At 50.3% G+C, this 57,671-nt stretch carries 50 protein-coding genes and 1 pseudogene (2 of these 51 cut by a window edge); 36 read left to right on the forward strand and 15 right to left on the reverse strand.

All coding sequences use genetic code 11. The features are described from left to right. On the reverse strand, positions 1-983 hold the 5' portion of the coding sequence (locus tag PGL02S_RS22250; protein ID WP_006208878.1) for an AI-2E family transporter. Its footprint begins 187 nt before the window's first position; the window shows 983 of its 1,170 coding nt (coding positions 1-983); its start codon is at positions 981-983; its stop codon lies off the left edge, out of view. Between the two features lie 142 nt (positions 984-1,125). Between PGL02S_RS22250 and PGL02S_RS22255 the strand changes: the two genes are divergently transcribed. Continuing rightward, on the forward strand, positions 1,126-2,508 hold the full coding sequence (locus tag PGL02S_RS22255) for a polysaccharide deacetylase family protein (RefSeq protein ID WP_036642987.1): 1,383 nt from the start codon (positions 1,126-1,128) through the stop codon (positions 2,506-2,508). A 131-nt stretch (positions 2,509-2,639) separates the two neighbouring features. Here the strand turns inward: PGL02S_RS22255 and ilvD are convergent, their stop codons facing one another. Further along, positions 2,640-4,328: a dihydroxy-acid dehydratase gene (gene ilvD, locus PGL02S_RS22260; RefSeq protein WP_036642989.1), complete on the reverse strand. Its 1,689-nt coding sequence runs from the start codon at positions 4,326-4,328 to the stop codon at positions 2,640-2,642. 238 nt (positions 4,329-4,566) lie between these two features. Beyond that, positions 4,567-4,806: pseudogene (locus PGL02S_RS22265) on the reverse strand (KGG domain-containing protein); the annotation flags it as partial. Positions 4,807-5,016: 210 nt separating this feature from the next. Here PGL02S_RS22265 and PGL02S_RS22270 point away from each other — a divergent pair. From PGL02S_RS22270 to mgrA, 3 genes are all read left to right on the forward strand, one after another. Beyond that, on the forward strand, positions 5,017-5,790 hold the full coding sequence (locus tag PGL02S_RS22270; RefSeq protein WP_036643041.1) for an HAD family hydrolase: 774 nt from the start codon (positions 5,017-5,019) through the stop codon (positions 5,788-5,790). A gap of 36 nt (positions 5,791-5,826) precedes the next feature. Beyond that, entirely contained in the window at positions 5,827-6,579 is a 753-nt protein-coding gene (locus PGL02S_RS22275; RefSeq protein ID WP_036642991.1) for an NAD-dependent protein deacylase, read from the forward strand. A 124-nt stretch (positions 6,580-6,703) separates the two neighbouring features. Next, entirely contained in the window at positions 6,704-7,729 is a 1,026-nt protein-coding gene (gene mgrA / locus PGL02S_RS22280) for an L-glyceraldehyde 3-phosphate reductase (protein WP_006208885.1), read from the forward strand. A 107-nt stretch (positions 7,730-7,836) separates the two neighbouring features. On the opposite strand, the gene PGL02S_RS22285 is transcribed toward mgrA, so the two are convergent. Continuing rightward, positions 7,837-8,709, reverse strand: a complete 873-nt coding sequence (locus PGL02S_RS22285; protein ID WP_036642992.1) for an AraC family transcriptional regulator — start codon at positions 8,707-8,709, stop codon at positions 7,837-7,839. Positions 8,710-8,898: 189 nt separating this feature from the next. On the opposite strand from PGL02S_RS22285, the gene PGL02S_RS22290 reads away from it, so the two are divergent. The 12 genes from PGL02S_RS22290 (at position 8,899) to PGL02S_RS22345 (ending at position 25,248) form a co-directional block, all read left to right on the forward strand. Further along, entirely contained in the window at positions 8,899-10,077 is a 1,179-nt protein-coding gene (locus PGL02S_RS22290) for a galactokinase (protein ID WP_036642993.1), read from the forward strand. A 1-nt stretch (position 10,078) separates the two neighbouring features. Continuing rightward, entirely contained in the window at positions 10,079-11,068 is a 990-nt protein-coding gene (gene galE / locus PGL02S_RS22295; protein WP_036642995.1) for a UDP-glucose 4-epimerase GalE, read from the forward strand. Positions 11,069-11,087: 19 nt separating this feature from the next. Further along, positions 11,088-12,686 (forward strand): UDP-glucose--hexose-1-phosphate uridylyltransferase, encoded by a 1,599-nt coding sequence (locus tag PGL02S_RS22300; protein WP_036642997.1) that lies wholly within the window; start codon positions 11,088-11,090, stop codon positions 12,684-12,686. Between the two features lie 167 nt (positions 12,687-12,853). Beyond that, complete coding sequence (locus tag PGL02S_RS22305) at positions 12,854-14,017, forward strand: iron-containing alcohol dehydrogenase (protein ID WP_036643000.1); 1,164 nt, start codon at positions 12,854-12,856, stop codon at positions 14,015-14,017. A gap of 204 nt (positions 14,018-14,221) precedes the next feature. Beyond that, the gene (locus PGL02S_RS22310) at positions 14,222-14,755 is read left to right on the forward strand and encodes a membrane protease regulatory membrane protein (RefSeq protein ID WP_036643002.1); all 534 of its coding nucleotides are present in this window, start codon (positions 14,222-14,224) and stop codon (positions 14,753-14,755) included. 4 nt (positions 14,756-14,759) lie between these two features. Continuing rightward, positions 14,760-16,295, forward strand: a complete 1,536-nt coding sequence (locus PGL02S_RS22315) for a flotillin family protein (protein ID WP_006208892.1) — start codon at positions 14,760-14,762, stop codon at positions 16,293-16,295. 163 nt (positions 16,296-16,458) lie between these two features. Further along, the gene (gene glcT, locus PGL02S_RS22320; protein ID WP_036643003.1) at positions 16,459-17,316 is read left to right on the forward strand and encodes a glucose PTS transporter transcription antiterminator GlcT; all 858 of its coding nucleotides are present in this window, start codon (positions 16,459-16,461) and stop codon (positions 17,314-17,316) included. 277 nt (positions 17,317-17,593) lie between these two features. Beyond that, positions 17,594-19,675, forward strand: coding sequence for a glucose-specific PTS transporter subunit IIBC (ptsG, locus tag PGL02S_RS22325; RefSeq protein WP_036643005.1), 2,082 nt, complete (start codon positions 17,594-17,596; stop codon positions 19,673-19,675). Positions 19,676-19,734: 59 nt separating this feature from the next. Continuing rightward, positions 19,735-20,010, forward strand: a complete 276-nt coding sequence (locus tag PGL02S_RS22330; RefSeq protein WP_006208895.1) for an HPr family phosphocarrier protein — start codon at positions 19,735-19,737, stop codon at positions 20,008-20,010. Next, positions 20,003-21,724, forward strand: coding sequence for a phosphoenolpyruvate--protein phosphotransferase (ptsP, locus tag PGL02S_RS22335; protein WP_036643006.1), 1,722 nt, complete (start codon positions 20,003-20,005; stop codon positions 21,722-21,724). Before PGL02S_RS22330 ends, ptsP begins: the two co-directional genes overlap by 8 nt. 339 nt (positions 21,725-22,063) lie before the next feature. Beyond that, positions 22,064-24,424: a type I pullulanase gene (pulA, locus tag PGL02S_RS22340; RefSeq protein WP_228030099.1), complete on the forward strand. Its 2,361-nt coding sequence runs from the start codon at positions 22,064-22,066 to the stop codon at positions 24,422-24,424. Between the two features lie 197 nt (positions 24,425-24,621). Further along, entirely contained in the window at positions 24,622-25,248 is a 627-nt protein-coding gene (locus PGL02S_RS22345) for a 50S ribosomal protein L25 (RefSeq protein ID WP_036643008.1), read from the forward strand. Positions 25,249-25,365: 117 nt separating this feature from the next. Here PGL02S_RS22345 and PGL02S_RS22350 read toward each other — a convergent pair whose 3' ends face one another. The 4 genes from PGL02S_RS22350 to kduI all read right to left on the reverse strand — a co-directional run bounded on the left by PGL02S_RS22350 (position 25,366) and on the right by kduI (position 28,977). Continuing rightward, a complete protein-coding gene (locus PGL02S_RS22350; RefSeq protein ID WP_036643011.1) occupies positions 25,366-26,247 on the reverse strand; it encodes a transporter substrate-binding domain-containing protein in 882 nt (293 codons plus the stop codon). A gap of 270 nt (positions 26,248-26,517) precedes the next feature. Further along, entirely contained in the window at positions 26,518-27,270 is a 753-nt protein-coding gene (gene kduD, locus PGL02S_RS22355) for a 2-dehydro-3-deoxy-D-gluconate 5-dehydrogenase KduD (RefSeq protein WP_036643014.1), read from the reverse strand. Between the two features lie 83 nt (positions 27,271-27,353). After that, positions 27,354-28,103: a DeoR/GlpR family DNA-binding transcription regulator gene (locus PGL02S_RS22360; protein ID WP_036643016.1), complete on the reverse strand. Its 750-nt coding sequence runs from the start codon at positions 28,101-28,103 to the stop codon at positions 27,354-27,356. Positions 28,104-28,143: 40 nt separating this feature from the next. Next, positions 28,144-28,977 carry a 5-dehydro-4-deoxy-D-glucuronate isomerase gene (gene kduI, locus PGL02S_RS22365; RefSeq protein ID WP_036643017.1) on the reverse strand — a complete coding sequence of 278 codons (834 nt, stop codon included), beginning with the start codon at positions 28,975-28,977 and terminating at the stop codon, positions 28,144-28,146. A 290-nt stretch (positions 28,978-29,267) separates the two neighbouring features. Between kduI and PGL02S_RS22370 the strand changes: the two genes are divergently transcribed. The 11 genes from PGL02S_RS22370 (at position 29,268) to PGL02S_RS22420 (ending at position 42,081) form a co-directional block, all read left to right on the forward strand. Continuing rightward, complete coding sequence (locus tag PGL02S_RS22370; RefSeq protein ID WP_036643018.1) at positions 29,268-30,167, forward strand: glycerophosphodiester phosphodiesterase; 900 nt, start codon at positions 29,268-29,270, stop codon at positions 30,165-30,167. Positions 30,168-30,487: 320 nt separating this feature from the next. Then, positions 30,488-31,747: an urea ABC transporter substrate-binding protein gene (gene urtA / locus PGL02S_RS22375; protein ID WP_006208904.1), complete on the forward strand. Its 1,260-nt coding sequence runs from the start codon at positions 30,488-30,490 to the stop codon at positions 31,745-31,747. Between the two features lie 53 nt (positions 31,748-31,800). Further along, positions 31,801-32,706, forward strand: a complete 906-nt coding sequence (gene urtB, locus PGL02S_RS22380; RefSeq protein ID WP_036643019.1) for an urea ABC transporter permease subunit UrtB — start codon at positions 31,801-31,803, stop codon at positions 32,704-32,706. 15 nt (positions 32,707-32,721) lie between these two features. Continuing rightward, positions 32,722-33,810, forward strand: a complete 1,089-nt coding sequence (gene urtC, locus PGL02S_RS22385; protein ID WP_036643021.1) for an urea ABC transporter permease subunit UrtC — start codon at positions 32,722-32,724, stop codon at positions 33,808-33,810. Then, entirely contained in the window at positions 33,785-34,624 is an 840-nt protein-coding gene (gene urtD / locus PGL02S_RS22390) for an urea ABC transporter ATP-binding protein UrtD (RefSeq protein ID WP_006208906.1), read from the forward strand. The genes urtC and urtD overlap by 26 nt, the downstream gene beginning before the upstream one ends. Beyond that, entirely contained in the window at positions 34,602-35,297 is a 696-nt protein-coding gene (gene urtE, locus PGL02S_RS22395) for an urea ABC transporter ATP-binding subunit UrtE (protein WP_006208907.1), read from the forward strand. Before urtD ends, urtE begins: the two co-directional genes overlap by 23 nt. A gap of 247 nt (positions 35,298-35,544) precedes the next feature. After that, a complete protein-coding gene (araA, locus tag PGL02S_RS22400; protein WP_036643022.1) occupies positions 35,545-37,032 on the forward strand; it encodes an L-arabinose isomerase in 1,488 nt (495 codons plus the stop codon). A 101-nt stretch (positions 37,033-37,133) separates the two neighbouring features. Next, positions 37,134-38,222 (forward strand): GntR family transcriptional regulator, encoded by a 1,089-nt coding sequence (locus PGL02S_RS22405; RefSeq protein WP_036643023.1) that lies wholly within the window; start codon positions 37,134-37,136, stop codon positions 38,220-38,222. 97 nt (positions 38,223-38,319) lie between these two features. Then, on the forward strand, positions 38,320-39,009 hold the full coding sequence (gene araD / locus PGL02S_RS22410; protein ID WP_036643024.1) for an L-ribulose-5-phosphate 4-epimerase: 690 nt from the start codon (positions 38,320-38,322) through the stop codon (positions 39,007-39,009). 51 nt (positions 39,010-39,060) lie between these two features. Beyond that, positions 39,061-40,731: a ribulokinase gene (locus PGL02S_RS22415; protein WP_006208911.1), complete on the forward strand. Its 1,671-nt coding sequence runs from the start codon at positions 39,061-39,063 to the stop codon at positions 40,729-40,731. 159 nt (positions 40,732-40,890) lie between these two features. After that, the gene (locus PGL02S_RS22420) at positions 40,891-42,081 is read left to right on the forward strand and encodes a sn-glycerol-1-phosphate dehydrogenase (protein ID WP_036643026.1); all 1,191 of its coding nucleotides are present in this window, start codon (positions 40,891-40,893) and stop codon (positions 42,079-42,081) included. Between the two features lie 1,272 nt (positions 42,082-43,353). Here the strand turns inward: PGL02S_RS22420 and PGL02S_RS28345 are convergent. Continuing rightward, positions 43,354-43,542, reverse strand: a complete 189-nt coding sequence (locus tag PGL02S_RS28345) for a hypothetical protein (protein ID WP_155984634.1) — start codon at positions 43,540-43,542, stop codon at positions 43,354-43,356. Positions 43,543-43,595: 53 nt separating this feature from the next. Then, positions 43,596-44,513: an ArsR/SmtB family transcription factor gene (locus PGL02S_RS22425; protein WP_036643027.1), complete on the reverse strand. Its 918-nt coding sequence runs from the start codon at positions 44,511-44,513 to the stop codon at positions 43,596-43,598. A gap of 423 nt (positions 44,514-44,936) precedes the next feature. On the opposite strand from PGL02S_RS22425, the gene arfA reads away from it, so the two are divergent. The 5 genes from arfA to PGL02S_RS22450 all read left to right on the forward strand — a co-directional run bounded on the left by arfA (position 44,937) and on the right by PGL02S_RS22450 (position 50,050). Further along, positions 44,937-46,424: an arabinosylfuranosidase ArfA gene (gene arfA, locus PGL02S_RS22430; protein ID WP_376167490.1), complete on the forward strand. Its 1,488-nt coding sequence runs from the start codon at positions 44,937-44,939 to the stop codon at positions 46,422-46,424. Positions 46,425-46,593: 169 nt separating this feature from the next. Continuing rightward, positions 46,594-47,922, forward strand: coding sequence for an ABC transporter substrate-binding protein (locus tag PGL02S_RS22435; protein ID WP_036643028.1), 1,329 nt, complete (start codon positions 46,594-46,596; stop codon positions 47,920-47,922). Between the two features lie 71 nt (positions 47,923-47,993). Next, a complete protein-coding gene (locus PGL02S_RS22440; RefSeq protein WP_006208918.1) occupies positions 47,994-48,887 on the forward strand; it encodes a carbohydrate ABC transporter permease in 894 nt (297 codons plus the stop codon). A gap of 2 nt (positions 48,888-48,889) precedes the next feature. After that, on the forward strand, positions 48,890-49,723 hold the full coding sequence (locus tag PGL02S_RS22445) for a carbohydrate ABC transporter permease (protein ID WP_036643029.1): 834 nt from the start codon (positions 48,890-48,892) through the stop codon (positions 49,721-49,723). A gap of 111 nt (positions 49,724-49,834) precedes the next feature. Further along, positions 49,835-50,050, forward strand: a complete 216-nt coding sequence (locus PGL02S_RS22450) for a DUF2905 domain-containing protein (protein WP_006208920.1) — start codon at positions 49,835-49,837, stop codon at positions 50,048-50,050. A gap of 182 nt (positions 50,051-50,232) precedes the next feature. On the opposite strand, the gene PGL02S_RS22455 is transcribed toward PGL02S_RS22450, so the two are convergent. The 5 genes from PGL02S_RS22455 to PGL02S_RS22475 form a co-directional block, all read right to left on the reverse strand. After that, positions 50,233-51,102 (reverse strand): YitT family protein, encoded by an 870-nt coding sequence (locus tag PGL02S_RS22455; RefSeq protein WP_006208921.1) that lies wholly within the window; start codon positions 51,100-51,102, stop codon positions 50,233-50,235. A 17-nt stretch (positions 51,103-51,119) separates the two neighbouring features. Next, positions 51,120-52,364 carry a cation:proton antiporter gene (locus PGL02S_RS22460; RefSeq protein WP_006208922.1) on the reverse strand — a complete coding sequence of 415 codons (1,245 nt, stop codon included), beginning with the start codon at positions 52,362-52,364 and terminating at the stop codon, positions 51,120-51,122. Positions 52,365-52,367: 3 nt separating this feature from the next. Further along, on the reverse strand, positions 52,368-52,859 hold the full coding sequence (locus tag PGL02S_RS22465) for a cation:proton antiporter regulatory subunit (RefSeq protein ID WP_006208923.1): 492 nt from the start codon (positions 52,857-52,859) through the stop codon (positions 52,368-52,370). A 235-nt stretch (positions 52,860-53,094) separates the two neighbouring features. After that, the gene (locus PGL02S_RS22470; RefSeq protein ID WP_006208924.1) at positions 53,095-53,439 is read right to left on the reverse strand and encodes a hypothetical protein; all 345 of its coding nucleotides are present in this window, start codon (positions 53,437-53,439) and stop codon (positions 53,095-53,097) included. Between the two features lie 141 nt (positions 53,440-53,580). Then, positions 53,581-53,772 (reverse strand): hypothetical protein, encoded by a 192-nt coding sequence (locus tag PGL02S_RS22475; RefSeq protein WP_036643033.1) that lies wholly within the window; start codon positions 53,770-53,772, stop codon positions 53,581-53,583. A 210-nt stretch (positions 53,773-53,982) separates the two neighbouring features. Here PGL02S_RS22475 and PGL02S_RS22480 point away from each other — a divergent pair, with 210 nt between their 5' ends. The 4 genes from PGL02S_RS22480 to PGL02S_RS22495 form a co-directional block, all read left to right on the forward strand. After that, a complete protein-coding gene (locus PGL02S_RS22480) occupies positions 53,983-54,609 on the forward strand; it encodes a stalk domain-containing protein (protein ID WP_036643034.1) in 627 nt (208 codons plus the stop codon). A 48-nt stretch (positions 54,610-54,657) separates the two neighbouring features. Beyond that, entirely contained in the window at positions 54,658-55,089 is a 432-nt protein-coding gene (locus PGL02S_RS22485; RefSeq protein WP_006208927.1) for a hypothetical protein, read from the forward strand. Between the two features lie 203 nt (positions 55,090-55,292). Then, entirely contained in the window at positions 55,293-56,849 is a 1,557-nt protein-coding gene (locus PGL02S_RS22490; protein WP_036643036.1) for an extracellular solute-binding protein, read from the forward strand. Positions 56,850-56,880: 31 nt separating this feature from the next. Continuing rightward, on the forward strand, positions 56,881-57,671 hold the beginning of the coding sequence (locus PGL02S_RS22495; RefSeq protein WP_036643037.1) for a sensor histidine kinase. It continues 1,003 nt past the right edge of the window; only the first 791 of its 1,794 coding nucleotides appear in the window; its start codon is at positions 56,881-56,883; its stop codon lies off the right edge, out of view.

The raw sequence follows: 57,671 nt of genomic DNA on the forward strand, positions 1-57,671 counted from the left end.
ACTCCAAATATGGACAGCGAAATCATCATGAAGGACAACATCAAAAATGCAGATGATACGCCAATTGAATTGCCTGTAATCTTCGGTTCAAGCAGCTGTCTGGAGATCATGACAACCGCCAGCAGAACGATTAGTCCAATGGCAAGCCCTGTATTGCCGACAATAAACAAATAAACAATCCACGGAATAAGAATAACGGGAACACCCAGCAGCGGCAATACATCGAATACAGCACAGATAAGCGCAATGGACAGCGAGTTGCCTGTACCTAATATCAACAGCCCTATGTATACAATAACAAACGTAATGCTGACCAGCTTCATCTGAGCTTTTAAATAAGAACCGATCGCCTTAAATACATTTTCCTTCAGAAAGACAAAGGCCATCTTGAAGGTTTTGGGCGTTTTTTCTTTTGCGATTCTCCGCCAGCTGCCAATCTCAATGCTCAGGAAAAAGGCGAGAATGATCGCTACCCCGAAGCTGGTGATGAACGAGGAGAATGAACCCATGAAACCAACGATATAATGAAAGAACGACTCGGCAGCCCCTTGAGCAAAAGCGGTAATGTCTTGAAAATAGCCGTTAACCCGTTCTGTCAGATCAGGCGGCAGTGCCTCGAGCTTGCTTTGCAGGAAGATCAGACCCTCGGAGAAATGTTTTTGAATCGTTGCGGTGTAAGCCGGCAAATTCTCCTGCAGGTTCATGAACTGCGATACAATGAGTGCCCCTGCTCCGAACAAGATGCCGAGGATAATCAGCAGGAAGAGCAGAACGGATATCGCGGCGGCAAACGGCTTCGGAAGACCCCTGCGGTGCAGGAATTTGGATAAAGGCTCAATAATCAGGAAAACGAGGAAAGATAAAAACACGGGAGCCGCAATCTGGTAAAGCTTGCTGAATATGTACATGACCAGGTAAACCGTAAGTACGATTAATCCAATATCGAAAGCGGTTCTCCAATATTTTTTATACAAGGGAAGCATAGTGGAATATCGGCTCCTTTATACTTTATTAATTGATATCATTGTACACGATTTGTGAAAAAAAAGCCTATTTCTTTAAGTGCTATGCTAAAATAATAATAGTGTGTTAATTAGAAAAAGAAAGAAAAAGCGGGGAGTTAGCATGCAAACATTACTGCTATGGTTGTTTTACCTTTCATCTTTTTATGCATTTATTCCCGGCATCCTGACCCGAATATTTGGTTTCCGAGTATTTCGCAGGGGCACAGGCACAAACGAGTTCGCCTTAACCTTTGATGATGGGCCTGATCCTCTCTATACGCCAAGGCTTCTGGATCTTCTGAAGCAGTATGATATGAAAGCGACCTTTTTTCTGGTTGGTTCCCATGCAGAGAAACATCCAGAAGTTGTAAAACGCATTCATCGCGAAGGCCATCTGATCGGGATCCATAACTATGTTCACAAGAGCAACTGGCTGATGAGACCTGTGACGGTTCGTAAGCAAGTAAAGCGAACGGATGATATTATCTACACCATAACCGGTGAACGTTCTGGGTATTACCGACCGCCTTGGGGAATTGTGAATCTGTTCGATTTTGCCAAGAATACCGGTTGTCGCATCATCTTGTGGTCATCCATGTTTAATGACTGGCGCAGTAAGATCGGCGCTGACAAACTGACTCAGCGAATGCTAGCCAAGCTTCGCGGCGGCGAGGTGATGCTGCTTCATGACTGCGGGACGACCATGGGAGCAAACCCGGACGCACCGGAGCAGATGCTCATCGCATTGGAGCGTGTACTGAATGCCGCAGAGCAGAAGGGGATGAGAAGTATCCGAATCGACGATATGATGGCTAAGGAGAGCAAAGCGAAAGCGAGGAAGCTGTCTCCTCTGAAGCGCGTGATGGTTTCATTGTGGCTTTTGTGGGAAAAAGTCTTTCATGCCGTGTTTGCACTCGAAACGGTCTCTCCTTCAGACCCGATGCTCCATTTCCGTAAACGGCCGTTTGCCGGGAAAACCGTCGTGATGGAGGATGGAAGCCGCCTGGAAAAGGGAGACGAGGTCCTTGAGCTTCATTTTGACAACAAAAAATTGTTCGAGATTGGCAGCCGCTCCCGTTCGGAGGTGCAGCTTGCGATTAAAATGATTCGCGCCGTGCAGAACGATCTGCCTTCCCTCGCCAATATGGTGCTGGAGCGGCCCGAATTCAAAGATGTCAAAGGCTTGTATGCCGTTACCATGATTTCACGGGGACCAGAGCAGTTCGGATTTCATGTCATGGATTTACCGCGGGGGCTGTTCGCAAGTTCGACCAGACTGTATCTTAAACTGCTGCTCAGTGTTATTCATCCCAAAGGTCAGGCCCGCCTGAAGGAAGGAAGCCAGATGATGGAGCCGAAAATGCTCATGATGCCAGTGGACGTTCTGATCGAACGTTATGCTGAGAAGAAGACACAGGTTCAGCCTCCAAAGGAGGAGCCGAAGCAATTGCAGCAGGAACAGATGGGGGATTTGGCAGTTGCCAGCGCATCGCAAGGAATGTAAGTAGATAGATCGGACTTTTTGCTGCTATCATGATTGATCATTACATTGAATGTTCATGGATATAAAAAAGGGGGTTATTCCCGCAGGCTGTTCAATGCCTGCGAGGAATAACCCCCTCTGCTATGCTGTAATTAGATTTTCAATACGCCGCCTGAGCTTGCATTCGTTACAAGCTTCGAATAGCGGGCGAGGTAACCGGTTTTAACTTTTGGCTCGAAATCGACCCATTTGCTGCGGCGAATCGCCATTTCTTCATCGCTGACGCCTAGCAATTGAATCGTGCGGTTGATCAGATCAAGCTCAATGATATCGCCATCTTCAACGAATGCGATAGGTCCGCCTTCGGCAGCTTCCGGCGAGATATGACCGATACTGATACCACGGGAAGCACCGGAGAAGCGTCCGTCCGTGATCAGGCCGACTTTGGCTCCAAGACCCATACCGGCGATTTGCGAGGTTGGTGCCAGCATTTCCGGCATACCCGGCCCGCCTTTAGGACCTTCATAACGAATGACAACCACATGACCTTCCTTGACTTTGCCGTTGGCAATGCCACTAAGCGCCTCATCCTGGGAGTTGAAGCAGATGGCAGGCCCCTTGTGATACCCGCCAACCGACGCATCAACAGCGCCGACCTTGATGATGGAACCTTCAGGAGCCAGGTTGCCGTACAGGACAGCGAGTCCGCCGCGCTCGGAATAAGGACTGTCAATCGGATGGATAACGTTGGTGTCCTGGATTTCACAGCCTTCCACGTTCTCCGCCAGCGTCTTGCCGGTTACGGTGATACGATCTCCATGCAATGCACCCGGTTTCTTGAGGAGCTCGTGCAGGACCGCACTAACACCGCCTGCCAAGTGTACATCCTCGATAAAATAATCCGAAGCTGGGGCGAGTTTGGAGATGTGAGGAACACGGTCGGCAACTTCATTGATACGCTCAAGCGGATAGTCGAGACCAGCTTCATGAGCAAGTGCCAACGTATGCAGCACCGTATTGGTGGAACCGCCCATGGCCATATCCAGTGCAAACGCGTTGTCAATCGCTTCAACCGTTACGATATCACGCGGCTTGAGGTCCATTTTCACAAGTTCCATCAATTGTTTAGCTGATTGTTTTACGAATTCCTTACGCTCTTCAGCGATGGCAAGGATTGTACCGTTACCCGGCAGAGCCAGACCCAGCGCCTCGGCAAGGCAGTTCATGGAATTGGCCGTGAACATGCCCGAACAGGATCCGCAAGTAGGACATCCAAATTGTTCCAATTCCAGCAGCTCAGCATCATTGATTTTACCAACCTGGTGAGCGCCGACTCCTTCAAATACAGAGGTCAGGGACAATTTGCGTCCTTTGCTGTCCACGCCGGCCTTCATCGGTCCGCCGCTGACAAAAACTGTCGGGATGTTAACGCGAAGGGCGCCCATCAGCATGCCCGGCGTGATTTTGTCGCAGTTCGGAATGCAGACCATACCGTCGAACCAGTGAGCGGATACGACCGTCTCCAAGGAGTCCGCGATGATCTCGCGGCTTGGCAGTGAGTAACGCATGCCGATATGTCCCATGGCGATGCCGTCATCAACCCCAATGGTGTTGAATTCGAATGGAACGCCGCCCGCTTCACGAATCGCTTCTTTCACGATTTTTCCGAATTCCTGCAGATGCACATGACCGGGAACGATGTCGATGTAGGAGTTACATACGGCGATAAACGGTTTGCCGAAATCCTCTTCCTTAACGCCTGCTGCACGCAGAAGGCTGCGGTGCGGTGCGCGGTCAAAGCCTTTCTTGATCATGTCTGAACGCATTTTTTTGGTTGCCATGATGTCGATTTCCCCCCAGATCTATTATAAAATTGTTGCGCTTTAGCGCGGTCTTCCGGCAAAGCAGCCGGGTACCTGTGAACAGCGAATAGGTTTTAAATGAGTCTATCACAAAAAGGTAGGTTTTTCTACATGATATTAATTAGGAAACAATGGAGGGAGGCCTGTTGCTGCGGCATGAAAAGAGCCTGTCCCATGAATGGGAGCAGGCTGCTCATTCGAGTGTTTATCATTATTTCTTGCCGCCTTTGCGGCCGATTTCCTGATAGAATTCACGATCATGATTCCGCGAGGTGGCTTCGCCGCCTTTCTGACCGATTTCCTGGTAAAACTCGCGGCTGTGGTTTTTGGACGTCGCTTTGCCGCCCTTTTTGCCGATTTCCTTATAGAACTCGCGGCTATGATTCTTTGCTGTCGCTTCGCCGCCAAGACGTCCAGCTTCTTCGCGGGTCATCTTGCGATTGCCGTTTTGTGCCATCACAAATCACTCCTTTACCGTCGTATTTGCTATGCGTATATGTTACTTACCACGACTTATTTGTCATGAATCAAAACAATCGACTAAAGATTGGTAAATGTCAGTTTGGGATGAATTTCTGAAGGAAAGCGGCAATTCCGCTTAAATCAGAGTTTATTTCATGGTTTAATAAGAGTATGATCATGAATAGGATAGGGAGGTTTTATGACATTGCCGTTTTTTCAAGTGAAGGGACACTCCATTCCCATTCCCTGCAAAGCGATCTTGTTTGATAAAGACGGTACGCTGCTCCATTTCATGGCGCTGTGGGGAGGCTGGGCCGAGTATGTCCTCAAGTACATGGAGGAGCGGCTGGGGCTGATGGGAGCCGGCTTCACGCTGCCCACAGAGAAGGTGCTGGGCACAAAGCATGATGAAAGCGGGCGCGTGTCCGGTTACGATGTCAGGGGGCCGCTCGCCATGGGGACCGTGGAAGAGACGACGGGGCTGCTGGCATGGCAACTGTACGCAGCGGGAATGCCTTGGAACGAAGCCATTGTGCAGGTCAATCAGATCACGAAAAATGCGATGTATGAAGTTCGTCAGCGAAAACCGGCATTTCCGATGCCGGGGCTGGAGGATTTTCTGAGGAAATGCAGTTTGGCCTCTGTGAAAATGGCAGTGGTCACGTCCGATCAGACCTCGGGTGCACTGGAACAGCTGGAGTGGATGGGGCTGCGCTCTTATTTTACCGTCATTATAGGAAGAGATCAGGTTGGAAACGGTAAGCCGCATCCGGAGATGACCGAAACGGCATGCGGTCTCCTCGGAGTGAAGCCGGAAGAAACGGTTGTCATCGGTGACAGCAATGGGGATATGCAGATGGCCAAACAAGCAGGTGCGGCCCTGGCCGTAGGGTTGTTGACGGATGAAGGGGACACATCACATCTAACAGATGCCGATGTTGTCATATCCGATTATAATGAATTAGACGTGCACAGGTAGACGTGATATTTTTAGGGCTGTACGGAGGTGTTTAGAGTGGAGAACAGGGAGAAGATCGAGCAGTTGGCAACATGGATCGAAGCGAGCGACTACATTGTTTTTTTCGGGGGCGCCGGTACCTCCACGGAGAGCGGAATACCTGACTTCCGTTCAGCAGCCGGGCTTTACCAGAGCGAGCATCAATCGCCATATCCGCCGGAGGTTATGCTTAGCCACACGTTTTTTATGAAGCATCCGGACGTGTTTTATGATTTTTACCGAAGCAAGATGCTTCATCCGAATGCACAGCCAAACGGCTGTCACCGGCTATTGTCGAGGCTTGCATTTGACGGGAAACTGAAAGCGGTGATTACGCAAAATATCGACGGACTCCATCAGAGCGCAGGATGCTCCGATGTGATGGAGCTTCACGGCTCTGTACACCGCAATTATTGCATGGATTGCGCAAGGTTCTACAGCCTGCAGGATATTATGGACATTAAGGAAGTTGTCCCGCGCTGCAAGGAATGCGGTGGGCTGATCAGACCGGATGTCGTGCTGTATGAAGAGGAGCTGGACCAGAACATTATTATGCGCTCGATCCAGGAAATATCGACAGCGGACTTGCTGATCATCGGCGGGACTTCCCTGACGGTTCATCCTGCGGCTGGGCTGATATCCTATTTTCAAGGAAGCAAGGTGGCTCTGCTGAATGCAGATCCGACCCCGTACGATCACCGGGCCGGCCTCTTGATCGCCGATCGGATCGGGCAGGTCATGACACAAGTGGATAAGCTGATCAGCACGTAGCGGCGACAGCTGCGGCGTGTTGCTGCACGCATAACTGTAATCGTTTTCTTGTCAAAGTCCAGCGAAACACGTTAAGATGAATTTAGCAATGGATCTATTCACTTTAGAGAGGCAGGGATTGCAAGTGACCTATGTGGCTAGCGAAGACCGCTATGAAGGAATGAAATATAACCGTGTGGGGCGTTCCGGGCTGAAACTTCCGGCAATCTCCCTTGGATTATGGCATAATTTCGGTGGTATCGACACGTATGAAAACGGGCGGAGCATGGTTACGCGTTCCTTCGATCTGGGCATTACCCACTTCGATCTGGCGAACAATTATGGACCGCCTGCAGGATCTGCCGAAGAGACATTTGGCAAAATTCTCTCCCGTGACCTCAAAGCCTACCGCGATGAAATCGTTGTTTCATCCAAAGCGGGTTATTACATGTGGCCTGGGCCATACGGGGACCATGGTTCACGTAAATATCTGGTGTCAAGTCTCGATCAGAGTCTGAAGCGGATGGGCCTGGATTACGTCGATATTTTCTATCATCATCGGATGGATCCGGAAACGCCGCTTGAAGAAACCATGGTCGCCTTGGATCATCTGGTACGTTCCGGCAAGGCGCTTTATGTTGGGGTGTCCAACTATTCGCCGGAGAAGACGCGGGAAGCGATCTCCATTCTGAAAAGCCTGGGCACTCCGCTGCTTATTCACCAGCCGAGTTATTCCATGCTGGACCGCTGGGTGGAGAACGGTTTGCTCGATGTTCTGGACGAGAATGGTGTGGGAAGCATCGCGTTTACGCCGCTTGCCCAAGGACTCTTGACCAATAAATACCTGAACGGCGTACCTGGCGATTCGCGTGCGGCAAGCGCGTCCGTGTTCTTGAACGAAAGCAACATCACGCCTGAGGTGCTGCGCAAGATCAGGGCGCTGAACCAGATCGCGCAAGCGAGGAACCAAAGTCTTGCCCAATTTGCCCTAGCGTGGGTGCTTCGGGGCGGCAGAGTGACATCTGCCCTCATCGGAGCGAGCAAGGTAAGCCAGATCGAAGACAATGTGGCTGCCTTGAATAATCTGGAGTTCTCGAAGGAAGAGCTGGATCGCATTGAAGCGATTCTGAGGACGGAGAACGGATCAACTGCAGAGGGCCAGAATAATTGATGCAATAGCCAAACTAAACCTAGCGAAACGAAGAAGGAGCGCCTCAGGATGTATTACCCGGCCTGATATGCGCTCCTTTTTTGGTGCAAATATGATCATGAACTCGCTTATGGCTCCGTTGGTGCTGCTGCGGACATGATGTCCTTCCGGTATCGTGTTGGCGATCGGCCGACAAGGCGTTTGAATTGGCGCGAGAAATAAAGTGGGTCGGTCAGACCTACGGATGCGGAGACCTGCTCGATAGACAAATCAGGACGTTCGCGCAGCAGCCGCTTGGATTGGTCGATCCTTAATTTGAGCAGGTACGTAATCGGGGTCATGCCAGTTTCCTGCTTGAATATACGCGACAAGTAAGCGCGGTTGTAACCCAGGCTCGCACACATCTGTTCGATGGAGACGGGGTGGGCATATTGGGAAGCCATGTAATTGATCATTTGCTTCACTGTGCGCTGAACCTGAGGCTCTGCAAGCGACAGCAGCGACGGGCGGTCGCTGCGGTTCAGGATCTCGGCCCAGATCAGATGCAGGTAACCGATGGCGGCGATGTGGGAGCTTTCTTCCCTGGATTGAAAATGCTTCTGGATGAGAGAGACATATCCGGGAATCGGGTTGTTCGCCTCCATGAGATGCAGGACGGGCTTGTCGGGCGTGAGCCCCAGGCGATTCACTTCTTCACCGGCATGCTCTCCGTCAAAGGCGACCCACCGGTATTGCCACGGGCAACTCGCGTCAGATACATAGCTGACAATCTGACCGGGATGGATGAGAAAGCAATCGCCGGGACCCAGCTGGTACATATCGGTTTCCGTTCGAAATATGCCATATCCTGATTCGATAATATGCAGCAAGTAATGATCGTATATTTTCGGCCCCAGGGCATGCTCAGGTCTGGTCTGGCTTTCCCCCGCAAATCGGACGTGGAGCCACCCGCTGCCCTGCTGGGCAGGATTTGAGGCAACAGAATAGGTTGGTTTCATCATAATTTTTCCTTTAGAATAGGATTGGGAAAATAGGGGATTGAAGGTTTGTTTTGATTATATGAGTTTATTGTACCTTTTAAAGTCACATAAATCCATATGTAACACACAAGATTTCATTATCGCTAAACGAGGTTTCCATTATACTGAAGACAGTAAAACTACCATATGTACAGGATGGAGTGATGGGCAGTGACTACACAACAGCTTATGCAAAGATTCATGGACAAGCACGGAGAAAGCCGGCATGAGGTTCGGATATTTAACGCACCCGGCAGGGTGAATCTGATCGGGGAGCATCTGGACTATAACGGAGGTTACGTTCTTCCGGCAGCCTTGGAGTTTGGTACAACCTTGATTATCCGTCCGCGTGACGATAAGAAGGTAAGCTTCTCTTCAACCAATATCCCTTATGAATTAACGATCAGCCTGGACGAGGATTACCGTTACAAAAGCGATCAATGGACGGATTATCCGGTTGGAGTCATTACGGAATTGCATAAAATAGGCTCCAATCTTAGCAGCGGGTATGACCTGCTCTACCATGGGGATATTCCTAACGGCGCGGGTCTGTCTTCCTCTGCCTCCATCGAAGTGGTCACAGCCTACGCGCTCTTGAGCATGGAGGGCAAGGCAGCAGACACCGTGGAGATTGCGAAGCTCTCACAGAGAGTGGAGAACCTGTTCGTTGGCGTCAATTCCGGCATCATGGATCAATTTGCCGTGGCTAACGGCAAGCAGGATCATGCCATTCTGTTAATGTGCGATACCCTTGAGTATGAACTTGTACCGTTCCAGACGGGACCATATAAAATCGTGATTTCCAATACCAATAAACGACGGGGGCTTGTCGACTCCAAATACAATGAACGCCGAAGTGAGTGCGACCGTGCTTTGGAGATTTTGCAGAATGAGCTTCCTGCACTAACGTATCTCGCACAGCTGAACCCGGATCAATTCGTAACATTACAGGACAACATCCAGGATGAAACGGTCCGAAGACGCGCCCAGCACGTCGTGGAGGAAAACCAGCGCGTTCTTGATTCCGTGAAAGCATTGAAGGACGGGGATCTGGAATCGTTCGGTCAGTATATGAACCAGTCCCATGACTCCTTGCGTTATCTGTATGAAGTGACAGGCGATGAGCTGGACGCGCTCGTTGAGGAAGCCCAGCGCATTCCAGGAACGCTTGGTTCCCGGATGACGGGGGCCGGTTTCGGGGGCTGCACGGTGTCCTTGGTCCACGAGGATGCGGTGGAACGCTTCATAGCGGAAGTGGGGCAGCAGTATGAAAGCAGAACCGGACTGAAGCCGGATTTCTATGTATGCGGCGTTGGTCAAGGTGTGCATGAAGTGAAGGAGGGCGAATAATATGGCGATTTTAGTAACTGGCGGTGCAGGTTATATCGGTTCTCACACTGTGGCGGAACTGCTTGAGAAGGGAGAAGAGGTTGTTGTTATCGACAGTCTGGAGACGGGGCATCGCGAAGCGCTCCTTGGCGGAAAGCTGTATGTTGGCGATCTGCGCGACAAGACGCTGCTAAACCAGCTGTTCTCGGAGAATGATATCGATGCCGTTATCCACTTTGCTGCGAATTCGCTGGTCGGCGAGAGCATGAAGGACCCGGTGAAGTATTACGACAACAACGTATACGGAACGCTCTGTCTGCTGGAAGCGATGAATGAAGCTGGTGTACGCAAAATCGTCTTCTCCTCAACGGCTGCTACCTACGGTGAGCCTGAGAAGGTGCCGATTGAGGAAACGGACCGGACGCAGCCAACGAACGTGTACGGGGAAACCAAGCTGATGATGGAACGGATGATGTCCTGGTTTGATACCGTGCTCGGTGTAAAATATGTATCTCTTCGTTACTTCAACGCTGCCGGGTCCCATGCCAGCGGCTCCATCGGAGAGGATCACCGCCCGGAGAGCCATCTGATCCCGCTTGTGCTGCAAACCGCTTTGAAGCAGCGCCCAAGCATCTCCGTGTTTGGCGATGATTATTCTACGCCGGACGGAACATGCGTGCGTGACTATATCCATGTCAGCGATCTTGCGAACGCCCATCTGCGCGCGGTAGAGTATCTCCGCCGTGGGGAACCCAGCAATGTATTTAACCTCGGCAACGGGCTCGGTTTCTCGGTAAAGGAAGTCATTGAGACATCGAAGCGGGTGACGGGCGCTGACATTCCGGTTGTCATGGAGGCACGGCGTTCCGGCGACCCTGCTGTATTAGTAGCCTCTTCGGATAAAGCACGTACCGTCCTTGGATGGACGCCATCCAAAACGTCGCTTGAAGAGATCATCGATAGTGCATGGAAGTGGCACAGCAGTCATCCGCACGGTTACGGAGACAATTAATCCAAGGGGGACTACGGCGATGAAATCAGTACCATCAGGAACTCCCGAATCGAAGCAATCGAAGCAGGCTCTGCATGCAATTGAAATGCTGGTGCGATTTGCCCTGCATAAAGGCCTTATCGAGGCAGCCGATGTGGATTACAGCCGCAATCTGCTGCTGGAGGACTTCGGCTTCAGCGAGCCGTATGGCGACGAAGTGAATGAGCAGATTCCGGATGGATCCCAGGCCATGCTGGACATTTTGATCGATTACGGTGCAGCGAACGGACTCATACCGGAGAACACGGATACGTACCGGGATTTGCTGGATGCCAAAATCATGGGCCGCCTTATGGCAAGGCCTTCGGAAGTGACAGCCCGGTTTCGAGCAGCCCAGCAGGAGCAGGGGATCATTGCAGCTACACAACAGTTCTATGATCTGTGCATCGATTCCAACTACATTCGCATGGATCGGGTAGCCAAGAATGAATATTGGAGACATGCCAGCACGTACGGCGGTATGGAGATCACGATTAACCTATCCAAACCGGAGAAAAGTCCGAAGGAAATCGCTATGGCAAAGCTGCTGCCACCGCCTGTTTATCCCAAATGTCAGCTCTGCCGTGAGAATGTCGGTTATGCTGGCAGGGTCAATCATCCGGCACGGCAAAACTTGCGGATTATCCCGTTGGAGTTAAACGGAGAGCGCTGGTTCTTCCAGTATTCGCCCTATGTATACTACAACGAGCATTGCATCGTGTTCCATCATGATCATGTGCCGATGAAGCTGACCAGGGAGACGCTTGCCCGCCTCTTGAGTTTTGTGGATGCGTACCCGCATTATTTCCTCGGGTCGAATGCGGATCTCCCGATCGTGGGGGGCTCAATTCTTACGCATGATCATTTCCAAGGAGGCCGTCATTCCTTCCCGATTCAGAAAGCACCGAAGGTGGCTGGCTTCTCACATGAGGCTTATCCCGGCGTGTCCGTCAGCATCGTGAAGTGGCCGATGTCGGTTATCCGGCTGGCCTCAAGTGATCGGGAATTGCTCCTTGAATGTGCCAACAGCATCTACGAGAATTGGAAATTCTACAGTGACCCTTCGCAAGACATTGAAGCGTTCAGCGAGGTGAAGGGAGAGCGGGTCCGTCATAATACAGTTACGCCGATTGCCCGGCAAAATGACGAAGGCATCTATGAGCTGGATCTGGTGTTGCGGAACAATCGGACCAGTGAACGGCACCCCGAAGGGATTTTTCATCCTCATCGGGAGATGTTTCATATCAAGAAGGAGAATATCGGCTTGATCGAAGTTATGGGGCTGGCGATCCTGCCGGGCAGGCTCAAGGAAGAACTGGACCAAATTGCCGAGGTTCTGGCCGGGAACGAGAAACTGTACGCGGACAGTCAGGCCCCGGACCATCCGCTTGCTGTTCACGGCGATTGGATCAAAGGGCTGCGGGAACGGGGAGCCGCCCTGTCTGACAAGGCTGAGGCTATGGAGCTGATCCGCCAGGAAGTTGGCAAGAAGTTCACTACGATCCTGGAGCATGCCGGTGTGTACAAACAGACGGAAGACGGACAGCAGGCTTTTGGGCAATTTCTAAGCCATATGGGATTCCAGCGCGAGAGCATGTAGTTCTCCATGATAAAAAATATCCATTTAACTGCGTTAATAACAAAAACAGCCGGTCCTTTCCGCAGAGAGGAACGGCTGTTTGTTTTACACAGGAGGAATGGTATAAAATGAATGAGCATGCATGATTGAATAATAGCTGCGAACACGATGAGATGGAGGTAATAAATATGAGACCTTTTGTATTTCATAATCCGACTCAGTTGATATTTGGCAAGGGCAAACTGAGCGCTTTAAGTAGTGAAGTGGCCAAATACGGCCAGAATGTATTGCTAGTATACGGCGGGGGCAGCATCAAGCGCAGCGGGCTGTATGACCAGGTCATCGCGTTGCTGCAAGAAGCGAATGCTGTGGTAACAGAGCTGAGCGGAGTGGAACCGAATCCCCGTCTGTCCACGGTTCATAAGGGCGTTGAGTTGTGCCGGAAGCATAACATTGACCTCATTCTGGCTGTTGGCGGAGGAAGTGTGCTTGACTGCTCCAAGGCGATTGCCGTTGGTGCCAAATATGACGGCGACATGTGGGATTTCGTAGAGCGCAAGGCGGCTCCGCAAGGGGCTCTTCCACTCGGGACCGTGCTCACGATGGCTGCCACGGGCTCGGAGATGAATGGCGGCTCCGTTATTACCAATGAGACGACCCAGGAGAAGATGGGCTGGGGAAGCCCGCACGCCTACCCTGCATTTTCAATTCTGGATCCTGTACATACGTTCTCCCTTCCACGGGACCAAACCGTGTATGGTGTCGTTGATATTATGTCTCACGTGTTGGAACACTACTTCCATCAAGATACGAATACGCCGGTGCAAGACGGATTCTGCGAAACGATTCTTCGCACCATGATAGAGACAGCACCCAAGCTCGTAGAGGATCTGGAGAACTATGAGCTTCGTGAGACGACGATGTACTGTGGAACGATGGCCCTGAACGGCATGATCAATATGGGAATGGCGGGAGACTGGGCAACCCACAATATTGAGCATGCGGTATCTGCCGTATACGACATTCCGCATGGCGGCGGCCTGGCGATACTGTTCCCGAACTGGATGAAATACAATCTTAGCGCAGATCCTCAGCGCTTTAAATCGCTTGCTGTGAATGTGTTCGGAGTCGATCGGACAGGAAAGACCGATGAGGAGATCGGATTGGAAGGCATTGAAGCCCTTCGCAGTTTCTGGACTTCCATCGGCGCACCTAGCACATTGGGAGCTTATAATATCGACGATCGCGAGATCGAGGCTATGGCCGACAAAGCGATGCGTTTTGGACCGTTTGGCAATTTCCGCAAGCTGCAGCGCGAAGACGTTGTTGAAATTTATAAAATGTCGCTTTAATGCGCCCTGACCTGTTGCTCGCATAGCAGGGGGGAGTACGATGCAAGCCTGCCGGTTCATACCGAGCAGGCTTTTTATGATGGTGTGTGGAATATAGATATGCAGAGATTTTCATACGTTTGAGGCAAATAATTGAAACTTTAGCAAACATTTTGCCGTATTACTTGTTATACACAGTAAGGAATTCCAGAGGGGGCAATCAACATGGAAGCGTTATATTGGGGCTGTCTGATCGGAGGCGTCTTATTCGCCATCGTAACCGTGGTGCTTGGTGACATACTCAGCTCGGCACTTGACGGATTGTTGGACTTTTTGTCAGTGGATTTTTTCAATCCGGTTGTAATCGCTGGGGGAATCACCGTATTTGGCGGTACCGGAATCATGCTGATGAAATACACGAATTTGGCAGCAGGTGCCCATGTAACGCTGTCTATCCTGTCAGCTATCGTCATCTCGATTCTCGTCTACTTCGGGTATGTCAAACCGATGGAGAACAGCGAGAACTCGACAGGCTTCTCTATTAAAGAGCTGGCGGGCAGGATTGGCGTTGTGACTGTACCGCTTCCTGCGGAAGGATTTGGTGAAGTAATGGTCAAGATTGGAGCAGGCAACACCATGCACATTGCGTCCAGCTTTGATCGTCAGATCCTTCCCGCAGGTGTCCGAGTGGTAGTTATTGACGTTGTTGATGGTGTCCTGAGAGTGTCCGAACTGGAAGAACGAAAAGGAGATGATTGATTCAATGCCAGAGTACTTAGTAATTCCGTCCATTGTCGTAGCCGTTATTGTTGTGTTGGGACTTGCATTCTGGGCTCGTTACAAAACGGTGAGTCCGGATGAAGCGATGATTGTAACCGGTTCATTCCTGGGGAGCAAAAATTTATCGGAGGATGAATCCGGCCGCAAAATCAAAATCGTACGCGGCGGCGGCGCTTTTATACTACCCGTATTTCAACGTTCCGAATTCGTATCGCTCTTATCCCATAAGCTGGATGTCATGACCCCTGAAGTGTACACGGAGCAGGGCGTACCGGTGATGGCCGATGGGGTTGCCATTATTAAAGTTGGAAGCTCCATTGAAGACGTGGCGACCGCAGCCGAGCAGTTCATGGGCAAGCCGATTGAAGCGCTGAAAGGCGAAGCCCAGGAAGTGCTTGAGGGTCATCTGCGTGCCATTCTGGGTTCGATGACGGTGGAGGAAGTATACCGTAACCGCGACAAGTTTGCGCAGGAGGTTCAAGGCGTTGCGGCAAGAGATTTGAAGAAGATGGGTCTGCAGATCGTATCCTTCACCATTAAGGACGTTCGCGATAAGCATGGATACCTGGAAGCACTGGGTAAGCCGCGGATTGCCACGGTGAAGCGGGATGCAGAGATTGCCGAAGCCGAAGCGGTTCGGGATGCGCGGATTCAGAAAGCCCGTGCGGAAGAAGAAGGACAGAAGGCCGAGGTCGTTCGCGATACCAATATCGCGGAAGCTGAGAAGGAAAGAGAACTGAAGGTCGCTTCCTTTAAGAAGGAGCAGGATACGGCGAAGGCGGAAGCCGACCAGGCATACCATATCCAGGAAGCCCGTGCCAGACAAACAGTAGTTGAAGAGCAGATGAAGGTCGAGCTCGTTCGCAAGGAACGTGAAATCGATCTTCAGGAAAAAGAAATCATGGTGCGCGAGAAGCAGTATGATGCGGACGTGAAGAAAAAAGCCGAAGCGGATCGCTACGCGGTGGAGCAGGCAGCCGAAGCGGATAAAGCCCGCAAGATGCGCGAAGCGGATGCCGTGCAGTACTCCATCGAGACACAGGCAAAAGCTTCTGCCGAACAGAAGCGCCTGGATGGTATGGCGGTCGCTGATGCAGAGCGTGCAAAAGGTACGGCAGAAGCTGAAGTCATTCGTCTTCGGGGTATTGCCGAAGCCGATGCCAAAGAAAAACTTGCCGAAGCGTTCCAGAAGTTCGGAGAAGCTGCGGTGCTCGACATCATTGTAAAAATGCTGCCTGAGCTTGCTGGCAAGATTGCTCAGCCAATCTCGTCCATCGATAAGCTGACGGTTGTCGATACAGGCAAAGGAGAGGGAGCGGCTCGCGTGAGCAATTATGTGACCGAGCTTATGTCTACGGCGCCTGAAATGCTGAAGAGCGTATCGGGAATTGATGTGGAAGAGCTGATCAAGGGATTGACCAAGAAACCAGCCGCTGTCCATAAGTCGGTTGCGGTTGAGCCGGAGCTCGTGCCAGTGCCGGTTCCTGTAGAAACAAGCGCAGCGAAGGAAGAATCATAATCGTTTAAACGCAGTTAGATGCGATTTGGATCGGGGTATGTGTGTTGACAGGCAGTGGCACAGCACCTTGAATGCATTGGCAACCACAAATGATTTTGCTGTGCTCTCATATTTCTGATAAGATATCCGAGTATACGCGTTTGAATCAAAAAGAGGTGCGAATGTGAGTTGCTTACAAGTGGCTAAAGTGTTGAACAACAATGTAATCATAGCGCGGCATCCTCAGCACGGGGAGGTTGTTGTCATCGGCAAGGGAATTGGCTTTAATCGCCGGAATAAAGACAGCATCCCGGCCTCCGCTGCCGAGAAAATGTTCATTTTGACTAAACCGGAGGAGCAGGAGCAGTATAAGCAGCTGGTGCCTCATATCGATGAGAAGCTGATTGAGGCGATGAATGATATTATTCTGAATGCTGAGAAATCCAGTGAGGCTCCTCTGAATGAGCATATCCACATTGCGTTGACCGACCATATCGCATTTGCTATTAAACGTCACGCCCAGGGGCTTTATATTCATAATCCTTTCTTATATGAAACCCGCGAGATGTATCCTGAAGAGTATGAAATGGCAGAATACGCAGTCCGTACCATTCGGGATAAACTCGGGGTGGATCTGGGTCAAGAGGAAATCGGATTTATAGCCCTTCATTTTCATGGCGCTCTTACAAACCAGCATATTTCGGAAGTTCGCAAGCATTCGGAGCTGATCGCGGATCTCGTACATACCGTGGAACAGCAGATGGATTATGCCATACCGAAGGATACGCTGGATTATTCCCGCCTGTTGACTCATCTTCGGTTCGCTCTGGAGCGGATAAGGCGGGGGGAAGCGGTGAATGAGACGAGTTCGCTGGACGGTCTTCTGAAGCGTGAATATCCTGAGACGTATTCCTTGGCGTGGAAGCTGACGAAGATCATGGAGCAGCGGCTGAAGAAGCCTGTCTATCCAGCAGAGGCTGGTTATCTGACCATTCATCTGGAGCGCCTGGTGCAGCGCAAAGGCCAGAACGAGCAAATGTGAAGATTTTATTAAGTCCTCTTCATGTGGTTGCAACGATAAATGAACGATGTTACAATACGATCAGTTATCAAGTAAAACATCAAATTAACGTGTAACTGATTCGATCAGGCATGAGTACAGCAGGAAATTGGTTGTAATTACCCATTTTTGGGTAATCTAATCCATGAGATTAGACTACCATTTCCCGTGGTTACTCATGCCTTTTTTGGTTTGTTTGTTTTACTGTGCCTTTTACATTCAGCTTGTGACAACAACTAGACAGAGGGTGAGAAACTTCATGTTCAAACGGCTTTTTGGCGTACTGCAAAGGGTTGGTAAAGCTCTGATGCTGCCAGTGGCAATATTGCCGGCGGCCGGACTTTTGCTGGGTCTTGGAAATATGCTGGTTAACCCCGATTTCCTGCAGTACGCTCCATGGCTGAACGCAGCTTGGGTGCAAGCGGCTGCAACCGTCATGATGAACGCGGGTCAAATCGTGTTCACGAATTTATCTCTGCTGTTCGCTGTCGGCGTTGCCGTCGGCTTAGCCGGCGGGGAAGGTGTGGCCGGACTTGCCGCCATCATTGGTTACCTGGTTATGAACGTAACCATGGGAAGTGTCATTGGCGTGACGCCATCGATGATCGGCACGAATTACGAATATGCCAGCGTACTGGGCATTCCGACACTGGCAACCGGAGTATTTGGCGGGATCATCGTCGGTATATTGGCTGCAAGCATGTACCGGCGATTTTACAAAATAGAGCTTCCGTCATATCTGGGCTTTTTTGCAGGAAAACGGTTTGTCCCGATTATGACAGCCGCAACCTCGGTGTTGCTTGGTCTGTTGATGGTGTTTATATGGCCACCGATTCAGTCGGCGCTTAACACGGCATCCCATTTCATGCTGGAGCAAAATTTGACGCTGTCCGCTTTTGTGTTCGGCGTTGTGGAACGCGGATTGATTCCATTCGGTCTGCACCACATTTTTTACTCCCCATTCTGGTTTGAGTTCGGTGAATATGTGAACCAGGCAGGTCAAATGGTACGCGGTGATCAGAATATATTCATGGCTCAGCTTCGGGACGGCGTGGAGTTTACCGCGGGTACATTCATGACGGGGAAATATCCGTTTATGATGTTTGGTCTTCCTGCGGCCGCCCTGGCCATCTATCATGAAGCAAGACCAGAGAACAAAAAGCTTGTAGCAGGTATTATGGGGTCTGCTGCACTGACCTCCTTCTTGACAGGAATCACGGAGCCACTTGAGTTCTCATTCCTGTTTGTGGCGCCGATCCTGTTCGCCGTGCATGCTCTGTTTGCGGGTCTTTCCTTCATGACGATGCATATTCTGGACACAAAGATTGGCATGACCTTCTCCGGCGGCCTGATCGATTACATGATATTCGGTGTCATTCCGAATCGGACGCCATGGTGGAATGTGCTCATCGTTGGTGTTATCATGGCATTGATCTATTACTTTGGGTTCCGTTTTGTCATTCGGAAATTCAATCTGAGAACACCGGGCCGGGAGGAAGCATCTGCATCGGCTGCGGAGTCCGGATCCGGGTCAGCAGGGGGAAGCAGTAAAGATGATCTGCCGCTTCACATTCTGACTGCACTTGGAGGCCAGTCGAACATCGCGCATCTGGATGCATGTATTACCCGTCTCCGCGTTGAGGTGAAGGAGAAGGGCAGTGTTGACAAGGTTAGGCTGAAGCAGCTCGGTGCGTCAGGCGTGCTGGAGGTGGGGAATAATATCCAGGCGATATTTGGAACCCGCTCCGATACGATTAAGTCTCAAATTCAGGACATTATGTCCGGAATAACACCGTCCTCGGCACCTCAAGCAGCCCCAGCAGAAAGCAGAGCGGCAGCCAGTGAGGAATTCCAGGCGGCTCAGGATGGCGAGACGCTTGTGATGGAGGAGGTTGTATCCCCTGTCGACGGAGAGTTGGTGGATATCTCCCACGTGCCTGACCCTGTGTTCGCAGAACGCATGACCGGGGATGGGTTTGCGGTTATTCCTCACAACGGAACCATTACTTCTCCTGTGAAAGGAACGGTATTTAATGTGTTCCCTAGTAAGCACGCTGTCGGCATTATGTCCGATGGCGGCAAAGAAGTCCTTGTCCATATCGGTGTCAACACGGTTAAGCTGAAGGGGCAGGGATTTGAAGTTCTTGTACAGGAAGGCGATTCGGTATCCGCGGGCCAACCAATCATGCAGGTGGATCTGGAATATGTGAAGGAGAATGCAAAATCGATTATTTCTCCTATTATTTTCTCGAATCTGCCGGAAGGTGCTTCTGTGAAGCTGAACAAGACGGGTGAAGTAAAACGTGGCGAACAAGGAATCATAACCATAACGAAACCTTAGCCCAACATGGATATTAAGGAATCATAAAAAAATAACTTTACGAAAGTAGGATGATGAACATGCAACAAACATTCAGAATTATTGACGAAGATGGAATCCACGCACGCCCGGCAACAGCATTGGTAAACACAGCTAATAAATTTCAAGACACGAATTCATTCGCTGAAGCTAACGGCAAAAAAGTAACACTGAAATCCATTCTGGGCGTTCTGTCTCTTGGACTGGAGCAAGGTGACACTTTGACACTGATCACAGAAGGCGGCAATGAGAGCGAGGCGCTTACAGCACTTCAAGAAGTGATGGTGAACGAAGGGTTAGGAGAGGTTCATGAATAATCTGAAAGGAATCGCGGCATCTGCGGGCATCGCGATTGCACGGGCGTTTACACTTGAGCATCCTGACTATTCGGTCACCGAAAAGCAAGTGACGGATACGGATGCCGAGCTCGCGAAGCTGGATGCAGCACTGGCTCAGTCTCAGGCTGAGCTCGAGGCGATCAAAGCCCGCACACTTCAGGAGCTCGGGGAGAAGAAGGCGGAGATTTTCGAATCTCACCTTCTCATCCTGAATGACCCGGAACTGATTGAGCCGGTCAAGGCGAAAATCGCTTCCGAATCGGTTAATGCTGAGTTTGCATTGAATGAAACGGCTACCCAATTCATTCAAATGTTCGAGAACATGAAGAGTGCCTATTTGCAGGAGCGGGCGGCCGATATGCGCGATGTAACCAAACGGATTCTCAAGCATCTGCTGGGACTGAATTATGTCAGCCCTTCGGAGATCAGCGAAGAAGTCATCGTGGTTGCAGAAGACCTGACTCCGTCGGATACGGCACAGCTGAACCGCAAGTACGTTAAGGGATTCACTACGAATATCGGCGGACGTACCTCGCATTCGGCCATCATGGCCCGTTCCCTTGAAATTCCGGCCGTTGTCGGAACGAAGAACGTGCTCTCCTCGGTTCAAAACGGGGATTGGATCATCGTTGATGGACTTGAAGGGGATGTCATTATTAATCCTACTGAAGCTATCTTGGAGCAATACCGTGCGAAGCAGGAAGCCTACGCCAAACAGATCGAGGAGTGGAAGAAACTTCGCTCTGAACCGACCGTGTCCAAGGACGGAATCCATGTGGAGTTGGCTGCCAACATCGGGACACCGAATGACGTAGCTGGCGTACTGGATAATGGCGGGGAAGCAGTAGGACTGTACCGTACCGAGTTCTTGTACATGGGCAGAGACAAACTTCCTTCGGAAGAGATCCAATATGTCGCTTATAAATCGGTTTTGGAAAAAATGGAAGGCAAACCGGTTGTTGTCCGTACCCTCGATATCGGCGGGGACAAGGAGCTGCCATATCTGGATCTGCCGAAGGAAATGAATCCGTTCCTCGGATTCCGCGCCGTAAGGCTGTGCCTGGACCGTCAGGATATCTTCAGAACACAGCTGCGCGCGCTGCTGCGTGCGAGCGTCCACGGCAACCTGCGCATCATGTTTCCAATGATAGCGACACTGAGTGAATTCCGTGAAGCGAAAGCTCTTTTGGAAGAAGAGAAGGCCAAGCTTGTGAGCGAAGGCACTCCGGTATCCGAGGAGATTCAGCTGGGGATCATGGTGGAGATTCCATCCACCGCCGTGCTGGCCGATCAGTTTGCCAAAGAGGTTGATTTCTTCAGCATCGGAACCAATGACCTTATTCAGTATACGATGGCGGCTGACCGCATGAATGAACGGGTGGCCTATCTGTACCAGCCATACAATCCGGCGATTCTGCGATTGGTCAAAATGGTCATCGATGCCGCTCATCGCGAGGGTCGCTGGGTTGGGATGTGCGGTGAAATGGCTGGTGACTCTACAGCGATTCCGATTCTGCTCGGTCTGGGTCTGGATGAGTTCAGCATGAGCGCCACATCCATTCTGCCAGCGCGCAGCCAGATCGGGAAGCTGTCCCGCAGCGATATGCAGGCCCTCGCAGCCAAAGCGCTCGAGATGGGTACCGCAGAGGAAGTTGTATCTCTGGTCGAATCCATAGAGGCTGCAGCCGAATAAGGCGGATGAGCCTGATCGAAGAATTTGGAACACCTGATGAAGCACCGGGTTTTCTCTAGGGACTCTACAAAACTTTTTCCACGTTTAAATATATGACCTTGATAACATCTGTCCATTGGGCAGATGTTTTTTTTGATCAAAAGAAAGACAGCTGGCATAATTGCTAGTATAATAGCCTAAATATATAGTGATTTGGCTTCAAACCCAAACCAAATCAGGGCTTTTGGCATACCATGATATATGAAAGCGTTCTAAAATTCATGTGCTAGAGGTCTGTCTTATGATTCAGGCGCCCATACTAGGAAGTAAATCTACTTAAAAGTGACGGTGATGATGAGTATGGACATGATCAAGAGCTGCACGAGTCTGAAGCTGGGAGCGATTTATCGCAGAGAAGGGACTGCCTTTTTGGTGTGGGCTCCGGATGCGGTTCATGTGTCGCTGGCTTTGTATGAAGGTGCAGGAGAGTATGATCCTCAGGGGTTCGTGACAGATCACGAGGGCGGTACCTTATACGGTATGGACCGGAATGATGAAGGTGTATGGTCGACTAAAGTGAACGGGGATCTGCATGGAACCTATTACATGTTCAAAATCGAGTCAACGGACGGCACTGTCCGTTATGCCGTTGACCCTTATGCAACAGCCGTCTCGGCTAATGGCAGCCGCGGCGCTGTAATTGATCTGGCAAAAAGCAATCCTCCAGGCTGGGAGCTGGATGTTAGACCCGAGCTGCTTAAGCCTACGGATTCGGTGCTCTACGAACTGCATGTACGCGATTTCTCGATCCATGCCGATTCGGGAATGAAATATAGAGGAAAGTATAAGGCTTTTACAGAGGGCGGCCTGCGGGATATGGGCGGGAACGCGGTTGGGCTGGATCATCTTGAAGAATTGGGCGTAACGCATGTGCACCTGCTGCCGATATTTGACTTTAGAACGGTTAACGAGCTGGATGGATATGCAACAGGCCATTTGAGTCGAGAGTATAACTGGGGATACGATCCGCAGAATTACAATGTGCCTGAAGGATCGTATGCCACAGACCCCACAGATCCTGCCTCACGCATTCGGGAGCTGAAGGAAATGGTCCTGGCTCTGCATTCGAGGGGAATCCGTGTCGTGATGGATGTGGTTTACAACCATACGTATACAGTGGATGATGGTCCCTTTGAACGATTGGCTCCGGGGTATTTCTACCGGAAGGACGTAAGCGGTGCCCTGTCGAATGGCTCCGGCGTAGGGAATGAGCTGGCTACGGAGAAACCAATGGTGCGCAAATATATTAAGGATTCTCTAAGATACTGGGCCGAAGAATTTCATATCGACGGATTTCGGTTTGACCTGATGGCTTTGATCGATACCACTACGATGAGAGAGATTGTAAGCGAGCTACGTCATGAGGTGGATAACTCTCTTCTGTTTTATGGTGAACCCTGGACAGGGGGAATGAGCCCGCTGACGGAGCAGACCGTCAAGGGAAGTCAGCGTGATCAAGGCTTTGCTGTATTCAATGATCATTTCCGGCATGCCATCAAGGGCGACAATGACGGGCGGGGCCGGGGGTTTGCTACTGGCGAGCCGTGGTATGAAGGGGCTGTTGTGGAAGGGATGATGGGGTCCATCCATGATTTTGCCCTTCATCCGAGCGAGACGGTTAATTACGTCACAGTTCACGATAATTTAAACCTGTGGGACAAAATCTTAATTGCAGAAGGGATGGAGCAGCAGGCGGGTTTGCTGCATCTGATGGACGGGAAGCTGCCAGACGGCGGCGATGTATGGCAGGCAACGGCTGCTTCAAATCCATATGCCGGTGTATCGGATGAAGATGTGATGCGGGCAGTGCCTGTTCGCCGCAGCTTGCTGGCTAATGGCATCGTGCTTCTCTCCCAGGGGATTCCCCTGCTGCATGCCGGTGATGAGCTGCTTCGCACGAAATTCGGCGATCATAACAGCTACCGCAGCGGGGACGCCATTAATGCGATCCGCTGGAGCAACAAACAACGCTTCAGACCCGTCTTTGACTATTACAAGGGTCTTATCGCCCTGCGGAAAGCCCACCCGGCATTTCGTATGACCACAAGAGAAGAGATCGAAGAGTATATGGAGGTGCTGCGCAGCAGCGACCGGATTATCGCCTACCGGCTCATGAATAGTGCTGCAGGTGACAGCTGGAGCCAGATCGTGGTTGTCGTTAACGGGAATGAACATGAAATGACGGTTGATCTCCCGCCGACCCTGTATCGCTGGAATATCGTTGTGAATGAACAACATGCAGGAACCGAGACGATTGAGACGTCGGATCAAGGGGCCGTCACCGTGCCAGGACTATCCCTGATGGTTTTATATGAGGATAGAACCGAAATGAAGAAGGGGCTCGTCACCGTTGAGGTTGAGTACGAGAGACGTGACCAGGCGTATGATGGCTGGAACGTATGGGTATGGGGAACGGGTGTACAGGATGGCAGTGTGCTGTTTACCCAGGGCAGCAGCGGTAAAGCCCGGGTGGTCTTCCATGTCGCTTCCGGAACCAAGCGGGTCGGCTGCATCGTCAGGCTTAACGATTGGGAGGATCGGGAAGGCGAGAATGACTGGTTTATCGATATTCCGCCAGATGAAGTGGAAGTCCGGTTTTCACTTCGAAGCGGGAAGGACGAAGGATTCAACAAGAAAGGTCAGCGGGATATGGCCAGTTGAAACATCTTCAGCGCAAAAAAATAAGGAGCCTCCTTTTCATTTTTGAAGAGGGGGCTCCCGTTTTTATATTTTCAAAAGGGGTACCATGTATTACCCTCTGACTTGAATTGCAAAACATCTTTTTTGCATGATTAGTTAGCAGCTAAATAGGGTAATAATGAGATAGACTTTGTTTTCGATAAAGGAGGATGTCACTCATGTCAAAAGGAAACAACGTTCAACTCAAAGCCGATGTTCGAAATGAATTTACGCGGGCTTCTCGCCGTGTGCTTCGTGAGAATGGTGGAATTCCCGGTGTCGTATACGGTGCGGGCGAGGAAAGCATCCCTGTAGCTGTTGATTTCAAAGATACGTCCAAGCTGTTCCATACGGGCCGCTCAGAGGTGTTCCAGCTTGATATTCCAGGCTCCGGTAAAATCCCGGTGTTGATTAAGGACATTCAGAAGAGACGCGGCAATGTCTCCCATGTGGACTTCCTGCGGATCTCGATGAACAAGCCGGTTCGCGTCAGCATTGGAGTGGATTTTCAGGGGACTGCTGTCGGCACCAAGTCGGGCGGTATTCTGCAAACCCAGCTGAATGCGATAGACGTAGAAGGATTGCCGGGTGATTTGCCTTCGACCCTTGAAGTGGATGTATCCGCTCTGGAGATTGGGGACAAACTCACCGTTGCGGATATCAAAGTGCCGAAGGGCATTACCTTACACGCATCGGAGGAGGAAGTGCTGGCAAGTGTCATCGTGCCCCGCGCTGTGGAGGCTGCAGAGACCGAGAACGCAGGTACTGAGGAAGCGAATGCGGAAGAGACAACCGAAGAATCCTAATATGCACGATAAAAAGACGCCTGCTTTGCTGGTAACCAGCGGAGCAGGCGTCTTTTTTTGGTGAGATGACAATTTCGAAAGTGGTGCATGGTTATCCTCAAGATTCACTAGCCATTTTTACTTATTCTTGCGATCATGAATGCCTTTGTAACTTGATGGAGCATCTCCAAAGTATTTGTTCCATATGGTCAGATAGGTTCCGTCCTGCTGCATGGTAGCCAGAGCGTTATCAACGGCGGCTACGAGATCCGGATTGCCTTTTACGAAGGCGGCAGAGACCTCGAACGCCTGGTTGGCCGATTGAACGGTAGTAACCGGCATATCCGGAAACTGCTGCTTCAGGTTGGTCACAGACAGCGGGTCTGAAATTATGGCGTCAAGCTCGCTCCTTGCGAGCATACGGGCTGCGTCATATATATATTTGACCGGAACGATTATCGCCCCATGTTTCTTGGCAATATCATTATAGGTTCCTGTTGGGTTCAGACCAACGCGCTTTCCCTTAATATCCGGGAAGGTACGGACCTGATCTTCGTCTGAACGCACGAGCAGAACCGGAGTAGAGGACAGATAAGCTACGGAGAAATCATAAAGTGCCCTCCGGTCGGGGCGGTCTTCGATTTGGTTAAATACCGCATCATATTTGCCTTCCGTTAAACCCGGCAGCAGATTCTTCCACTCGGTTTCCACAAATTCTGCCTTTAATTCCATATGACGTGCAACCTCTTCGGCAACCTCCACATCAAACCCGGTTAGTCTTCCACCTGTTCCATGGTAGCTGAAGGGGGGATAATCCCGTTCTGTCGCAATTCGCAAGGTTCCGCGCTCCACGGCATTCCGAAGCAGGTAGCCGGTGTTCACCCGGTACGGATTTACACCCATATTCGGGGTTGGCACCCGGTCGTTGCTGTTGACCGTACATCCGGCAAGCATAATGGAACCGATCAGTGTGAACAGGGAGAGCAAACGGATACGTTGTATCGATTTTGTTCCGCGCATGACGCCCAAACCATCCTTTCTTTATTCAAGGTCCTTCGAGGCCCATATCGTAAAGTTAGCATGTCCCAAAGGATGGTTCGTATATTCGTGAAATGTCAGGACTTTAGTGAGGATCGGGAGAGTTGAATCATTTAAAGAGAGGGGGCAATTACAAAAAAAGAGGTTACGCTATCTCTGCGCATAATAGCAGCAGAAGGCGTAACCTTATAAATGTCCGTACAGTAGGAGCTTTATGATAACATCAGGTTCAGGTTGAACCGTGTATTGATGTTAGCGGGCCATCCATCCGCCGTCAACGCAAAGCACATGTCCATTCATGTAATCCGAAGCGGCGGAAGCTAGGAAGACAGCAGGTCCGCCGATATCCTCAGGTTTACCCCAGCGACCGGCTGGGATGCGATCCGTTATGGAAGCGCGGCGGTCCTCGTCTTGGCGGATAGCTGCCGTGTTATCGGTTTCAATGTATCCTGGGGCAATTCCGTTGACCTGGATGCCGCTGGCCGCCCATTCGTTAGCCAGCGCTTTGGTCAAACCGGCGACACCATGTTTGCTTGCGGTGTAGCCGGGTACGTTGATTCCGCCTTGATAGGAAAGCATGGAGCAAATATTGATGATTTTACCGCTGCCGCGCTCAATCATATGTCTGCCTGCCAGTTGGGACAGCATAAATACGGTGTTCAGATTCAGATCCATTACATCGAGCCAATCTTGGGCAGCATGATCCTTGGCCGGCGTCCGGCGGATAATGCCGGCGTTGTTCACCAGAATATCCACGTGTCCCGTCAGCTCCAGCGCTTGGTCGAAGGTATGCTGCAGTTGGCTCTGGTCACTTAAGTCCACCCTGATCTTAGAAGCCTTTCTGCCAAAAGATGTGATCACCTCAATTGTTTCCGCGCTCGTATTCATGGACACGGCGACGATATCCGCACCGGCTTCGGCAAGGGCAATCGCGATTCCTTGCCCAAGACCGCGAGCAGATCCGGTTACGATTGCGGTTTTGCCAGATAAATCAAACCTGTTCATGCACAGCATCCCCTCTCATTTTGTTCAATTCATAAGGTTGAAATTAAGTGGCTTGCTCGAGTGTTTCCTTTCAAGCAAGCGAGTTACAGCATGGTGACACCCGCTGCATCATATTGTTTTATCGTATCGGAGGGCAGGCCTGTATCGGTAATGATGCCGCTTATTTCCTGAAGGGTGGAAAAGGTCCTCAGTGCGGTTTGACCGAATTTATGGTGGTCAACAACGGCATAAACCGAAAGCGCGGTTTCGATTAAAGCACGCTTGAACGGGATCAGATCCCCGGTGTAAATGGACAATCCATGATCAAGATGAACGCCGGTAGCCGAGATAAAGGCTTTTTGAATGTTCAACTGCTTCACATACGATACGCCTTCAGGACCTGCAAGCATGTTCCTTACCCGGTAGCCGCCTGGAACCACAAGCCGGATGTTGTTCTTGGTGGCCAGCTCACTGATGATGTACACATCGTTCGTGATGACTGTTAAGGGCACATCATCCAGTCTGCGGGCAATCTCCAGTGTGGTGCTGCCTCCATCCAGTGCAATGATGTCGCCGATGTTGATATGGGCCAGTGCTTTTAGCGCAATCTCGGTCTTTTCGTCCCGATTCTTTGCCAGCGGCTCTTTGGATGGCAGGATGCCAAACTGATCGCTGTGCGCGAGGACAGCTCCGCCGTGCACACGAACGACAAGTCCTTGTTCCTCCAGCTTGGTCAGATCCTCGCGAATTGTTTTCCCTGTCACTTGCAGCTGCTGGCTCAAATCCGCGACAGTCACTTCTTTGTGGGTGAGAAGGAATTCCATTATTTTTTCATAGCGTCGTAACGGGTTCATATGAATCTCAACTCTTCCGTAGCTTAATGATGAATCCCCTCTATTTTAAATCCTTCATGGACACGGGGTCCATATCATCATATCTTTTATTATCTCCGGCCATACCCCAGATAAAGGTGTAATTGCTTGTGCCTACTCCGCTGTGGATAGACCAGCTTGGCGAAATCACGGCTTGTTCATTGCGCATCACGATGTGCCGTGTCTCGTTTGGCTGACCCATGAGATGGATGACAACCGCATCTTCCGGCAAATCAAAATACAGATAGGCCTCCATGCGTCTTGGGTGGGTATGGGCAGGCATGGTGTTCCACATATTTCCTTCCTTCAGCAGGGTCATACCCATCACGAGCTGGGCGCTCTGAATGCCTTTTTGGTGAATAAACCGATAGATGACACGATCATTGGAGGTTTTGATATCGCCCAATGCGCTGGAATCGGCTTCTTCAAGGGTAGCTTTGGCAGTCGGGAAGGTTTGATGCGCCGGAGCCGAGTTCAAATAGAATTTGGCAGGATGTTCAGGATCCGAGCTTGTGAAAATGACTTCTTCCGCCCCCATGCCAACGTAGAGACATTCTTTGTTGCTGAGCTCGTGCTCCGTGCCGTCCACCCGTACGGTTCCATGTTCGCCAATATTAATAATGCCAAGCTCACGACGCTCCAGGAAAGAGGAAACGCCCAGCTCTTTAAGGTCGGTTTCCAGTGTGATGGGTTCCCGAACCGGAGCAGCACCGCCAATAATCAAACGGTCTTCATGGGTAAGGACAAGCTCCAGCTTGTCAGGTGTGAACAGGGCGGGAATATGGAATTCCTTGCGGAGCCGGTCCGTGTCAAATTGTTTCACTTCATTAGGGTGTGAGGCATAACGTCTTTCCATTATCATTCATCTCCTCGTTATTCTATTGTAAATAAATCAAATAATGTTCATATAAGTACAAATTACTCCATTTACGTTCATATTACAATACCAAAAATATTAATTGCACAAAAATGATTCCTCCAGGCTCTGCACGATCTATCTGTAAGGGGAAATCCGGCTGACTGAAATTCGGCTGTATAGGGAAGAATTAGCATCAGAAGTGATAACGAAAGCTGGTTCAACTTGAGTCTAAGCTAGGTATCTATTATGAATCAGCAGGGTTCGTTCCAATAGGAGATTGATAGCATATGAAAAAAATGATCGTTATCATGACGGCTGCGCTCATGGTTACCGGTTTCCGAATATCTGCCGATGTGCCGAATTATCCTTTGCATGACATAAGAGAACAGGCAGCCTGGATCGGGTCCGAGGGTGACGCCAATCAGTCCTGGATCAATATCGCTCATCGGGGGGCGTCGGGCGCCGCTCCTGAAAATACGATGGCCTCCTTTGCCAAAGCTTTTGATATGGGAGCAGACATGCTGGAGCTGGACGTCCAGATGAGCAAGGACGGAGAAATGGTGGTCATCCACGATACGACGGTTGATCGGACGACGAACGGTCAAGGAAATGTGGGGGATTTAACCTTTCAGGAGCTGCGGCAGCTGGATGCCGGCTCATGGTACGGATCGGAATACAAAGGCGAATTGATTCCGACACTGTCGGAGGTGCTTGAGCATTTCGGGGGACGAATCGGGCTGCTGATCGAATTGAAATCGCCTGATTTGTACCCAGGCATTGAGCAAGGGGTTGCAGATGGGCTGAAAAAGGTTATGAAGGGTGCCAACGGACCTCAGCGATATAAGGAAATGGTTGTTGTCCAGTCGGCAGACACGGATGCGCTGCTCCGGTTTCATAGACTGATGCCAGATATTCCGCTTGGCGTGGTCATCACCAGTTCAGGCGAGTTGTCCAGGGAGCGAATGCAAGATATGAAGGCTTACGCGGAATACGTGAATGTCTCAATGAGGCTTGTCACCAAGGGATTAGTTCAAAAGATCCATCAATCCGGGATGAAAACCTTTGTCTGGACCATTCGGGATATGCTGCAAATTCCGTATGTGCTTCAGATTAACGTAGACGGAATCATTACGGATTATCCGGATCGGGTACCTATCTCAATTACAAACAGGAAGACCATCCGATAGTCAAAAACATAAACAACCTTTATAGATAGTCTCTACACCACAGCCTTTTTAAGAAAAGGCTGTTTTATTTTTGTGTGATAATATATTACATAAATTAAAAATTGACGATTATTCGATTTGTAATTTCGATTTTATGTTATGTTAATTAACATTTAATATTGAAAAATTGCGACGATTTTACTAAAAATGAAAAAAAGAAATAAATTTATGTAAGTATTATTGACACAGGAAATATAAGGCAACTATAATGTGGATTAACGAACAGAGATAAGAAGATGCAGACAGAATGTTCGGAAACAGAAAAAGGGAGTTGGGAGCGTATGAAGAAACAGAGCGTAATTGTAAAGGGATGGGCCTCTTTTGTATTATGCGCCATTTTGATGTCAGGCTGTGTTACGGAAAAGGAAGCTGCTCCGAACGCCGGAGCGGATAACGGCAGCGCGCCAATCGAAGCCAAAGGTGATTCAATCAAGGTTGGCATTCTTCACTCCCTAAGCGGAACGATGGCGATCAGCGAGGTATCCGTCAAGGATGCCGAAATGCTTGCGATCGAAGAAATTAATGCGGCAGGCGGTGTGCTGGGCAAGCAGATCGAACCTGTGATCGAGGACGGTGCCTCGGATTGGCCGACCTTCGCCGAGAAGGCGGGCAAACTGCTGCAGCAGGATAAGGTTGCCGCCGTGTTCGGAGGGTGGACCTCCGCTAGCCGTAAAGCGATGCTCCCTGTTTTCGAACAAAACAACGGTCTTTTATTTTATCCGGTCCAATATGAAGGGTTAGAATCTTCCCCTAACATTTTCTATACAGGTGCAACAACCAATCAGCAAATCGTGCCTTCGGTATCCTGGCTGCTTGAGAATCGGGGCAGCAAAATGTTCCTGCTCGGATCGGATTATGTGTTCCCGAGGACGGCCAACAAAATTATCAAGGCACAGCTGACTGCAGAGGGAGGGGAGCTTGCGGGAGAGGAATATACACCGCTGGGTCATACCGATTTCAGTACGATTATTGCCAAGATCAAAGAGGCGAAACCCGATATCGTCTATAACACGCTGAATGGCGACAGTAACGTGGCATTCTTCAAGCAGCTGAAGGATGCGGGCATCACTTCCAAGGATATGACCACGTTGTCCGTAAGCGTGGCGGAGGAGGAAATTCGCGGAATCGGCGCTGACATTCTTGAGGGGCATCTGGCAGCTTGGAACTATTATCAGTCTACGGATACGCCGGAGAACAAAGCCTTTGTTGATAAATACAAAGCGAAGTATGGTGCCGACCGGGTTACAGCCGATCCGATCGAAGCGGGATATACCGCTGTGTACTTATGGAAGGCTGCGGTAGAGAAGGCCGGTTCAACAGAGGTAGCCAAGGTCAAGGAAGCGGCTAAAGGCATCGAGTTTGCTGCACCGGAAGGCAAAGTCACTATTGACGGCGACAATCAGCACATCTACAAAACGGTGCGCATTGGCGAAGTGCAGGCAGATGGTCAGTTTAAAGAGCTCTGGAACTCGGGAGAACCTGTTAAACCCGATCCGTATCTGAAAACGTACGATTGGGCGAAGGGGTTAAGCGGAGAATAAAGCAGTAGGCACGAAAAGGCTCCCGGGCCTTTTCGTGAAAGGAGGCTCCCGAAATGGAAATGACAATCCTGCAGGTGTTCAACGGATTGAGTGTCAGCTCGATTTTATTATTGATTGCACTTGGCTTGGCGGTGACGTTCGGATTGATGAATGTTATTAATATGGCCCATGGCGAGCTGATCATGATCGGCGCCTATTCCACGTATGTCACCCAGGGCTTGTTTACCGCGTATATGCCGAAATCCTGGTTTGATACTTATTTCATAGCGGCGCTGCTGGTTTCCTTTGTGGTTGCTGCCCTCATCGGTTGGCTGCTTGAAATGATTCTGATTCGGCACCTGTACGGAAGGCCGCTGGACAGTTTGCTGGCTACATGGGGTGTCGGGATGATGCTGCAGCAGATCGCAAGGTTCATCTTCGGCGCTCCGAACGTGGCCGTAACCAGCCCATCCTGGCTGAACGGAGGGCTTGCGATCACTTCAAGCATCGTGCTTCCTTATAAACGGTTGTTCATTATTGTATTGGTGGCCTTGGTGCTGACGGCAATGTATCTCTATATTTATCGAACGGTTCAGGGCAGGCGGATGAGAGCGGTGATGCAGAACCGGAACATGGCGGGATGCCTTGGCATTTCAACCCGGCGTGTGGATGGTCTCACGTTCGCGATTGGCTCGGGTATCGCGGGTATTGCCGGCTGCGCATTGACGCTGCTCGGACCCATCGGTCCGTCGATTGGAACCTACTACATCGTGGATGCCTTTATGGTGGTCGTGCTTGGCGGTGTTGGAAAATTGATCGGAACGGTTGCCGGGGCGCTGGGAATCGGTATGTTTAATACGCTGTTTGAGACCTACACTTCGGCTTCCATCGGCAAAGTGCTGGTGTTCGCCTTAATCGTGGCTTTCCTGCAGTGGAAGCCTCGCGGGCTTGTTGCACTTCGAACGCGCAGTCTGGATTAGAGAGGAGGGGATGGTATGGTGCTGAAATGGTTGACAGGAAATCCCGGCAGCCGGACAAAACGGATTCTGTGGAGTGTTCTGCTGCTTCTCATGTGTATGGCTCCTTTGTTCATGACCCCTTTTCGCTTGGGGTTGTTGACAAAATTTCTGGCTTTGGCGATTCTGGCGGTCGGACTTGATCTGATCTGGGGATATGGCGGTATTCTAAGTCTTGGACACGGTGTATTCTTCGGACTTGGCGCTTATGCTATGGCGATGTATCTTAAGCTCGAGGCCAGCGGGACGTCCCTGCCCGATTTTATGAGCTGGAGCGGTGTGGAGGGACTGCCCTGGTTCTGGGAGCCCTTCCGGTCGTTTCCCGCTGCCCTGATACTCGGGATGCTGCTTCCGGCGCTGCTCGCTTTGATTCTCGGTTTCTTTACGTTCCGCAACCGGATCGTGGGCGTGTACTTTACGATTCTGACCCAGGCTCTGGTCATGATTGTAGTCACGCTGTTTGTAGGCAAGCAGGAGTGGACGGGGGGCACGAACGGACTGACGGGATACCCTTCGATTCTGGGCTTTAACCTGAACACGCCGTCAACCAAAATCGGATTGTATTTCATCACGCTGGCTGCTTTGGCAGGGGCATATGTGCTGTGCAGAAGGATTGTGAGCAGCCGCGTGGGTCAGGTGCTGGAAGCGTCAAGGGATGGAGAGAACCGGGTGCGGTTTCTCGGATTTGACCCTTCCCGTTACAAGACGTTTGCTTTTGCCGTCTCGGGCGGTCTGGCCGGGCTTGCCGGAATGCTGTTTGTACTTCAGGTAGGCATTATATCCCCTTCCATGATGGGGATTGTCCCGTCCATTGAAATGGTATTATGGGTGGCTCTGGGCGGGAGGGGGACCCTTATCGGCGCGATTATCGGTACAGTGCTGCTGAATTCGGCCAAAACCGGGATCAGCGAAGCCTACCCGGAAGGCTGGCTGCTCGTATTGGGCGCTTTGTTTGTCATTGTGGTTGTGTTGATGCCAAAAGGATTGGTAGGAGTATGGAGCAAGGTGGTTTCGTCATTATCCCGAAGAGGAGGTACTGTCCATGCAGCCGTACGCAAAGAAGGTTGATTTTTCCGTCCCAGTCCGTGGAGAAGTGAGAGAAATCGGCATTTCACCAATCGTGTTGTCCGCAGAGGATATCACGGTGACTTTTGGCGGGTTCGTGGCGGTAAACGGCATGAATCTGGCGCTTCGCAAGAATGAACTGCATTTTCTTATCGGCCCAAACGGTGCTGGAAAAACCACGATGCTGGATGTGATCTGCGGGAAGACAAGGCCTGCTGCCGGACGCGTGCTGCTGGGGGACGGCCTGGACATTACTAAAAAGCGGGATTATGAAATTGCAGGTCTCGGTGTCGGGCGGAAATTCCAGGCACCCTCGATTTTTGCAAACTTGAGTGTTAAAGAGAATCTGGAGCTGACACTCGATCCCGATCGAAGTGTGTTTCGGGCGCTTAAGGTAAGGAGAAATCGATGCACCACGTTCGAGATGAAGAAGGTGCTGGAGCAGATCGGGCTTCCTGATCGGCTCCATGTTCGGGCAGGTTCTCTGTCGCATGGGGAGAAGCAGTGGCTGGAAATCGGCATGCTGCTGCTTCAGAAGCCGCGATTGCTGCTGCTGGATGAGCCGGTAGCCGGAATGACGGATGAGGAGACGATGAAGACAGGAATGCTTCTTCAGGATATCGCCAAGGCATGTTCCGTTGTTGTGGTTGAGCATGATATGGATTTCGTTCGTTCTTTTGCCGCGAAGGTTACGGTGATGCATGAAGGGAAACTGCTGAAGGAAGGCTCCATGGCGGAAATTCAGCGCGATCCGATGGTTGCCGAGGTGTATCTGGGCAAAAGGAGGGAGACCAATGCTCAAGCTGCAGGGCATTGAATCGGGTTATGGAGAGAGCGCCGTCCTGCGCGGCGTATCCATGGTAGTCGACCCGGCGAAGGTTGTATGTCTGATCGGACGCAACGGCGTTGGAAAGACTACGCTTATGCGCACTTTAACCGGACAGCTGAAGATCCGTCAGGGGCGGATGAGTCTGGGAGAACAGGAGGTTACCGGCTGGGATTCTGTCAAAAGAGCGCGTGGAGGCATCGGGTATGTCCCGCAGGGGCGCGAGATATTCCCTCAGCTCACCGTGAAAGAGAATTTGCTGCTCGGGCTTGAGCCATGCGTGCCCAGGAGCAAGGTTTTTCCGGAGGATGTGTTAGCCTTGTTTCCCGTACTGCCGCAAATGTACCATCGTCAGGGCGGAGATTTGAGCGGCGGACAGCAGCAGCAGCTCGCCTTTGCCAGGGCGCTGGCCTCTCGGCCCAAGGTGCTGCTGCTTGACGAGCCGACGGAGGGCATTCAGCCGTCCATCGTGGAGGAAATTCAAGACGTGATCCGCGGGATCAAAGCCAAAGGAGAAACGTCGGTTATCCTGGTGGAGCAGAGCATCGAGTTTGTGCGGAGCGTAGCGGATTATATTTATGTCATGGATAAAGGCACGGTTGTAGCCGAAGGTGTTCAAGATGCCATTGACATGGAGCAGTTTGAGCATTATTTGACGGTATAGAGCTGCCTTGAATCTTGGATTATCGCGACCGGGAACATGCAGTTTGAGGGAGCAGGGGCTGTCATATAGGCCGGCATTTTCAGCCTATGGGACAGCTCTTTTTTTATTTTCGTCTTGCTATTTTTCAGGAGCGGGGGTAGAATGTGAGTGATTCTACTTGTACGTACAATTTATCATAAAACAAATAATTTAATAATAGGTATGTACAAGATAGTGACAAAGCATTCATTCAGGAGGCGTTCTAATCATGAAATTGAAACCGCATTCTTTTTGGTTTGTTACCGGAAGCCAGCACTTGTATGGTCCTGAAACGCTGGAGCAGGTAGCTGAGCATTCCCGCATTGTGGCAACGGAGATGGGGAAAGATCCTGTATTTTCGTACCCTATTCTGTTCAAACCGATCGTAACGACACCGGATGAAATATACAACCTGATTCTGGAGGCCAACAACGATGAGTCCTGTGCAGGCATAATGACCTGGATGCACACGTTCTCTCCGGCCAAGATGTGGATTGCAGGCCTATCCCAACTTCAAAAGCCGCTCCTTCATTTCCATACCCAATTCAACCGGGATATTCCTTGGGAATCGATTGACATGGACTTTATGAACTTGAACCAGTCCGCCCACGGTGATCGTGAATATGGTCATATCGGTGCCCGTCTCGGCATTGCCCGCAAGGTGGTTGTGGGTCATTGGGAAGATGGGGAAGTTCGTGACAGTATCGCCGGCTGGATGCGGACGGCCGCGGCTTATGCCGAAAGCCGCAGGCTGAAAGTGGCGCGTTTCGGTGACAATATGCGCCAGGTCGCGGTAACCGAAGGAGATAAGGTGGAGGCCCAAATTAAGCTTGGCTGGTCCGTCAACGGTTACGGCATTGGCGATCTTGTGCAATCGATGAATGAAGTGGGAGATGAGGATGTAAAGGCGCTCCTGAATGAATATGCAGAGCGGTATTCGATAGCAAAAGAAGGGCTTAGCGAGGGGCATGTGCGTGATTCCATTGCGTATCAAGCCCGGATCGAGATTGCACTGCGCCGTTTCCTGGAAGAGGGCGGGTTTGGCGCATTTACGACGACCTTTGAGGATCTGCACGGCATGAAGCAGCTTCCGGGACTGGCCGTTCAACGGCTGATGGAATCCGGCTACGGCTTCGGCGGCGAAGGGGACTGGAAGACAGCGGCTTTGACGCGCGTACTCAAGGTCCTTGCGGGCAATAAAAGCACTTCCTTCATGGAGGATTACACCTATCACTTCGAGCCGGGAAACCATATGATTCTTGGATCTCATATGCTGGAGGTATGCCCGACCATCGCCCTGGATCAGCCGACGCTGGAGGTTCATCCGCTCGGAATTGGAGGAAAGGGAGACCCGGCCCGTCTTGTGTTCAACGGCCAGGACGGTCCGGCAGTCAACGCTTCGCTGATTGATCTGGGACATCGCTTCAGACTTCTCGTGAACGTGGTCGATGGCGTCAAGGTAGAGCAGCCGATGCCGAAGCTGCCCGTGGCCCGCGTGTTATGGAAGCCGCAGCCATCCCTTCGCGAGTCTGCAGAAGCATGGATATTGGCTGGCGGGGCGCATCACACCGTCCTCTCTTATGCAATGACGTCTGAGCATCTGAGCGATTGGGCCGATATGGCGGGTATTGAAGCGGTTATTATTGACAAGGATACCACCTTGCAGCGGTTTAAGAATGAGCTCCGCTGGAGCGAAGCGGCCTATCGCCTGCGGTAACTGGTTCTGTCGGCATTCGCCTGGCCTGTGTTACAATAGCGAGATAACTTGGGATTACTCCAAATCCTAACATAATGAGTGCGTGAGGCTAGAGGTGAATGATGAATAATAGACGGATACCCAAATATATTGTATTAAAAAACGAACTGCTCTCCTGGTTTGAATCGGGCCGGCTTCAGGCGGGTAAACAGGTCCCTTCGGAGCATGAAATTGCGGATCAGTTCGGCGTAAGCCGGCAGACGGTACGCCAGACCTTCGGCGAGCTTGAGAAGGAAGGTTGGCTGGAACGGATACAGGGCAAAGGAACGTTTGCAAGAAATCCGGAGCGCCGGGAGAGCGAGCAGGTCAAGACGATCGGGATCATTACGACGTACATCTCGGATTACATCTTTCCGCATATTGTCAGGGGAGCCGAAGCCGAGCTGCGAAGCAAGGGATATCGCCTGCTGCTCTCCAGCACGGATAATAACAAGGATAAGGAGATGGACAGCCTTCAGCTTATGACCAGCCAGCCGCTTAGCGGGCTGATTATTGAACCGACTAAGAGTGCGGAAGGCAATCCAAACCTGTCGTATTTCTTATCCTTGCAGGAGAAGGGAATTCCGTTTCTGATGATTAACGAGAAGTATCGGGAGCTGGATTGTCCTTGCCTCAAGCTTGATGATGAGTTAGGCGGTTACAAGGCAGCGTGCCATTTGATCGAGAACGGACACACGGCGATTGCCGGGTTTTTCAAGCGGGACGATCTTCAGGGCGTGAATCGGCTAAAAGGCTTCTTGCGGGCACATCGAGAGGCGGGCATTCCCGTATCGCCGGAGCGGGTGGTTACCTACACAACCGAGCAGAAGGGGAGCTTCCCTTACGATCAGGCCGTACAACTGCTGAAGCAGCCGGATGAGCAGCGCCCGACAGGGCTCGTATGTTACAACGATGAGCTGGCCGTGTCTCTGGTGGAGGCCGCGGGGCAATGCGGACTACAGGTTCCACAGGATGTATCCATGGTCGGCTTCGATGATTCGACACTTGCGATTGCTTCCGGTGTGAAGCTGACAACGATGACTCATCCAAAGACGGAGATGGGGATCACTGCCGCGAGACAATTGATCAGTATGATCGAGAATCAAACGGAAATTTCCGATACGATTTATGAGCCTGAGCTGGTGGAGAGAGAATCAGTGAAAAAACAGTAGGTCATTATAGAAGATTTGAGGTCCGGAAAGACGGACCCCTGCATGCCAACTTGTACGTACAACTATATTTTTCAAATATAGAGAGGAGAGATTGTTCATGTTGGAGAATTTAAAGCAGCAGGTGCTGGAGGCAAATCTGGAGCTTCCGAAGTACGGACTTGTCACATTTACATGGGGGAATGTAAGCGGCATTGATCGGGAACGCGGGATGTTTGTTATTAAACCCAGCGGCGTGCCTTATGAAGAGCTGACAATCGATGACATGGTCGTGCTCGATCTGAAGGGAAATGTAGTTGAAGGCGATTTACGGCCTTCCTCCGATACCCCGACTCATCTGGTGCTCTATCAGAATTTTAAAGAGATTGGCGGGATTGTGCACACCCACTCGCCATGGGGAACGAGCTGGGCCCAAGCCGGACGCGCGCTTCCTGCCTATGGAACAACGCACGCCGACTATTTTTACGGGGAGATTCCGGTTACGCGTCCCATGACCCGTGAAGAGATCGAAGGCGCTTACGAGCGGGAGACGGGCAACGTCATCGTGGAGCGTTTCGCCGATCTGGATCCGAATCGGGTGCCCGGCGTGCTTGTCCATTCTCATGCGCCGTTTGTATGGGGCAAGGATGCCCATCATGCGGTGCATAATGCAGTGGTTCTGGAAGAGTGCGCGAAGATTGCGGCTCGCATGCAGCAAATCAACCCTGCTATTGAACCGATGGATCAGAATTTGCTGGATCGTCACTTTTTGCGGAAGCATGGGATTAATGCCTATTACGGTCAAAAGTAAAATTTGTCATGGTCATCATCATTCATGATTTCATCTGTGGGGGGAAATGAGATGGGGAAAAAGTATACCATTGGCGTCGATTACGGGACGCAGTCCGGACGTGCGGTATTGGTTAATCTGGCAGACGGGCAGGAAGTCGCGGATCATGTTACGCCATATCGGCATCATGTCATCGATGAGTTTTTGCCGGGTTCCGGACAGAAGCTTGAGTATGACTGGGCGCTTCAGCATCCGGGGGATTATCTGGAGGTTCTGAAGGTCTCCGTGCCTGCTGTCATTGAACAATCCGGTATTGATCCGGCGGATGTGATTGGCATCGGCATTGATTTTACGGCATGCACGATGCTGCCGGTTGACGAGCTTGGCGAGCCGCTCTGCTTCCACCCGGAGCTGGCGGATCAGCCGCACAGCTGGGTGAAGCTGTGGAAGCATCATGCCGCGCAGCCCGAAGCTGACAAGATCAACGCCATTGCCGCTGAGCGCGGAGAATCCTTTTTGCCGCGTTACGGCGGGAAGATCTCCTCCGAGTGGATGATGGCTAAGGTATGGCAAATTCTCGATGAAGCGCCGGCTATATATGAACGTGCGGATATGTTTCTGGAAGCGACGGATTGGGTCATTTCCCAAATGACTGGCAATATGGTCCGAAACAGCTGTACGGCTGGTTACAAGGCGATATGGCATAAGCAGGATGGATACCCAAGCAAGGCCTACTTTAAAGCACTGGATCCGAGATTGGAGAATCTGGCGGAAACCAAGCTCCGGGGCGAGGTCAGACCCCTCGGGAGCCGAGCGGGTGGACTTACAGAAACCATGGCCGAGGTGATGGGTTTAACCCCCGGTATCGCTGTTGCAGTGGGCAACGTTGACGCTCATGCGGCGGTTCCGGCTGTCGGTGTGGTTACTCCAGGCAAGCTGGTCATGGCGATGGGAACGTCGATCTGTCATATGATCCTCGGTACCGAAGAGAAGCGGGTTGAGGGGATGTGCGGGGTCGTGGAAGACGGCATTATCCCGGGATTGTACGGTTATGAAGCGGGACAATCGGCCGTCGGCGATATTTTTGAATGGTACGTTGAGGAAGCGCTTCCCGCGTATGTAACAGAAGCTGCGGCTGCAGACGGAATCGGCATTCACCAGTGGCTGGAGCGGGAAGCGGCTGCCTACAAGCCGGGCCAAACCGGTCTGCTCGCGCTGGACTGGTGGAATGGCAACCGTTCGGTGCTGGTGGATACAGACCTGACCGGGCTGATATTAGGGATGACTCTGCTGACGAAGCCGCAGGAAATCTACCGTGCCTTGCTGGAAGCAACGGCGTTTGGTACACGCAAAATCGTGGACGCCTTTCACGAGAATGGCGTGCCGGTGGACGTCCTCTATGCCTGCGGCGGACTGCCGCAGAAGAACCACCTTTTAATGCAAATCTATGCCGATGTCACCAACCGTGAAATTGTGGTGGCCGACTCCAAGCAGACACCGGCGCTCGGGGCTGCTATGTTTGCCGCTGTCGCTGCGGGTCAGGCGCAGGGCGGATATGATTCGATTATCGATGCTGCCGCGAAGATGGCACGGGTGAAGGAAGAAACCTTTAAACCGATTCCGGAGCATGTGGAAGTGTACGAGCAGCTGTATCGGGAGTACAGCAAGCTGCATGATTATTTTGGACGGGGCGAAAATGACGTGATGAAACGGCTGAAGCGGATTAAGCAGTCGGCTGAATAAACCATAGGTAGGTAGAAACAGCTGGAAGGGTTGAGCGTGGGATACCGGGGATGGCTATCGCGTTATAGCTTCGCAAGGTCAGCTCTGCTGTCAGGATGGGAATAGATCGAGAGAAATTGGCAAGGATCATACATGGATAGAATGAAGGGGAGGAACTGCATGACGGAATCTCTGAACTACGCAAAACGTTTGATGAGTCAGATGAAGGAAGTCCAGCCAACGTTCCGTGGTCTTGATGATATGGCGCTTGAGCGGGGAGTTATTCTTGATGTGCCTCTGTATCTGATTCGGCAGGGTCTTCAGTCACCGGTCTTGGTAGCGGATACGAACACATATGAAGCTGCTGGACAAACGTTGATGAACTGCCTGGAAGCAGCAGGTGTGAATTCCCGGCTGTGTCTGATCAAGCCCGATGAGCAAGGAGACGTTGTGGCGGATGAACGCTCGCTGATGCAGCTGCTTATTGAAGTGGAGCCGGAGCGGACAGGATGCCTGATCGCTGTGGGATCTGGCACGATTCATGATATTACCCGCTTTGCAGCTCACCGGACCGGCAAGCCGTTCATTTCGGTACCTACGGCTCCTTCTGTGGATGGTTTTACTTCAGCAGGCGCGCCGATTGTAGTCCGGGGAATCAAGCAGACCTTTGCGGCTACGGCTCCCCTCGCCATATTCGCTGACCTGGATATACTTGTTAAGGCACCCCAGCCGCTGGTTGCCGCCGGTTTTGGCGATATGCTTGGCAAATATACATCGCTGCTGGATTGGAAATTCTCTTCTACCACGGCAGGCGAGCCCTATGATGAAGGAGTGGCCGCCATTACAGAACAGGCGCTGGAGGCTTGCGTCAAGCATGTGCAGGCCATCGGTGATCGCACGGAGGAAGGCATCCGCATTCTGATGACGGCCTTGATTGAATCCGGCATCGCGATGCTGCTGTTCGGACAGTCCCATCCCGCCTCAGGGGCGGAGCATCATCTGTCCCATTATTGGGAGATGGCGTATTTGCGCCTGGGCAAGCGCGCGCTCCTTCATGGTGCCAAGGTGGGGGTGGCTTGCAGCGAGATTTCAAGCCTTTATCATGATGCGGCAGATCACGGAGTTTATCCGTATGCCGAGCCTACAGATTGGGAGCAGTACCGAACGTCAGTTCAGGAATGGCTGCGAAAGGTTCCTGCGAAGGAAGAGCTTGCTATCTTACTGCAGCAGGCTGGAGGACCTTCAAGCCTCCAGGAGCTTGGAATCGATGAGGAGCTGTTTCATCAGAGCTTGAAGGAGGCGCACGCGCTCCGTGACCGCCATACTATTTTAAGGGCTTTAAATGAGGCAAAAGTTGGGGCAAGTCGATAGGGAGATAACATGATAGTGGATGATTGACTGGTGACTACAGGTACTGAAATTAACTGGACTGAGTATAACTTGGAAATGGGATTGGCTGTTCGTTTGCATTTTGTGTGAGGTGCGTACAGTTCCCTGTACGTGTGTGTTCATGGTGCACACGGCTTCCTGCATGCACGGCTTCCTGTATGCACGGCTCTCTGTATGCACGGTTCCCTGTATGCACGGTTCCCTGTACGTACGGTGTGAATTGGTGCAGACGGGGCTCCCTGTACGCACATGCGCGTGGTGATGCAACTTCCCACTGCGCACGGTGCGTGGTCAAGGGCAGGCTCGATGCTGGCGACCATATATGAGAGATCGTTTGTTTGGTTAATGAGGTGGGGCGTCCAAAAGATCTGAATTCTAGTGGATGCCCCTTTTTGTTCTGTTTAGACGCTCTTATACTATCATACAGTTACTCTCGTGGTTGTTCGACTTAAGTTTTGTATGACTCGAGGCAGTTTGACATGTGGTTGTTCGAATTGAGGCAGTTCGACTTGTGGTTGATGACTTGTGGTTGCTCCTCCTATAGGTGTTCTATCCCTCCCGTGTTCCTCAACTGTTCCTTCAGTAACTATTCCTTATGCCACTTTTCCTTCAGTTATGTTCCCTCCAGTGTTGTTCATCCTGTGCCTGTCTTTCTGTGACTGTTCCTCAAGCATATTCCTTATTTTACTGTTCTACCTGTCACTGTTTGCACCATATTATCCTCCTCCAGAAAGTCATAGACCGATGAAGGAGGCTCGACCGCTCGCGTGCTGTTCAAGGATCCTTGTTAGCTCTGCTCTTTGCGTTCTTTTTTCATCCCCCGGCGCGTTAACGGACTCCATTGCTCTTATTCTCCGTAATCGACTCCGATTTCGAGTTTAACGGACTCAGGAGTCCTTATTATCACAAAATCAGTTTGATTTCCGGCAATTTCTACAGATTAACGACTTTCGTGTCCGTTAGTTTTCTAAATAACGCCATTTGGCGTGAATAACGGATTCTCAGTCCGTTAGCCCTGAGAAATCCACGAGTTGCAGCAGAGTTAGCAGCCCTCGCCAGAGGTCAGCCACCTACAGCAGATGCCACCGCCCTCGTCAGAGGCCGGCAATCTGCAGCAGAGTCCATCGCCCTCGCCAGAGGTCAGAGTCACCTACAGCAGATGCCAGCGGCCCTCGTCAGAGGTCAGCCATCTGCAGTAGTGGTAATCGCCCTCGCCAGAGGTCGGCCACCTACAGCAGATGCCAGCGTCCCTCGTCAGAGGTCGGCCATCTGCAGTAGTGGCAATCGCCCTCGCCAGAGGTCAGCCACCAGCAGCAGAGGCAATCGCCCTCGCCAGAGGTCAGCCACCAGCAGCAGTAGCAACCGCTCTCGCCAGAGATCAGTCACCCTCAGCAGAAAAAACAGCTGGAGCAGGGTTTCCCTGCATCCAGCTGTTTTTTTCATATGTCCGATGTTGAGTAGAAGCTGCCTACGCAGAACTTCCCCATCATGTACCCTTACTCTTCCTTCACATCATACAGGACGCGCGCCAGCAGGTCCTGGCTGTAGTTGCCGAAATGTTTGCCGTAAATGGTTAAGCCGCGCTTGTTGACCGATCGTTCGTTGACAGCAACCCGGAAGGTGAGCTCGCTCTTGTAATCCAGCTGAATCTGGTTCAGGCCTACGTCCGAAATGCGGCATCCATCGATGAAGCTGCCTTCCTTGTTGATCCGGATCAGCTTCAGCATGCCGTACTGGTTCAAATGGGGCGGCCACCATTCGGGATTGAAGGTGCCGCGTTTGTCGCCGAAATCACCGGGACTTGTCCAGCTGCCAATCTCGATGCCGTTGACATAAAAGAAAATATCCGATGGATAGTTATCGCAATATCCCGGAGCCTCAGAACCGAGCTCCAACGAGAATTGGATCTCGCGGAATGACTGGTTCGATTTCAAATAATTCGGAATCCGGTATTCCAGGAAACCTTCGGTAAGCCAGATGATTTCCGAATGAATCCGCTCCGGATCTGCGAAATAGCGTGGATCGTCAAAATCCCCGATAATACTGTCCTTGGTGGCTAATCCACAGGTCGGAATGACTTGGTAGTCGCTGTAATGCCCAACCTGAATCTCAACCTCGTACAAATTATCAATGTCCTTGCTGCGGAGATCAACCATCAGTGTGTCTTTATTCAAGTAACAAATCTTCTGTATGCCGTGCTTCCCGCCTGTGGTGTTGATCTCGATCAGACCGCTCTCCTCCAATTTCTTGATATGCATGGTGATGGCACCGTTGCTGAGGTTCAGCCTATTTGCCAGATCGTTCAGGTTCAAGCTTTGGTTCTTGGCCAGCAGCTCCAGAATTTGAATGCGAATTTCGGAGCTAAGGGCTTTAAAGATATCAAGCCCGCTCATTAAATCTTTAATGTAGATCATTTTATCTCGAACCTTCTTCCGATTAAGGGATTAAATAACGATGTGTACAGGGAATGATGTTTATTTCAAATAATTATAAATCAACATCAGCGCGAAATAAAGATGTGTTCCAAATCTTCGAGAATCTTGTGAAGAAAAAGATCATTTTGATAGTAGACACTCCTTTTATTTGAGGTTTATATCAAAATAAAAAGCATGGATATCAACAAAATAAGCGAATTTCGACAAAAATAAACTAAATTCTCTACTGAAAATTCATTTATTATTTATTTATATAAATCATTTTATATTTGTATATTTACATAGCACTCCTCATATGATATTTTATATCTGAAAACGAATTCATTCAGGTTTATTTAAAATGTTTCATAATTATTTTAACGGAAGGTGAAGGACTTGGCAGCTGAGAAAATGAAGGCACGGATGATCGTGGATAAGTCGTTTCGAATCGCGCAAGTTGATAACCGCATTTATGGTTCATTCATTGAGCACCTTGGTCGTGCTGTGTATGGAGGGATTTACGAGCCCGGTCATGAGACGGCGGATGCAGGGGGCTTTCGAAGTGACGTGAAGGAATTGATTAAGGAACTGAATGTCCCCATTATCAGGTACCCCGGCGGGAACTTTGTCTCCGGTTACAACTGGGAGGATGGAGTAGGACCCGTGACCGAGCGGCCGAAACGGCTGGAGCTTGCCTGGCGGACGCTGGAACCGAACGAGGTAGGCACGAACGAGTTTATTTCCTGGGCCAAGGAGGTTGGCTCGGAGGTCATGATGGCTGTGAATTTGGGCACCCGGGGTATTGATGCCGCCAGAAATTTGCTGGAGTACACGAACCATCCTGGAGGTACATATTGGAGCGATCTGCGCCGCAGTCACGGCTATAAACAGCCCCACAAGATCAAAACGTGGTGCCTTGGCAACGAGATGGACGGACCATGGCAGATTGGACACAAAACCTCTGCGGAATATGGCAGGCTTGCACTGGAGACGGCAAAAGCGATGCGGCTGGTTGATCCCTCGATTGAACTGGTTTCGTGCGGCAGCTCAAGCACCGGCATGCCAACATTCCCTGAATGGGAAGCCGCAACGCTGGATCATACGTATGAGGCGGTGGACTACATATCCCTGCATCAGTATTACGGTAACCGCGACAACGATACGGCCAATTACCTGGCGCTTACGCTGGATATGGATCACTTTATCCATACGGTCAAGTCCACTTGCGACTATATCAAGGCCAAGAAACGCAGCAAAAAGACGATGTACCTCAGCTTCGATGAATGGAATGTTTGGTATCATTCCAACGATGCAGACAGGCAGATCGATCCTTGGAGCGTGGCTCCGCCTCAGCTGGAGGATGTGTACAATTTCGAGGACGCCATTCTGGTGGGCAGCATGCTCATTACGTTCCTGCGTCATGCAGACCGGGTGAAGATGGCTTGTCTGGCGCAGCTCGTGAACGTGATTGCCCCGATCATGACAGAGAATGGGGGACGCGCCTGGAAGCAGACGATATTTTATCCATATCTTCACGTTTCGAAGTATGGCCGGGGTGTATCGCTGCTGCCGATCGTCGACTCGCCGAAGTATGATTCCAAGGACTTTACCGATGTTCCGTACCTGGATAGTGCGGTTGTTCATAACGAAGCCGACGAAGAGATTACGATCTTTGCCGTGAACCGTCATCTGGAGGAAGCATTGGACCTCGAATGCGATGTGCGCAGCTTTGAAGGATACCGGCTTATCGAGCATATCGTAATGGAGCATGACGACCTCAAGGCCGTGAATACCGCGTCGGAGGAGACGGTAAAACCCCACAACCGGGGAGAAGCCAAACTTGACAGCGGACATGTGACGGCACGACTTGCCAAGGCATCCTGGAATGTTATTCGTCTGAAAAAGGTCTGAGTTAACTTATGGAGCGGTCCCAAGGGCTGCTCCATCTCTCAAAATCATATCAAATTACACACAATATGAAAGCGCTTTCTATTCAGCGGGATAGAGAAGTACTGAAGGCTGAAGTACTGTTTTTGAGTGTAGAGGATATAGGAATGAAAATTGAGGGAGGTCCCGTATGATGAGGAAAAAATGGATAATGGTACTTATGGTGTTAGGCATGACGCTGTTCCTGTGGGGATGCGGTAAAGCGAACAATGCAGGGGGAGAAACCTCGGTTCTGGACGGAGGGGCGGGAGAAAGCGCCACGGAGCTTTCCTATTGGACATTCGTTGAGCTGCACGGACAGCATTTTGAGAAGATGCTGGGCAAATGGAACGCCGAGAATCCGGATCGCCAGATTAAGCTGAACGTGACGGTCATGCCATATGACGACATGCACAATAAACTATCCATCGCGGTTCAGTCCGGCACGGGTGCCCCTGATATTGCCGATATCGAGTTAGGCAAATTCCCGGATTTTCTAGCTGGAACTCCGCAGCTAGAAGCGCTCAATGACGTTATTGATCCATACCGAGATACCATCGTCAAATCCCGGATTGATCTTTACAGCAAGGATGGCGTGAATTACGGCGTCCCAACTCATGTTGGAGCCTCCGTGGCCTTCTATAATACCGAAATCCTGGAGGAGGCTGGTGTTAACTATCAGGATATCGTGACCTGGGAGGACTTCAAGCAGGCCGGCATCCAGGTCTATGAAAAAACCGGCAAATATATGGGAACGGCGGATACAAGTGCAGCCTGGCAGGCATCCATGCTGTTGGCGCAGCAAGGGGCCGACCTCACCGACGATTCTGGCAATCCGGTCGTGAATTCGGAGCCCATGATCAAGGCTATGACACTGCTCAAGGATCTGCAGGACAGCAATGCCATTGCGACTATCGCCGGTGGTCAGCCTGATACGGAAGAGGCTTATGGCGAGTTTAATGCAGGGAATTATGCTACCGCCTTCATGCCGCTGTGGCAAATGTCCAGATACACCAACTACATGTCCGATTTATCAGGAAAAATAGCGATCGCACCGATCCCGGTAATTGAAGAAGGCATGCCAAGATCCGTTGGCGGCGGCGGAACCGGTACCGTTGTTACCAAGACCGCAAAGGATGTTCAACTGGCGAAAGACTTCCTGGCGTTTGCCAAATTGTCGCTGGATGCCAACAAAGAGATATGGAACACGCTTGGGTTTGATCCGGTCAATATGGATGTCTGGGATATGAAGGATGTCACGCACAACCCTGAGAATCAGTTTGTCCAATATTTTGTGAACAACCCGTTTGATGTTCTGAATGAGATCCGGGATGAGATCCGGTTAATCAAATCGACCTCCGCTTCGCCCACCATCAACAACGTCCTGTGCACAACGACATTTAATGAGATTTTTGAGGATGGCAAGGACATTACAGAAGCTTTGAACGATGCCCAGAAGCAAATCGAACAGGAATTAAAATGATTCCGGCTCATCGGTAACCATAACGAAGGGCTGCTCATACGATGGGCGGCTCTTATCAAAGGAGTAAAGTGATGATTAAAAAATTTCTGTACTCTCAAAAGGTTGCTCCTTATGTTTTTGTGCTGCCGTTTATTCTGGTTTTCCTTGTGTTCTGGGTACTTCCGTTAGGCAGCTCATTTGGCATGAGCTTTCAGAAGATCCAGCTGGGTCAGGAAGCCGATTGGATCGGCTTGGCTAATTACGAGAAGCTGATGGGGGACGGCATTTTTCTGAAGGCGGTCATGAACAGTGCGATTTATATGCTGCTGACACTCCTTATTCTGATTCCGTTTCCGATGCTGTTTGCCGTGCTGATCAACAACAAGTTTATGTGGGGAAGAGAGTTTTTCAAATCGTCTTTTTTCTTTCCGGCACTGACGTCGGTTGTTGTGGCGGGTACTATCTTCCGGCTGATGTTTGGAGAGATGGAAGGGTCGCTCATCAACAGCATATTGGGCTGGTTCGGGGTGGATCCGGTGAAGTTTCTGAAGGGACAGGTTACCGGCTTCATTGCTTTGGTGGCTCTGGCCACATGGCGGTGGACGGGGGTTAATATGCTGTATTTTTTATCCGGACTCAAGAACATCCCGGATGACTATTATGAGGCGGCATCCATCGACGGGGCTTCGGCCTTTCAGAAGTTTACCAAAATCACGATGCCATTATTGAAACCGACCACGATTTATGTATTAACGATCAGCATTTATGCAGGGCTGGCTATGTTTATTGAGAGTATGATGCTGTGGAACGGCAACAATTCTCCCAAAAATATCGGCCTTACGATTGTCGGTTACCTGTACCGTCAAGGCATCGAGAAGAACAATCTGGGGTATGCGGCCGCTGTGGGGATTGTGCTTCTGGCCATTACCATGATCATTAATCTGACGCAGCTGAAACTCTCAGGAATGTTCAAGAAGGAGGATTGAGGATGAGAAGAGAAACACTGATCAAAGTGATCCTCTTGATTTTGTTCTCCGCACTGTGTTTTCTGATCCTGGTACCCTTTTACGCCGTTACCATCGCGTCCTTTAAGCCCGGTGAGGACTTGATTCGTTATGGCCTGAATTTAAAATTCGATCTGTCGGTAATGAACCTGGACAATTTCACGTATCTGTTTACAGGGAATCATTCTTATTTTATGTGGTTTTTCAATTCCTTGCTGCTTACGGTGGTACAGGTTACATTAACTTTGCTGGTGAGCGCAACCGTTGCGTATGGTTTTGCAGCTTATGATTTCATCGGCAAGAATTTCCTGTTTATATGCGTGCTGCTCATCATGATGGTTCCTTTTGAAATACTTCTTCTTCCACTGTATTCGCTGACTTACAATCTCGGCCTTATGAACTCATACTCGGCCATTGTGCTGCCGGGGATTGCAAGCGCGGCTACGATCTTCTTCTTCAGGCAGTATTTAAGAGGGATTCCAAAAGAAATGATTGCGGCAGGGCGGGTGGACGGTGCTACGGAATACGGGATCTATGTGCGGTTGATCCTGCCGGTGATGAAGCCATCCTTCGCAGCCATGGCGATCCTGAACGGGATGAACAGCTGGAACAACTTCCTGTGGCCGTTCATGGTACTCAGCGATGACAGCAAATATACCCTTCCGATTGGCTTGAAGACACTGCTGACCCCTTACGGGAACAACTATGATTTGTTGATTGTGGGCTCCTTTTTCTCGATTATTCCGATCTTCATCTTGTTTATGGGCTTCCAGAAGTATTTTATCGACGGGATGACGGCCGGAGCAGTGAAAGGCTAGAACACGTCTGTAGGCGAGGTGCGCGTGCCTTGCGGCGAGTCCATCAAATCCATTATGATACAAGGAAACCTTTCGTATGATGAATTGATTTGATGAATGAGGTGAAATAGTTTGCATCCTGTAACAAGGGCACTGTTATGGATAGGGGGCGCCCTGATCGTGATTGGGCTGCTATGGCCTGTCATTGGCCGATTTGTCGGCAGGCTGCCAGGCGACATCGTTGTGGATAAGCCCAATGTCAAAATCTATTTTCCGATTGTAACCTGCTTAGTCATCAGCGTGGTGGGCTCCTTGATTTTGTTTCTGATCCAGCAGTTTCGCAAATAACGAAATTCATAAGAAAAACATCTATCGACGTATTTTCTCAGAAGACTGACCGCGGTTAGGGGATGTTTTTCTTGTGATATCAGGAAGGCCTAAACTTCGGAGTTTACACTCTCTGATATCTAAAAAAACAGGCTGGCTAGGGCAAACCCTTAGCCGGCCTGTTTCCATGGAAGAGAGAACACTTACTTCTGAATGATGGTAATCTCCGCATTCGGATCAAGGCTTCTCACGATCGCTTTTAGTCTGGGCATCTCCAGAATATGAACCCGGTAGACAAGCCGGGAGGATTTTAATGAGTTGTTCTCAAATCCTGTATCTTCATTCAAACTCTCCGTTTGGGGTTCATATCCCATGATGGCTTTCATACTGTGTTTGATCTCTGCTTCACTCGTACTATCAATCCGAACCTCCCGTTTAAGCGGAAGACGGGAGGTCGTAATGCGACCCGTCTCCAGCGCCATCAGGCATGCGATGGCAGAATACATCGCATGTTCCCAGCCAAGCAGCAGCCCTGCCAATGTCAGTACCATGATATTGATAAAGATATGGTTGTGGGGCAGCTTCAACCGGGTCAGCAGATGGGATAGCTGCTGCGGCATCTTGGGTAATTGAAGGGTATCGAGGACAACCCCGTAACGAAGGCAGATCCCGATGCCAAGCCCAAGGAAAATGCCGCCAATGCCTGCACTCCCGATCTTGCTGTCCAGTAGAGCAGGCATCGGGAAGAACAGGATCGAGCATATGGAAAAGGTCAGCAGCCCGATCGTTGCCGCAATGGCTTTTTCCCGATTGGACTTGTAATAAACAAGCAGGAGCAAAGGTAAATTGAGTGCAAATAGAAACATGCCTGTATGAAGCCCTGTCAGATGCGAAGCGAGTGCTGAAATTCCTGTCACACCGCCTGCAATGATTCCGCTAGGTACAAGAAACAGATCTAAGCCGAACGCCGCAATCAGCCCTCCGGTGGCAGCCATGATCAATCTTCTGGGTGTACTTGCCTTGCTTGCGGCGTCTTGTGCACCGTTCGTGACACGAACCGGGACTTGAACCATAGGCAATGTACCCTCCTTTATCCGCCAAGACTTTCATCCTTTAGCTTCGGTTTAACCGGTTTCTTCTCCTTATGGTCTTTAAATTTAAATATTTTGTTCAAGAAGTTGTATACATGCTTGGATTCCTTGGTCAGCAATGGTCCGAGTATGGCAAGAATGAGCACATACAAGGCTGCAAACGGTTGAATGAAGGCAGCTAGCCCGCCGGCTTTACCCATATTGGCGAGAATAATGGAAAATTCCCCGCGGGAGACAATCGTCAGACCGATATTGGAGGACGCTTTGGAAGACAATCCGGCACTGCGTCCGGCAAGCATACCTGCAATAAAGTTACCCAACAGCGTGATGACAACGGCGATCAACGATAACCATACAGCTCCACCAAGCTCGGATGGTACGATCGTTAAACCGAAGCTAAAGAAGAATATAGCGCCAAAGAAATCGCGGAATGGCAAAATCAAATGCTCAATCCGTTCACGATGCTCTGTCTCTGCCAGGACAAGCCCGACAAGCAGTGCACCGATGGCTTCCGCAACATGAATCGTTTCAGCGAAGCCTGCCAGCAGGAACAATGCGGCAAAAACAACCAGTGCAAATAATTCGTTAGACCGTATATTCAGCGCCCGATTCAGAAGCGGCACGGCTTTTCGGCCCAGAATAATGACAAGCAGCATAAACCCGAGTGCAATAACCGCAGATATCAATACTCCACCCAGCGAAGAAGATCCGCTTAATACGAGACCGGACAGAATAGAGATATATACGGCCAGGAATACATCCTCAAACATGATAATCCCGAGTATCATTTCGGTCTCCGGATTAGCTGTCCTTCTCAAGTCAACGAGCACCTTGGCTACGATAGCACTTGATGAAATTGTGGTTATTCCTGCAACAATCAGTGTTTCCGCCACCGGAAATCCGGAAAAAATTCCGATCATAAGTCCAAGTGTAAAGTTAATGGCAATATAGATGCTCCCACCGACAACGATGGATTTGCCTGATTTGATTAACCGGCCGACAGAGAATTCCAGGCCGAGGTAGAACAGAAGAAACAGTACGCCGATCCGCCCCATGAAATCAATGAGCGGAGCGCTTTCTATAAAACGAAAATCAAATGATCCAAAATGAAATGCGTGGGGCCCTACCGCCATCCCTACAAGAATATAGAAAGGGACGACGGAAAACCGGAGTTTAGCTGATAGCAACCCCGCCAGGGCGATCAACGCAATCGCCAGTCCGACTTCTAAAACCAAATGATCCATTCATCAACCACGTCCGTTCATCAAGATTTGTTTAAATAGCCGCTGTTGTTGACGTTCGCCAACGACGACAAGCGTCGAATCCGGCGTGATAATAACGTCAGGCCCGGGATTGATATGTTTGCTGTTTTTGTGAACTGCCGCAATGATGGTTGCACCTGAAGCTTGACGTACGCCCAGATCACCAATGGATTTGCCTGCCCCATAGTAGTGGGGCTCGATGCGGTACCACTCAATAATCAATTCGTCCAGCGCCATATCGATTGTTTCTAGCGCCTTGGGTTTATAGGTCAGACCGCCAACGATGGCGGCAATTTGACGAGCCTCATCATCATCCAGGGAGATCATGGAGATGCTTTCTTCCGGATCGTCATATTCATAATGGTACATTTCACGGCGACCGTCGTCATGAATGATGATGACCAGCTTATCACCACCACGGGTATCGATTACAAATTTTTTGCCAATTCCGGGTAAATCCGTTTCGCGAACATGCATAGGTTAAAATCCTCCTAAGAAAATACACTTTTAGTTATGGGTAGACCAACGTCACACGGATATCCAAATTACGAGTAGCCAAATAAAACAATCCATTCATGATGTTCTGCACAGTCTTATATAAACCTAAGTGCATAGGTCAATCAGCACAGGCTCGTTGTGTTGCTGCATGAGTGATGAAAAATTGGCGAATTTAAGAAACCGCAGTCAGTTTGAATGCGAAAGGGAGGAATAACTAAACGAATATGGATGTGTATTTAATGGGGAATAATAATAAAAGCCGGAGCCGAAGTGGAATAATCGGCCGATAGGGCAGACGTGTTCTGGGAGCCTGCTGCAGAAGGACGGCCGAAAACATTAAGAACAATGGCAAGGAGTTGCCAGCTGCCTTAAGTTTGGAGAGAATTTGAGAGTGTTTCAGAACAGCCGCTTTCAGATGAAGGTCGTTCTTGTAGACGTACCGATCATCTTCAATTTCGTTGCTGTAATACTCTTGGACGGGAATGTAAAGAGCAAATGCCGTAACCAAAACAAGTATCAGCATCCATACGATTCTTGCTGTTTTTAAGAAACGGTTCACAGTTACTCCCCCCTTCGTCCCAAGCTTCTATGTTAATCATAACATAAAAATAATCGTTCTCAAAATGAGAACGATAAATAATTTTCAAACACTTTTACAGATCGATTATATTTTTTACATTATATTGAAGCTTGTCTAATTCTACTTTTTCCGAAGTTTATCGTAATTTTCTGTCTGGGGTTCGATATCGAGTTTCGCTTCATCCTTATCCTCCAAAATACCAAGGACAAGATCATCGATGCTGTCGGTTGCGGCTTGATCCGTACGGTTTGGCTCGGGAATGGGGTCAACGCCAGGGAACTGTCCGTCGAATTCGGGTTTCTTTTTGCTCATTAGGATCACTTTCCTTTCTGGCAATATTTTGGCTCAAAAGGATCGGTTCTATGTAACGAATAAACGCAGGGGAAGAAAGTGAAACAATGAAGGCATAAGCAGAATGGTAAAATTTTTCCTTCTATATAATGTAATTACATATATGAATCTCCTATATAGGAATATGCTAGAATGTACTAGAGGGATATTATACCAGGGGGTTACGATGTCATGAAGAAAAAAATGTTATGCTGTACCCTTGCTTTACTGCTTGTATCAGGCTCGGTCGTATCAGCACATCCGGGAAGAACGGATGCCAACGGCGGGCACACCTGCCGAACCAATTGTGAACGCTGGGGGCTGTCATATGGGGAGTATCATTATCATAACGGGGGAGGAAGCTCTTCCGGCAGCAAGTCGTCTTCATCCGCACCCAAGGCGAAATCATCGCAAAACAGCACGCCTAAGTCCGCGCCGAAGCCGGCTGCTCCGGCCTATGCCAAGTCCGGTCTTAAGGTTTATGTCAACGGCGGCCTGGTGAAATTTGATAGTGAGCCCTTGGTGTATAACAACATCAACTTGGTGCCGCTGCGGGAAATTGCAGAGGGAATGGGGGCTAGGGTCACCTGGAATCGTGAAGCTGCCAGCATTGGTGTGCAAAGAGGGAATCATAAAATAACGCTTACGATCGGAAGCAAAACGATATATTACAACGGTAAATCGGAGACCGTGGCAGTCGCTCCCAAGGTCATCGATGGCGTGACTTATGTGCCTGTTCAGGTATTTGCAAGGGGGCTTGGTGCTGGCATTAACTACACGGACCATGATAAAATTCTGAGAATCGCACTGAAGGAATAAAATGATGACAGCTCGAAAAAGAAGTCAAACAGAGAGGGAGAGTGCAGCTTGAGTTTTTTTGATAAATTTAAGGCCGGCGTGTCTGACGCCGGAAACAAAGCCAAAATCCTGGTTGAAGTTAATCGGTTAAAGCTGCAAAACAACGGTAAGAAGAGTGATATCGATGAGCAGCTGCTGGAAATCGGAAAAGTTGTATTTGCTGCAACTGAGGCGGGGCAATGGCCGCCCGAAGAGGAGAGCATCCAAAGCTATGTAGCCAAGATCCATCAATTGAATTTCGAAATCGAGCAAAATCTGCTTCACATCGCCAATCTTACGGATGAGAAGGTATGCAGAGGCTGTGGCAACAGCTCAGCGCTCAACGCCAAATTCTGTGCCCACTGCGGCCGTACGTTCGAAGTGATCCAAGTGCAATCGGAAGAGTTGCGCAAAGAAATCCCCTTGCTGGAGGAGACTCGAGACCAAGAGGAGCCGAAATAGTAGTTGGAGTATGACAGGAACCATATTTGTTGCTTCATGTAGAGCCGTACCCTGGTTCGGGAATGACCAGGGTATCGGCTCTTTTCTTTTGCCTGGGTGAAGGAAGCCGGATTTCATTACAGAATGATTATAAAGGTGATCTAACTCACCATAAAATCGTTATATAGTAGTATTAGCTTACCAGTTAGAGGGAGTGAGGACATATGCCGAAGAACAAGGCCTGTAATGATGAGTTTATTCAACGAGTGGGTCGAGAGGGGTCAAGGCTGCTAAAAGGTAACGTTCTAATTCTTCTATGTGTATTTCTGATATTCTTCGCTGCCGGATGCAGCGGTCCAAATCCTGCAGAGGAGGACAGCCCGCCGGAAAATCAACCGAAGAGTGCTTCAATCAACATCGTCATTTCGAGTCTCGGGATGACGTTCCCTGCAGGCATGGATGAGAATGACAATCCGTATTTAAATTACATTGAAGAGCGTACCGGACTTGAGATTGGGGTTAATCTGCCGCCGCCTGAGGTATACAACGAGAAGCTTGATGTGATTATGTCTTCAGGCAATTTGCCGGATATGCTTCATACCTATGAGCCGGTATGGTTTGACAACTATGTCAAACAGAAAGCGTTTATGCCGCTGGACGAGTTAATTGACAAGTATGGTCCCCATCTGAGAGAGAAAATTCCGCCGGAGGTGTGGGATCGGGTGAGATATGACGGCAAAATCTATGCGGTTCCCAGCTTGAATGAAGTGACCGGAGCAGAGCTCATGTATGCGCGCAAGGATTGGCTCGATCGGCTCGGCCTGAAACCTCCTGAAACGCTGGAGGAATATTATGAAGTCATCCGCGCCTTTACCCTGGATGATCCGGACGGCAACGGCCTTCAGGATACGATCGGGTTAACCCTTACCTCGAAATTGGGGCGCTCCTCCCCGTTTTTCGGTGCTTTCGGTACGCAGCGGAATGTGTGGTTTGAACGGGACGGGCAGCTTGTGAACGGAAACATTTTGCCTGAAACGAAGGAGACCCTCGCATTTTTTGCCAAGTTGTATCAGGAGAATTTACTGGATCGGGAATTCCCTTTGAATTTGCAGAACAATCTGTTCGAAAAAATAGAAAATGGCAAGGTAGGTCTGTTCTCCGCGGCATGGTATGACACGCGGGGGCCGATTGCGGCCAACATGAACAAGGATCCGGAGGCAGAATGGATTCCGCTTCCATATCCGACTGGACCTTCCGGTTTTAAAGGGGTGGAAGGCAAGGATATTATCCGCGGCTACAATGTCATTCCGGCCAGCTCGGAAAATGCTGCCGAAGTGATCAAGATGCTGGATTTTATCGCCAGTGATTACAAAACGCTGAAGCTGGGCTTCGAGAATGAAATTTGGAAGTGGGAGGACGGGGAGATTGTTACGGATTTTACGCTTCATGACAAGCATTTATATCGCGGGATCTACCAGTCCCTGGTCGACGTGCCGGATGAATTGCTGTTTAAGGAACGGCTTGACTCGCTCGGCGACTTCAATTTATACAACAACTTGCAGATGATTAATCATCATATCATTCCCAACGCATTCTACGGAGTCCCTACACCTGCCATGACAAAGTACAACAATAAGCTTAAAAATCTGGAGGATGTGTTTACGAAAATCATTATGGGACTTGAGCCCCTGGATGCCTTCGATGACTATGTGAAGACGTGGAAGGAAGAAGGAGGAGATGAAATTACGAAGGAAGTTAATGAATGGTATGCCGAACCATGAGGACAAGTTGGGCGAGAGAGGGGGAGACTAAATGATGGCGATGTTTCGCTGGATCAGGGATCGATTTTCGCAAAATATTCAAACCCGGCTGACCGGTTATTTTCTGCTGATCCTGCTGCCGCTGGTCATCATCAGCCTGTTTGCGGTAGAGCGGTCCAGAGCCATTCTCTATGAACAGGCCGTCGAACGGACAGAGATGGCCTTATCGTCTGCGATGAATCATTTTGATCTGGCACTGCAAAATGTGGAGGAGATCTCTTCCCTGATCTCGGGTGATCTTAGAATGAACGAGCTGCTCAATAAAAACAGCACCAATTTCTCACCTCAATCGATTGTGGATTTCTCCTATATTCTGGATCAGTTATCGGATTTTGTGTCGGTGAACCGGTATGTCTCCCAGATTACCGTGTACCACCAGGCATCGAATATGTTTATTTCCACCCATTACGGAGGTAAAAGGTTGACGGGCGAAACTCAGCAGGAATGGCTCGTCGAAGCTGCCCGGAGAAACGGAACGGGGATTTCCTACGTTATGTCGGAATACCCTGTGGCGGAAGGCGTCTCTTTTGGTCAGATGACCAATACGGACAGCATTTCCTTGATTCGGGCTATGGACTTATATAACGGTGAACGGCAGTCGAACCTGCTGGTCGTGTCTTTCAGCGAGAGCAAGCTGTTGAATATTATCAAGACGCTGCTGCCTTCGGAGAACAGCCGGATTGCCCTGTTAAACGAAAAGGGAGAAGTGGTGGTGGAGACCGGCAGAGTGTACGAGGAGGAGATCTCCGACAAAGAGATGACCGTCACCATTGACTCGGATTA

Origin of the sequence: Paenibacillus glucanolyticus NBRC 15330 (genome assembly GCF_004000885.1) — a bacterium.
Lineage (GTDB): Bacteria > Bacillota > Bacilli > Paenibacillales > Paenibacillaceae > Paenibacillus_AQ > Paenibacillus_AQ glucanolyticus.

What these genes read in the sequence shown, in the direction of transcription:
- PGL02S_RS22350 (WP_036643011.1), bottom strand. Translation starts at nt 26,247, where the DNA reads ATGCGCGGAACAAAATCGATACAACGTATCCGTTTGCTCTCCCTGTTC.
- kduI (WP_036643017.1), bottom strand. Translation starts at nt 28,977, where the DNA reads ATGGAAAGACGTTATGCCTCACACCCTAATGAAGTGAAACAATTTGAC.
- araA (WP_036643022.1), top strand. Translation starts at nt 35,545, where the DNA reads ATGAAATTGAAACCGCATTCTTTTTGGTTTGTTACCGGAAGCCAGCAC.
- ptsG (WP_036643005.1), top strand. Translation starts at nt 17,594, where the DNA reads ATGTTCAAACGGCTTTTTGGCGTACTGCAAAGGGTTGGTAAAGCTCTG.
- PGL02S_RS22370 (WP_036643018.1), top strand. Translation starts at nt 29,268, where the DNA reads ATGAAAAAAATGATCGTTATCATGACGGCTGCGCTCATGGTTACCGGT.
- PGL02S_RS22310 (WP_036643002.1), top strand. Translation starts at nt 14,222, where the DNA reads ATGGAAGCGTTATATTGGGGCTGTCTGATCGGAGGCGTCTTATTCGCC.
- PGL02S_RS22305 (WP_036643000.1), top strand. Translation starts at nt 12,854, where the DNA reads ATGAGACCTTTTGTATTTCATAATCCGACTCAGTTGATATTTGGCAAG.
- PGL02S_RS22345 (WP_036643008.1), top strand. Translation starts at nt 24,622, where the DNA reads ATGTCAAAAGGAAACAACGTTCAACTCAAAGCCGATGTTCGAAATGAA.
- PGL02S_RS22475 (WP_036643033.1), bottom strand. Translation starts at nt 53,772, where the DNA reads ATGAGCAAAAAGAAACCCGAATTCGACGGACAGTTCCCTGGCGTTGAC.
- PGL02S_RS22440 (WP_006208918.1), top strand. Translation starts at nt 47,994, where the DNA reads ATGATTAAAAAATTTCTGTACTCTCAAAAGGTTGCTCCTTATGTTTTT.
- PGL02S_RS22285 (WP_036642992.1), bottom strand. Translation starts at nt 8,709, where the DNA reads ATGATGAAACCAACCTATTCTGTTGCCTCAAATCCTGCCCAGCAGGGC.
- PGL02S_RS22465 (WP_006208923.1), bottom strand. Translation starts at nt 52,859, where the DNA reads ATGCATGTTCGCGAAACGGATTTACCCGGAATTGGCAAAAAATTTGTA.
- PGL02S_RS28345 (WP_155984634.1), bottom strand. Translation starts at nt 43,542, where the DNA reads ATGAAAAAAACAGCTGGATGCAGGGAAACCCTGCTCCAGCTGTTTTTT.
- ptsP (WP_036643006.1), top strand. Translation starts at nt 20,003, where the DNA reads ATGAATAATCTGAAAGGAATCGCGGCATCTGCGGGCATCGCGATTGCA.
- PGL02S_RS22330 (WP_006208895.1), top strand. Translation starts at nt 19,735, where the DNA reads ATGCAACAAACATTCAGAATTATTGACGAAGATGGAATCCACGCACGC.
- urtE (WP_006208907.1), top strand. Translation starts at nt 34,602, where the DNA reads ATGCTCAAGCTGCAGGGCATTGAATCGGGTTATGGAGAGAGCGCCGTC.
- PGL02S_RS22405 (WP_036643023.1), top strand. Translation starts at nt 37,134, where the DNA reads ATGAATAATAGACGGATACCCAAATATATTGTATTAAAAAACGAACTG.
- PGL02S_RS22490 (WP_036643036.1), top strand. Translation starts at nt 55,293, where the DNA reads ATGCCGAAGAACAAGGCCTGTAATGATGAGTTTATTCAACGAGTGGGT.
- PGL02S_RS22420 (WP_036643026.1), top strand. Translation starts at nt 40,891, where the DNA reads ATGACGGAATCTCTGAACTACGCAAAACGTTTGATGAGTCAGATGAAG.
- araD (WP_036643024.1), top strand. Translation starts at nt 38,320, where the DNA reads ATGTTGGAGAATTTAAAGCAGCAGGTGCTGGAGGCAAATCTGGAGCTT.
- PGL02S_RS22255 (WP_036642987.1), top strand. Translation starts at nt 1,126, where the DNA reads ATGCAAACATTACTGCTATGGTTGTTTTACCTTTCATCTTTTTATGCA.
- PGL02S_RS22360 (WP_036643016.1), bottom strand. Translation starts at nt 28,103, where the DNA reads ATGAACCCGTTACGACGCTATGAAAAAATAATGGAATTCCTTCTCACC.
- pulA (WP_228030099.1), top strand. Translation starts at nt 22,064, where the DNA reads ATGGACATGATCAAGAGCTGCACGAGTCTGAAGCTGGGAGCGATTTAT.
- PGL02S_RS22415 (WP_006208911.1), top strand. Translation starts at nt 39,061, where the DNA reads ATGGGGAAAAAGTATACCATTGGCGTCGATTACGGGACGCAGTCCGGA.
- PGL02S_RS22315 (WP_006208892.1), top strand. Translation starts at nt 14,760, where the DNA reads ATGCCAGAGTACTTAGTAATTCCGTCCATTGTCGTAGCCGTTATTGTT.
- arfA (WP_376167490.1), top strand. Translation starts at nt 44,937, where the DNA reads ATGATCGTGGATAAGTCGTTTCGAATCGCGCAAGTTGATAACCGCATT.
- urtB (WP_036643019.1), top strand. Translation starts at nt 31,801, where the DNA reads ATGGAAATGACAATCCTGCAGGTGTTCAACGGATTGAGTGTCAGCTCG.
- PGL02S_RS22460 (WP_006208922.1), bottom strand. Translation starts at nt 52,364, where the DNA reads ATGGATCATTTGGTTTTAGAAGTCGGACTGGCGATTGCGTTGATCGCC.
- PGL02S_RS22300 (WP_036642997.1), top strand. Translation starts at nt 11,088, where the DNA reads ATGAAATCAGTACCATCAGGAACTCCCGAATCGAAGCAATCGAAGCAG.
- galE (WP_036642995.1), top strand. Translation starts at nt 10,079, where the DNA reads ATGGCGATTTTAGTAACTGGCGGTGCAGGTTATATCGGTTCTCACACT.
- PGL02S_RS22480 (WP_036643034.1), top strand. Translation starts at nt 53,983, where the DNA reads ATGAAGAAAAAAATGTTATGCTGTACCCTTGCTTTACTGCTTGTATCA.
- kduD (WP_036643014.1), bottom strand. Translation starts at nt 27,270, where the DNA reads ATGAACAGGTTTGATTTATCTGGCAAAACCGCAATCGTAACCGGATCT.
- urtC (WP_036643021.1), top strand. Translation starts at nt 32,722, where the DNA reads ATGGTGCTGAAATGGTTGACAGGAAATCCCGGCAGCCGGACAAAACGG.
- ilvD (WP_036642989.1), bottom strand. Translation starts at nt 4,328, where the DNA reads ATGGCAACCAAAAAAATGCGTTCAGACATGATCAAGAAAGGCTTTGAC.
- urtA (WP_006208904.1), top strand. Translation starts at nt 30,488, where the DNA reads ATGAAGAAACAGAGCGTAATTGTAAAGGGATGGGCCTCTTTTGTATTA.
- urtD (WP_006208906.1), top strand. Translation starts at nt 33,785, where the DNA reads ATGCAGCCGTACGCAAAGAAGGTTGATTTTTCCGTCCCAGTCCGTGGA.
- PGL02S_RS22425 (WP_036643027.1), bottom strand. Translation starts at nt 44,513, where the DNA reads ATGATCTACATTAAAGATTTAATGAGCGGGCTTGATATCTTTAAAGCC.
- PGL02S_RS22445 (WP_036643029.1), top strand. Translation starts at nt 48,890, where the DNA reads ATGAGAAGAGAAACACTGATCAAAGTGATCCTCTTGATTTTGTTCTCC.
- PGL02S_RS22455 (WP_006208921.1), bottom strand. Translation starts at nt 51,102, where the DNA reads ATGGTTCAAGTCCCGGTTCGTGTCACGAACGGTGCACAAGACGCCGCA.
- PGL02S_RS22435 (WP_036643028.1), top strand. Translation starts at nt 46,594, where the DNA reads ATGAGGAAAAAATGGATAATGGTACTTATGGTGTTAGGCATGACGCTG.